Raw genomic sequence first — 46,280 nt, 5'->3', positions numbered from 1 at the left:
CCACCACAGGTCCCTGAGCTCGTCGAAGGGACCGGAGGCTTCGACAAGCTCAACCACCTCCCCACCACAGGTCCCTGAGCTCGTCGAAGGGACCGGGACACGCAGAAGGGCCGCCGCCCGCACCCGGACGACGGCCCCTCTTGGCGAAATGCTTACGGCGTCGGCATGCCGCCGTTGACGTTGAGCGTCTCGCCGATCACGTAGCTCGACTCCGCCGAGGCGAGGTACACGTACGCGGGCGCGAGCTCGGCCGGCTGGCCCATGCGTCCGAGCGGCGTCTCCTCACCGAACTCGTCGACTTTCTCGTTCGGCTGGCCGTCGGTGACCTGCAGCGGCGTCCAGATCGGTCCCGGGGCCACCGCGTTCACGCGGATGCCCTTCGGGGCGAGCTGCTGGCCGAGCGCTTTCGTGAAGGTGTTGATCGTGGACTTCGTCGAGGCGTAGTCGACGAGGATCGGCGCCGGCGAGTACGCCTGGATCGACGTGGTGTTGATGATCGTCGAACCGGGCTTCAGGTGCGGCACCGCCTCTTTGCAGATCCAGAACATCGCGTACACGTTGGTCTTGAAGGTGTCGTCGAACTGCTCATCCGAGAGGGTCGTGACGTCTTCGTTGAAGATCTGCTTGCCGCCGTTGTTGACGACGATGTCGAGACCGCCGAGCCCCTCGACCGCTTCCTTCACGAGCGTGCGGGCGTACTCCCGCTCGCGCAGGTCGCCGGGGATCTGCACGACGGTCGCTCCGGCCTCGCGCAGGATGCCGGCGATGCGATCGGCATCCACCTGCTCTTCGGGCAGGTACGACATCGCGACCGAGGCACCCTCGCGGGCGAAGGCGATCGCGGTGGCTGCGCCGATGCCCGAGTCGGCACCGGTGATGAGAGCCTTCCGACCCTTCAGGCGATCGCTGCCGACGTAGGTGTCCTCGCCGAGGGCGGCCTTCGGCGTCAGCTTCGCGTCGAGCCCGGGCTCGGGCTGGTCCTGCGCCTGCGGCTCGATGTCGGCGTAGAGCTTCGTGGGGTCGGTGAAGGTGTACTGCGTGCTCATGACACGTCCTTTCGGTGGGGGATGGATGCCGGGTGTCACGCACCCGGCCGGTTCAACGGCCGCCGAGCTCCTCGGCATCCACGACATCGCGGATGACGAGAGCGGCATTGATGAGGGCGAGATGGCTGAGCGCCTGCGGGAGGTTGCCCCAGAAAGCCCCGTCGGACTCGGCGATCATCTCGGAGTAGACGCCGACGTCGTTCGCCTGCGCGACGAGGGCGTCCATCGCCTCGATCGCCTCGTCGTGCCGGCCGACACAGGCGAGAGCGGTGGCCCGCCAGAAGGCACAGGCGACGAACGTCTGCTCCTCCTGGTCCATGCCCGTATAGCGGTAGACGAGGTGATTCTCGGTGCCGAGGCGTTCGGTGAGGGCGTCCAGGGTCTTCGACATCCGCTCGCCGCGGTCGAAACCCGTGGGAGCGTGCAAGAGGACCGAGGCGTCGAGGTCTTCGGTCCCGGGCGCCATCGTGTACGCCTCGAGCTTCTCCGACCAGCAGTGCTCCTCGACCCAGGTGTGGATGCGGTCGCGCTCGGCGCGCCAGCGGTCGCCGTTGTCGGGGATGTGCCCGCCCTGGGCGAGCCATTGCGCGTCGTCGAGGGCTTTCCAGCACCCCATCTTCGACGAGGTGTAATGGCGCAGCTCCGGGAGCTCCCACATGCCCGAGTCCTCGCGCCGCCAGAGATCGCACGTGCGGTCGGCGACGTCGGCGAGGAGGCGGCCGGTCTGGATGTCGAGGCGGTTGCCGGCCTCGACGTAGGTGCGGCACAGGGCGATGAGGTCGCCGTACACGCCGAGCTGCAATTGGCCCTGTGCGGGGTTCCCGGTCACGACGGGCTGATTGCCGTTCCAGCCCGGGACCTCGTGCTTCTCGAGCCCGATCTCGGCGTCCCCGTCCAGGGTGTACATGACCTGCACCTCGGGACCGTTCTTGCGGATCGTGCGCAGCAACCACGAGATCGCCGCGTGCGTCTCCTCGCGGAGGCCGAAACCCACCCACGCGTGCGCGGTGTAGGCCAGGTCGCGGACCCAGGCGTAGCGGTAATCCCAGTTCTTCCCGCCCCGCGGGTTCTCCGGGAGCGACGTCGTCGCCGCGGCCGCGATCGCCCCGGTCGGGCTGAACAGCAGGAGTTTCAGCGCGAGGGCACTGCGCTGCACGTCCTCGGCCCACGGCCCGTCGTACGCGAACTCGTCGGACCACATCGTCCACCCGTCCACGGTGCGGTCAATGCCCCGATCGACGTTCTGCGCGTCCGGGATCCGCAGCGGCTCCCCCTCGGTCGCCGCGACGACGAGGAGATGGCGCGACCCCTTCGACGTCGTGAACCCGCCCTCGATGCTCTCGTTCCCGGCATCCGGTTCACCTCGCATGCCATGCTCGTGGCCGACCACGGCGAGCGACACGTGGCCGACGCGCATCACGGTGAAGCCGTCGATCCGCTCGGTCCAGGGCGCGGCCGAGCGCAGCATGGTGCCGGGCTGCACGCACCAGGCGAACTCGACCTCGCCCTTCACGCCTTCCACACGGCGGGCGAGCTCGGCCCAGGGCAGACGGCCCGCGATGCCGGTCACCATGGCGTCCGTCAGTGTCGCGACGCCGCTCTCGGTCGTGAACGTGGTTTCGAGCACGTTGGTGCGCGGGATGTAGCGGCGGGTCACCTCGTACTCCCCCACGGGAGCGAGTTCGATGCACCCGCCGGCCGACTCGTCCACGAGCCGCGCGAAGACCGGGCGCGAGTGGATGTTCGGCAGCGGCAGCCAGTCGATCGATCCGTCACGGCCGATCAGCGCGACCGTTCGCCCGTCGCCGATCGCGGCGTAGTCGCGGAGCGGCCGGGAAGGTGGAGGCGGGGTCGAGGGCACGTCCCCACGCTAAGAACGCTCCTGTCTCGATACGGCGGGGTTGTCGATCTGGCGGGGAGCGGCTACGGGAGCGTCGTATCGACGGCGACGGCGAGATCCTCGACAGCGGCACATGCGCGGTCGCGGTGCCCTCGACCACGAGCGCGACGATCCGAAACGTCCGCTTCCGATTACCGCGACACTCGGCGAGGCACAACCCCCGCCCTCCGCTCGGTCGGCACCTCTAACGTCGCTGACACCGCGAGTGAAAGGAACGTGCATGTCCACGACCACCAAGGACACCCCGACCAAGAACCGCCGCCGCCCCGCGCGCGGTGGCAGCGGCCCCGAAACGACCGACGAGCAGAACGCCGAGAAGGGCTTCCAGGCGTCGGAGAAACTCACCGACAGCCTCCAGGCCGTGCTGGTCGATCTGATCGAGCTCTCGATCCAGGGCAAGCAGGCCCACTGGAACGTCGTCGGCAAGAACTTCCGCGACACTCACCTGCAGCTCGACGAGATCATCGACGCGGCCCGCGAGTTCAGCGACGAGGTCGCCGAGCGTATGCGTGCCCTGCACGCGCTGCCCGACGGCCGCAGCGACACGATCGCCGAGACGACGACCCTGCCCGAGTTCCCGCAGGGAGAGGTCGACACGTCCGAGGTCATCGACCTCATCACCGAACGCCTCGATGCGACCGTCGGAACGGTCCGCGAGGTCCACGACGACGTCGACGACGAAGACCCCACTAGCGCCGACATCCTGCACGGGGTCCTCGAGCGTCTCGAGCAGCTCTCGTGGATGGTCAGCGCAGAGAACCGCGTCGCCCGCAAGTCGTAAACACGCACGAAGACACCGGATGCCGGGGCCTCAGGGCCTCGGCATCCGTCGGTCCATACGGGTTCCGCCGGCTTCGACAGGCTCAGGCATCTCGGCCGAGCGGGGTCGATACCAGAGCCGCTCGAACAGTCAGCCCCGAGCGATCATGAACGGAGGGTGGGGACCCTCCAGCCGCGCGAGAGCGAGTTTGACCTCGCCGAGAGAGTGCCCGACCGCGGAGAAACGCTCATCAGTGCGAGCCTCCAGGCGTGCGAGACCGAGCTTGACCTCTACCAGCGAGTCCCCGACCGTGGCGAAGCGTTCATCCGTGTGAGCCTCAAGCCGTTCGAAGCGCGCGTCCATCCGATCGAAACGCTCGTCCACGCGAGCAAAACGGGCGTCGGTGCGCTGCTCCACCCGGGTCAGCATCCATTTCGTGCCTCCGAGAATGGCCGCCGAGCCCGACAGAACGAGACCTATCGCGGTCGAGATGAGCGGAAGAGTCTCCACGAGCGGCTCCTTCTTTCTTTCACCGGGATGGCACGACTCTAGGCGACCGATGCTTCGGCCGGGCCCGGGAGGGCGCCATCCCGGGAAAGAATTCACCCCATACCCCCTGGGGAGGAACGGTCAGAGCCGCAGCACCCCGGTGACCCGCACGATCGCGGTCCCCTCCTCCTCGGAGGCAGCGAGGTCGACCTCGGCACGGATGCGCCAGTCGTGGTCGCCCGCGGGGTCGTCGATCGTCTGCTCGACGCGCCAGATGCCCTCGGCGGCGGCCGACTCGTCGATGTCGACGTACGCCGACGAACGCGCGGCACCGCCCGTGCCGATCGCGTCGTGCTCGTCGAAGTAGCGGTCGAGCACGCCGGGCCAGTCGACGTCGGGGTCGAGCTCGACGAGCTCCTCGTCCTTCTGCAGGGCAGCGAGCTGCACGCGCCGGAACATCTCGTTACGCACGAGCACGACGAACGCGCGGCGGTTCGTGAGGATCGACGGCGGCGCGGGCGGCACCACCGGGGCGGACGGGTCGTCGGCAGGATTGATGAGCTGCTCCCACTCGTCGACGAGGCTCGAGTCGACCTGGCGCACCAGTTCTCCGAGCCAGGCGATCAGGTCGAGCAGGTCGGGCGTCTGCGCATCCACCGGCACGGTCTGGCGGATCGCCCGGTACGCGTCGCTGAGGTACCGCAGCACCAACCCCTCGCTCCGGGCGAGCTGATACAGCGACACGTACTCGCCGAACGAGCACGCCCGCTCGAACATGTCGCGCACGACCGACTTGGGCGACAGTTCGAAGTCGCGGATCCAGGGCTGGCTGGAGGCGAAGACCTCGTACGCCTGCGCGAGCAGCTCGTCCAGCGGCTTCGGCCAGGTGATCTCCTCGAGCAACTCCATGCGCTCGTCGTACTCGATACCCTCGCGCTTCATCGCCGCGACCGCCTCGCCGCGCGCGCGGAACTGCTGTTGCGACAGGATCGGGCGCGGATCGTCGAGCGTCGCCTCGATGACGCTGACGACGTCGAGCGCGTAGTGCCCCGTGCCGACCGACGACGCCGGGGGCGTGGCATCCGGGCCCCTGCCCAGCTCGACCTCGGGGTCGAGCATCTCGATCGCCGCGAGCGCGAACGGCGACAGCGGCTGGTTGAGCGCGAAGTTGGGCTGCAGGTCGACGGTGAGCCGGATGCCGTCGGCCCCCGCCTCGACCACGCCCGCCTGCACCAGGGTGCGGAAGATCGCGAGCGCTCGGCGCGCGAGCTCGTACTGGCGCGGGCGCGGCTCGTGGTTGTCGAACACCAGCGAGCGGACGTTACCGAAAACGTCGCCGCCGCGCGCGATGACGTTGATCAACATGGCGGCGGTGAGCTTCATCTGCGGCACGAGCGGCTCGGGCTCGGCCGCGACGAGACGGTCGTAGCTCTGCTCCGTCCAGTTGACGAAGCCCTGCGGCGCCTTCTTGCGCACGATCTTCTTCTGCTTCTTGAGGTCGTCGCCGGCCTTGAGGATTTGAGCGGCGTTCTCGATCTCGTGATCGGGCGCCATGACGACGACCGTGCCGGCGGTGTCGTAGCCCGCACGCCCCGCCCGTCCGGCGATCTGATGGAACTCGCGCGCCGAGAGCTGACGCATGCGCGTGCCGTCGTACTTCGTCAGCGCGGTCATGAGCACGGTGCGGATCGGCACGTTGATGCCGACGCCCAGGGTGTCGGTGCCGCAGATCACGCGCAGCAAGCCGCGCTGCGCGAGCGTCTCGACGAGGCGGCGGTAGCGCGGCAGCATACCGGCGTGGTGCACGCCGATGCCGGCGCGCACGTAGCGCGACAGCGTCTTGCCGAAGCCGGTCGTGAAGCGGAAGCCGCCGATCGCCTCGGCGATCTCGTCGCGCTGCTCGCGGCCGATGATGCGGATCGACGACAGCGCCTGCGCTCGCTCCATCGCCGCCGCCTGGGAGAAGTGGACGACGTATATCGGCGCCTGCTTGGTGTCGAGCAGTTCCTGGACCGTCTCGTGGACGGGCGTGCGGGCGTACTCGAAGTGCAGGGGCACGGGACGCTCGACGCCGGTCACCCGCGCCGTGGCTCGGCCCGTGCGGCGCGAGAGGTCGTCGGCGATGTCCTCGACGTCGCCCAGGGTGGCTGACATGAGGATGAACTGCGCGCGGTTCAGCAACAGCAGCGGCACCTGCCACGCCCAGCCCCGGTCGGCTTCGCCGTAGTAGTGGAACTCGTCCATGACGACCTGGTCCACGTCCGCGTCGGCCCCCTGGCGCAGGGCGAGGTTCGCGAGGATCTCCGCCGTGCAGCACACGATCGGCGCGTCGGCGTTGACCGACGAATCGCCCGTGACCATGCCGACGTTCTCGGCACCGAAGATGTCGACCAACGCGAAGAACTTCTCGCTGACGAGCGCCTTGATCGGCGCCGTGTAGTAGCTGCGCCCACCCCGGGCGAGGGATGCCGCGTGCGCGGCGACCGCGACCAGCGACTTGCCCGTACCGGTCGGCGTCGACAGGATCACGTTCGCGCCCGAGACGATCTCGATGATCGCCTCGTCCTGCGCGGGGTAGAGCGTCAGCCCGCGCGAGGCCGCCCACTCGACGAAGCCGAGGTACACGGCATCCGGATCGCTGCCGGCGGGCACGTGCTCGAGGAGGGGAATCACTGTTCCACCCTCTCATCCGCCGGGGTCTCGCCCGATGGGGGCGTGGCTCATCTGCATGATCCGAGGGGCGGGAGTGCTCTCGCGGAGGTCCGGGCGCCCCACCCGCCCCACCGGTCATGCAGATGGACCGCCACCGCTCCTCGACTCAACCGTCGGCGCTGAAGACCCCGACGTCGCCGTCGTCGAGCACGAACTGCATCGCCGTGCCCACGGGATAGCGGGCGCGGAACGGCTCGGGGAACGACGACGTCACGATGAACTCGACGCTCGCCGGGAAAGGACCGGCGCCGCAGCCACCGACCCGGATCCCCCGGGGCGCGGAGCGCGGGGAGTCCGCGTCGCGCACCTCGCTGGTGTCGAGCGCGATGAGGCACTCCGCCTGATTGCCCTCGGAGTCGATCTGCGAGACGCCCGAGAACACCGTCAGCCCGTAGTAGTCGGCGAACCCCCTGGTCTGTTCGGGATCGAATCCGAGGTATCCCGCCGACCCGAGTTCCGCGTCGGGATCGACCGTGAGGGTGTCCGTCTGCGCGATCCCCGAGGTGCGGTCCACGGCGGTGACGCTGACCCCGGCCGCGGTGGCGGCGCTCGTGAGGGCCACGACCCCCGCAACCGCCAGCGCCGCGACCCAGACGCGGCGGCGCGAGCGGAGGAGGGGGCGCCGCGGGGCGGGCTCCGCCTCCTCCGGTTCCGTTTCCTCCGGTTCCGGGTCGGCCTCGGGCGCGTCGGCGACGACGTCCGGATCCGCCTCGGCCTCGAGCGGGACAGTGCGCATCCGCTCGAGGTCTTCGAGTTCACGCAGACGCGCGACGGCAGCGGGGTCGCCCCCGATGTCGGCGTTCGGACCGTACGCCCGCGCGCGAAGACGCTCGAGCTCGCTGCCGTGATCCGCGTCCATCCTGTGCATCGTGTCACGGCAAGTTCATGCGTGGGAATAGATTGACGGATGCCGCGTTGCACCGTACATGCGCTCCTTCGGCACACTCTCCTTCGGCCACTACGGCCCCCTCGGCGGCGGTCGCCAGCTCACCGCCGGCGACTCGATGCTCCAGGCGATCGACCTCGCCCAGGGCATGGATGACCTCGGGGTCAACGGCGTTTCGTTCCGCGTGCACCACTTCGCGCGCCAGCAGGCGGCGCCCATGCCCCTGCTCGCGGCGATCGCGGCCCGCACCTCGCGCATCGAGGTCGGCACCGGCGTCATCGACATGCGCTATGAGAACCCGCTCATGCTCGCCGAGGAGGCGGCATCCGTCGACCTGATCAGCGGCAACCGCCTCGCCCTCGGTGTGAGCCGTGGGTCACCCGAGACGGTCGTGCGCGGATACGAGGCGTTCGGGTACACGGGTTCGCAGGACCCGCGCGGCGGCGACATCGCTCGCGAGCACTTCGACCTGTTCCTGCGCGCGATCGACGGCGAGGGTCTCGCGGAGCGCGACCCGATGAGCCCGTTCGGCGGTGGCACCGGTCTGCAGCGCATCGAGCCGCACTCCCCCGGACTCCGGAAGCGCATCTGGTGGGGCGCCGGCACGACGGCGACCGCCGAGTGGGCGGGCCGCGTCGGCGTCAACCTCATGTCGTCGACGCTCCTCACCGAGGCGGACGGCACGCCGTTCGACCTCCTGCAAGCGCAGCAACTCGACGCGTTCCGCGCCGCGTGGCGCGAGGCCGGGCACGAGGGCGAGCCGCGCACCTCGGTCAGCCGCAGCATCTTCCCGATCGTCACCGCCGAAGACGAGATGTACTTCGGCGGCTCGGCCGGCAGCGACCAGATCGGCGTGATCGACGGCATGCGCTCGACCTTCGGCAAGACCTACGCCGCGACCCCCGACGTGCTCGTCGAGCAGCTGCAGAACGACGCCGCCGTGATGAGCGCCGACACCCTGATGCTCACGATCCCGTCGCAGATGGGCGTCGAGTTCAATCTCCGACTCGTCGAGAACTTCGCGCGCCACGTCGCCCCGGCCCTCGGCTGGATCCCGACCACCACGTCGGTCACCGCCTGATCGATCCCCCGAGGGCCCGGATGCCACCCGCTCGGCATCCGGGCCCTCGGCATCGGTGCCCCGGGTGTCTACGGTGGGGGGCATGCCCCTGTCGCTCACCCCGATGGATCCGTCGCGGCGTGACCGCGCGGAGCTCATCGCTTTCCTCACGACGAACGTCTTCCCCTTCCACGTGCGATCGCGTCTCACGGCCGCAGACGTGGAACGGGCGATCGAGGACGGAGCGTGGCACGGCGACGACACCGAGGCCTACTGGCTCGACGGCGACCGCGGCCGCGTCGGGCTCATCCGGCTCGACGACCTCGGGGACGCCACGGCGATGATCGACCTCCGCCTCGCCGAGGTCTGGCGCGGGCACGGCTTCGGAACGACGGCCCTCGCGCTGGCGCGTGATCGCGTGTTCTCGACCCGAGTGAATGTCCTCCGGCTCGAGGGCCAGACGCGCGAGGACAACCTCGCGATGCGCCGCGCGTTCGAGCGCGGAGGGTGGGTGTGCGAGGCGTACTACCGCGACGGGTGGCCGGTCGAGGGCGCTGAGCCCGTGGCATCCGTCGCCTACAGCGTCCTGCGCCGCGACCGCGTCTCCGGGAGCACGAGCCCCGTACCGGATACCCTCACACGGTTCCGAGCCCAAGACACCGACGCGCTGGTCGCGGCAGCCTGGGCCGCCGAGGAACGCCTGCTCGACCCGGCCGTCCGCCGCGTCCCTGCCGAAGTCGACCGACTGCTCGACGACGCCTTCGTCGAGGTCGGCCAGTCCGGACGCCGATGGACCAAGGGAGCGATCATCGCTGCACTGCGCGACGATCCAGGCGACGCGCCGGGGACGATGACGGAACGTGTGGCCCGGACCGTCACGTCCGACACCGTGCTGCTCGAGTACGTGCTGCGCTTCGACGGTCGCGTGAGCCGCCGGTCGTCACTGTGGACCGTCTCGCCCGACCCGCAGTGCCTCTTCCATCAGGGCACGACCGTGGCATAGCGAGACGGCTCAGCGCGCCGTCGTCCCCCGCGAGCGCGCGATCGTCTGCGACACGAGGTACTCGCCCCACGCCACGATGTACGCGCCGAGTGCAGCCCAGACCCACCCGTTCGGCAGGACGCCCAGCGCCCCGAGGACACCGGCGACCGTCAGCGCCACCACGACGATGAGCACCGGCACCAGAGCACGGGATGCCACGGCCCCGGCCGGTGTGCGCAACACCACCAGCAGCGCGCCGGCGGTGGCGATCAGGAGGATGAGCGGTGTCCACCACGAACCGAGGGTGCTCATGGTGGCGGAGGCACCGAGGCCCGCGATGACGAGGGACGCGGTGCGAAGGGCACGGATACGGGACTCGGGAATGAGGGGCTCCTTTTCGAGCGCGACGCGGAGCGTCGACATCACAGGGAAGACTCCAGCGTAACGAGGACGGATCGCGCGGATAGGGTGAGCAGCGCACCACCGTGATCGACAGAAGGGGCTGCCGTGGTCCTCTCCGCCTCACCGCAGGATCAACCCGATTCCCTGGACCGCATCGCGCGCGACCTCGTGGCCTTCAAAGACGCCCGCGGCCCCCTCTCGTACGGTGAACTGGCGCGTCGCGTGGGTGAGCTCCGGATCGCGCGCGGAGTTCCCGCCGCATCGGCGTATCCGGCACGCACGACCGTCTACGACGTCTTCCGCCCGGGACGATCGCGCATGGATCCGGTTCTCGTGCACGACATCGTCCGCGCCCTCGGCGCGAACGACGCGGAGGCCGAGACATGGGTCGAGCGCTACCACCGCGTGCGCCGCCTCACCGAACCCGCCGCTCGTCAACGGCCCACCCCGGCCGTCGACGCTCCGGCACCGGTCGAGCGACCCCGTCTGCTCCCCGCGGCCCCCACCCGTCGCCGCTTCGCGCCCCTGACGCTCGTCGGGTGCCTCCTGCTGAACGTCGTGGGGCTCGTCGTGGTGCAGCAGCTCCATCTGCCCCTCTACCTCGACATGGTCGGCACCGCCGTCGCGGCGATCGTGTTCGGGCCCTGGTACGGCGTGGCCATGGGTCTGCTGACGAACCTGTGCGGGGTCGCCGTCGGGATTACCGGGGCCGCACCCTTCGCGCTCGTGAACGCGGTCGGCGCGCTCGTCTGGGGGTACGGGGTCCGCCGCTTCGGGATGGGCGGCGACATCGTGCGGTACTTCCAGCTGAACCTGCTGGTGGCCCTCGCGTGCTCGCTGGTCGGAGCACCCCTCAACGTGCTGCTCTTCGCCGGTTTCTCCGGACACGGATCGGACACCGTCACGCTGTCGCTCGAGACCATGGGGCTGCCGATGGTCGCCGCGGCCTTCTCGACGAACCTCCTCACCTCGGTGATCGACAAACTCCTCACCGGGTTCATCGCGCTGATCGTCTTCGTTTGGCTCCGCGGCGCGACCGGGGTCCCGACGACGCACATACCCCTGATCGATCATCTGCGTGCACCCCTCGCTCCGCGGTGGGTGCTCGATCCGGGTCGGCGGCGACTCACGCTGGTCTGACCGCGCTCGACCGAGAGAAGCCCCTGAAAAGCCGACGATTCGGTCTCGCGGGGCACGCCGTTCATCCGCGCGTCCTACGCTGATCCGGCGGGAGAGCACGAGTTCTTCTCGGTCGACGAAGCCATCGCATCGGGAGGGGTTTGATGGAGCTGTCACGGCGGAGCATGATCGTCGGCGCCCTGGGCGCCCTCGGTCTCGGCGTCGGAAGCGTCGCCGCCGCATCCGTGATGACCCACGGCGCCCCCGAGAAGCCCATGTCCGCGCCGAGCGCGCGAGCGAGCTCTGCCACCCCGACGCCGCGCTCCAGCCCCTCACCCACCGACGGCCCCGAAGACCTTCGCCTCTCCGCGTGGGACAGCGTCGTCCGCCGGATCTCGGATGCCGCCGACGCCACGCTCACGCTCACGTCGGGGACCCTGCCCGCGGGCGTGAGCATCGCCGCCGGCAGCCTCGTCGGGCGCCCGACCGAGGAGGGCGCCTACCGCTTCTCCCTCGAGGTCGCCGCGGGCAAGAAGCGGTCGACCCGCACCTTCGCGGGAAAGGTCGCGCCCCTCAAGCGCGACCTGAGCATCTCGCTGAGCCTCGACCAGCGCACGCCGATGTCGGTCACGGCGAAAGAACTGGATCGGATCGCCCGCCTCGGGGCGAACGCGACGCTCGTCATTTATTGCTTCATCTCCGATCCGACCTCCACGACCTTCACCCGCGTCTCGGACGATCGGATCGACAAGGTCTTCCAGCAGGCGCGCGAACGCGGCGTCCGCGTCACGCTCGTGAAGCCGCACATCGTCACGAACGACCAGGGCGACGGGTTCTACCGCGGCAACTACACCCCGGCCTCGCTCGATGCGTTCTTCGCGAACTGGGAGGACCAGCTTCTCTTCTTCGCCGACCTCTGCGCCCGCAACGACGTCGAATACCTCTCACTCGCGTGCGAGCAGCCGCATCAGACGGATGCCGCCACCTACGACCGCTGGGTGCCGCTGATCCAGAAGCTCCGCGACGCGGAGCCGGCGCTCAAACTCACCGCGGCATTCACGACGCTCGAGCTCTTCCTGCTGTATACCTTCTGGATCCCGCAGTCGACGCCGCACATGGCCCGGCTGCTCGACGTGTTCGGCATCAATTCGTGGGTCGTTCTGACCGATAAGGTCTACACGCCGGATACGCCGAACATCACTGTCGACGAGCTCGCCGCGGGATGGCGGGGCGGCGGGGGGAAGACCGACGACCACCTCGGCAAGCTCGAGACCGTCTGCGACGCCCTGCGCATCCCGTTCCTGATCACGGAGGTCGGTGTGCAACCCCGCGTCGACGGTCTCGCCAAGCAGGACAACAGCTCTCCGCCCACGGGCGTCGAGAACTTCGACGTCCAGGGGCTGCTGTACCAGTCGGTCCTGCGGGCACCGCTGCAGTCGCGCTGGTGCACGGGCGTCTCGATCTGGCACATGCGCGCGCCGTTCGCGTTCGGGAGCCTCAAGGGCACGCGCCTCTACCCGGGCGAGAACGTCCTGAAGAGCGCGTTGCTGCGCACCCCCGCGCTCGCGAGCAAGGACTTCTGAGCGAGTCGGCCGGGTCAGCCCCGATCCGCAGCCGCGTCGGGACGCCGCATAAACGCGATCCGCTCACATAAACGCGCTGCGCACGTGTTTATGGGCGCGGAGAGCGTTTATGGTCGCGCCTCGACGCGGCGGAGAGCGTTTATGGCCGCGCCTCGGCGCGGCGAACGCCGCCCGCGGGACGCCGCCCCGGGATCGCCGCCCGCCGAACCGCGCCTCAGCGCCCGTTGCGGTCGGCCGCGGAACGCGGTGGCGCCGAAGCGACGTCCAGCCGCTCGAGACCGCGCAACGACGTCCAGATCAGCTCCTCGCCCTTGGCCGCGTGCTGCGATGCGCGCACGGCCCGCTCGTCGGCCCACGAGTTCAGCACGTGACCGCTGTGCCCGCGGACGTGTTCCAGCACGACGTCCGGAAGACCGGCCGCGCGTCGGGCGTCACGGGCGGCGATCAGCGCCTCGAGGATGCCGCGATTCGCGACCGGCTTCTTCGCGCTCGTGACCCAGCCCCGACGACGGTGGCCGTCCATCCACGACGAGTACGTGTCGATCGCGTACTTCGAATCCGCCTGCACGACCAGCTCCCGCACGTCGGCGTGATCGGTGATCGCGTGGAGGAGCCCGAGAAGCTCGCCGATGTTGTTCGTTCCCTCGGGGATCGAGCCCGCCGCCCAGTGGCCGTCTTCCCCGACCCATGCCCAACCGGCCGGACCCGGGTTGCCCTTGCAGGCACCGTCTGTGGCGACGACGTAGCGGTCAGAGGGGGGAGGGGCAGACGTGCTCATCCCTCCAGTCTCGCTGCTTTCCGGTGCCCGCCGCACACAGGGCGCGGCGGGCACCGTCCGAGGGTCAGCTCTTGCCGCTGTCAGCCTTCTTCGACCCGGCCTCGAGAACGTCGCCGGCGGGAAGCTCCTGGTGTCCGCCGAACTGCAGGCGCATGGCCGACAGCACCTGATTGGCGAAGTGGTTCTCACCGCGCGAGGCGAAGCGTTCGAACAGGGAGGCCGCGAGCACGGGGACCGGAACGCCCGTGTCGACCGCCGCCTTGACGGTCCAGCGGCCCTCGCCCGAGTCCGAGACACGGCCGGCGAGACCGTCGAGAGTGGGGTTCTGCTCAAGGGCGGCGGCGGTGAGGTCGAGCAGCCACGACGAGATGACCGAGCCGCGGCGCCACAGTTCGGTCACGCGCGCGGTGTCGATGTCGAACTGGTAGAACTCCGGCTCCTCCAGCGGCGCGACCTCGGCGGAGTGCTCGCCCTGGTGCAGACCCGCGTCGGCGTTGTTGAGCACGTTGAGTCCCTCGGCGAGCGCGGCCATGATGCCGTACTCGATGCCGTTGTGCACCATCTTCACGAAGTGCCCGGCACCCGACGGGCCGCAGTGCAGGTACCCGCGCTCCTCGGTCGAGTACTCCCCGGTGCGCCCGGGCGTGCGCTCGACCTCACCGGGCCCGGGTGCGATGGTGCGCAGCACCGGCTCGAGGTGCGCGACGGCCTCGTCGTGGCCGCCGACCATGAGGCAGTACCCGCGCTCGAGGCCGAAGACGCCGCCGCTCGTTCCCACGTCGACATAGTGGATGCCGGAGTCGTTGAGCTTCGCCGCCCGACGCACGTCGTCGCGGTAGTTCGAGTTGCCGCCGTCGATGATGATGTCGCCGGGCTCGAAGACCTCGGCGACCTGGTCGACGACGGTGCCGGTCAGGCCCGCGGGGATCATCAGCCACACGGCACGGGGCTTGGTCAGCTTCGAGGCGAGGTCGGCGATGCTGGTCGCACCGGTCGCGCCTTCCGCGACGAGGGCGGCCACGGCATCCTGATTCACGTCGAAGACGACGCAGTCGTGACCGTCCTTCATGAGCCTTCGGACGATGTTGGCGCCCATTCGTCCGAGACCGACCATGGCGAGTTGCATTGGATCCCCGTTCATCGTGGATGGTTCATCGTGCAGGGGCGCGTCAGACGGCCCCTCTCGCGAGTCTAGGAGCGCGAGCCCGCGTCGAGGTCCGCCTTGCGGGGCGGGGCGGAGGCGGTTCTCATCTCAGGATGCCGAGCGAGCGGGCAGCCGACACGGCAGCCGTGCGCGAGGTGACACCGAGCTTCGAGAACACGTGCGCGAGATGCGACTTCACGGTGGCGTCGGTGATATGCAGACGGGCCGCGACCTCGGCGTTCGCGGCGCCGCGCGCCACGAGCCGGAGCACCTCGATCTCGCGCGCCGAAAGGCTGATGCGGGGTTCGCGCAGACGCGCCATGAGTCGGCCCGCGATCGCGGGGGCGAGGGCGCTGTGACCGGCCGCGGCCGCGCGGACGCCCGCGAGCAGTTCGTGCGGCGGCGCGTCCTTGAGCAGGTACCCGCTGGCACCGGCTTCGACGGCGCCGAGGATGTCGCCATCGGTGTCGTAGTTGGTGAGGATCAGGACGTACGGAGGCGCGGCGAGCGCGCGGACGCGTCTCGTCGCCTCGGACCCGGCGGCGCGATCGCCGAACTGCAGGTCCATCAGGACGAGCTCGGGCGAGAGGCGGCCGGCGAGGTCGACCGCTTCGTCGGGCGTCGCCGCCTCCCCGACCACGTCGATGTCAGGCTCGGCGTCCAGCAGCGCACGGACCCCCGCGCGGACGACCGGGTGATCGTCGGCGATCACGACGCGGATCATCGCGTTCCCCTTCCCGGCAACGTGACGGCGACCGTCGTTCCCCTCGCGGGTGCGCTCGTCACCTCGATCGTGCCGTCGAGCTGGTCGACGCGCTCGCGCATCGCGCGAAGACCGAAGGAGTCGGTTCCCCCGTCCTGCGCCTCGTCCGAGTCAGGGTCGAAGCCGCGACCGTCGTCGGACACCGTCAGACGGACCGCGTCGTCGGAGGTGCTCAGGCTCACGCGCACGTGCGTCGCGGCGGCGTGCTGAGCGACGTTGGCGAGGGCTCCCTGCGCGATGCGCAGCAGAGCCGTCTGGGCGTCCATGGGCAGGATCACCTCGTCGGGGACGTCGACGTCGACCGCGACCCCTGCGTGCTCCCCCCACCCGCGCGCGAGGCGCTCCAGCGCGGGTCCGAGACCGTGCGTGAGGCTGGGCGGCGCGAGCTCGCGGATGAACCGCCGTGTCTCCGCGAGACCGTCGGCGGCGGTTCGTCGCGCCAGACGGATGTGGTCGATGCCGGGGCCGATGGCATCCGCCCGCTCCGCCGCGTACAGCAGCATCTGGATGCTCGACAACCCTTGGGCGACCGTGTCATGGATCTCGCGCGCGAGGCGCGCACGCTCCGCCAGGGTGCCTTGTTCTCGTTCCGCAGCCGCGAGGCGATCGCGCGTCGCGAGCAGCTCGGCCATCAGCTCTTCGCGTTCGGCGGCGCGACGCTCGAGGGCCGCGTATCCGAGTCCGATCAGCAGGGCGACGCCGGCGCCCACGACGGGGCCGACCACTCCGCCGACGGTGAGGCCGCCGTGCAGCGCGAAGGCGGCGATTGTGAGCGCCGTTGTCGCCACCACCGCGAGAGGGCCTGCCGCTCCGGGGAGCACGTGGAGATAGAGGAAGAACAGGGGGAAGACGAGGTACGCCGCCTCGGGTACGAGCCACACCAGCGCGGCCCACACCGCGGTCAGAGCGAGCACCCAGGCCACCCCCGCCGGAGAGCGTCCGCCGCGCGCGATCCAGGCTCCCGCGCCGTAGATCCCGCCGAGTGCCACGGCCAGGACGATCGGCGTCACTCCCCCGCCCGTCAACAGGACACGCACCACGACGAGCGCCAGCAGGCCCGCGAAGAGCGCGTGCAGCCCGATGCGCAGCCCTGCGAACACCGGGGCGAGAGGGCGATGAGACATGACGCGATCCAGGCTACGGATGCCGCCGCCCCGGCGGATCATCCGAAAGGTGGAACGAGAGTTCGCCCGGGACGGCGATGACCCGGCGGCATCCGGTGCCGAGGGTGGAAGGACGTCGACGAGACCCGTAGACCGAAAGGAGGCGGCGTGTACGTCGCATGGCGCGATCTGCGCTTCGCTCGCGGGCGATTCGCCCTCATCGGGGCGGTCGTCGCCCTCATCACCCTGCTCGTCGGATTCCTGTCGGGCCTCACCGGAGGCCTCGCCGCCCAGAACGTCTCGGCGGTGCTCGCACTCCCCGGCGACCGGCTCGTGCTGCAGCCGGCGGGCGACGCTGCGGCGACCTTCGCCGACTCCGCGATCGACGGCGCCACCGTCGACGCGTGGCGCGACGCCGCGGGTGTCGACGCGGTCGCCCCGGTCGGCATCACGCAGACGCGCGCCGAGGGACCCGGCGCCTCGACCGCGGTGGCCGTGTTCGGCCTCGACGCCGGCACGACGTTCGCCGCTCCCCGCCGCGACGACGAGATCGATCTTTCGACGGGGGCCGCGAAGAACCTGGGCGCCGCGGTCGGCGACGAGATCACGATCGCGGGTTCCTCCTATCGGGTCACGGCGATCGGGGGCGACGACTGGTACAGCCACACGCCGGTTGTCACGCTCACGTCGGACGCGTGGGCAGCCCTCGACCAGCGTCTGGGCGGAACGGGACAGCCGACCGTGCTCGCGGTCTCCGGCTCACCCGCGTGGGACACCGTCGCCGCCGACACCGGCACCACGGCATCCTCTCCCCTGTCGAGCCTCACCGCCCTGTCGACGTTCCGCTCCGAGATCGGCTCGCTCGCGCTGATGATCGCAATGCTCTTCGGCGTCTCGGCGCTCGTCGTCGGCGCGTTCTTCACCGTGTGGACCATGCAGCGCTCCGGCGACATCGCGGTGCTCAAGGCCCTCGGGGCGAGCACCCCCGCTCTCGTCCGCGACGCTCTCGGTCAGGCGCTGGTGGTGCTCGCGGTCGGGGTGGGGGTCGGCATCGGCCTCACGGCGCTGCTCGGCACGCTGGCCGGCGGCGCGCTGCCCTTCGTCCTCAGCCCCCTGACGACCCTCGTGCCCGCCGCGATCATGATCGCGCTCGGCGTGCTCGGCGCGGCCGTTTCGCTGCGCACCGTCACCTCGTCCGACCCCCTCACCGCTCTCGGGAGCACTCGATGATCCTTCTCGACGACGTCACCCTCACCTATCCCGACGGAGACGCCCGCCTCACCGCCGTCGACCACGCCACTCTCGAGGCTCGTCCCGGTGTCGTGACCGGCTTGACCGGAGCATCGGGCTCCGGCAAATCGAGCCTGCTCGCGATCGCCGCGACCCTCGTCCGACCCGACGCGGGCCGCGTGGTCATCGACGGGACGGATGCCACGCGCCTCAGCCGCGCGGACGCGACCGCTCTTCGCCGCGAGCGCATCGGGATCGTGTTCCAGCAGCCGCAGCTTCTCCCCGCGCTCACCGCGCGCGAGCAGCTGTGCGCGATGGCCGAGCTGGGGGGACGCCACCGTCGCACGCGGAGGCCCGCGATCCGTGCGCGGGTGGACGAGTTGCTCGACGCCGTCGGGCTCGCGGAGCACGCGAACAGACGACCCGCGCAGTTGTCGGGCGGACAGCGCCAGCGCGTCGCGATCGCCCGGGCGCTCGTCCACGAGCCGCGCGTGCTCCTCGTCGACGAGCCCACCAGCGCTCTCGACCGCGCCCGCGGGGCGGTCATCATGGCGCTCATCGCCCGACTCACGCACGAACGACAGACGGCGACGCTCCTGGTCACGCACGACCTCGTTCATAGCGATTCCCTCGATGAGACGTTCATCGTGACCGACGGTCGGGTGACGGCGGGCGCGCTCGTCAGCGGAAGCGGCGGGCGAAATGAGCCCTGAGAACGACGTCCGCGGGGCCATGCCTTGTGAGGGTGGGTGTTTCTGACACCACGGAGGACCACATGCCGCTGTCTCGCCCCCTTCTCGCTGTGCCGATCGCCCTCGCCGCGGCCCTCCTCTTCACCGGCTGCACCGGCGCGTCGTCACCCGACGCGTCGGGCGACGGTGGCGCGACCGAGCAATCGCCGCTGACCGAGTACCTGTCCGCGGTGTACGGCGCGGGAGGCAGCTCGGAGGAACAGCTGGCCGAGCTCGGGAAGAAACGGGAAGAGCTCGTGGCGGCCTGCATGAAGAAGAACGGGTTCGAGTACACCCCCGACCTGCAGGCATCGGCGACCATCGTCGACGGCTCCGGCGAGGCGTGGAAGCCCGACGACCGTCAGTGGGTCTCGCAGTGGGGCTACGGTGCCGTCGCGTTCCCCGGGAGCGACGACGCCGAGAACCCCTCGACGACGTGGGTCGACCCCAACGCCGACTACCTGAGCACCCTCTCCGAGTCCGAGAAGCAGGCCTTCTCCGACGCGCTGTGGGGCACGCCCCCCGCCTCCACGACTGACACCGCTGCCGAGGATGAGACCCCCACCTGGGATTGGAAGACGGCCGGATGCCAGGGCGAGGCGCAGCACGAGGTCAGCGGCGAGGATCCGCTTCAGACCGATCAGTTCGCTCCGTTGATGAACGCCATCACCGAGCTCTGGCAGCAATCGAGCACGTATCCGGGGATGTCCGAGGCGAACCGCGAATGGTCGGCGTGCATGGACGAGGCGGGACACACGGGCTTCGCCACGCAACCCGATGCCGCGGCGAGCATCCACGACCAGCTCAACGCGCTCTGGAACGCGGGCGGCGCGGCTTCCTCCGAGGCACCGGCCACTCCCGACAAGAAGGCTCTGGCGGAGCTCAAAGACGAAGAGATCGACCTCGCCCTCGCCGATCTCGACTGCCGCGAGAAGACGGATTACACCGCTCGCGCCCGAAAGGCCCAGGCGGAGGCCGAGACGGCGTTCATCGCGGCGCACAAGACCGAGCTCGAGGCGCTGAAGGCCGCCGCGCAGGCGAAGAAGTGACCGGGCCGACCACCGCATCGGATGCCGCGTCAGACAGCGCCGTGGGCGAAGAGACGGCGAACGCGGCGCGGCGCTCCCGGTGGACCGGACCGGGTGCCCTCTTCCGGCGCAACCGTCCGCTGTGGGTGACCGCGATCGTCGCGGTCTGCGCGCTGGTGGCGGGTCTGGTCGTCGGTCGATTCGTGGTCTCCCCCGCCGACGCCGCGGCGAACACGACAGCGCCGGCACCGGGCCTCGTGACGGTGCCCGTCGCCTTCGGCCCGCTCAGCAACGACGTCACGATCCGGGCCGAGGTCGGCTACGCCGACCCCGTCGACGTGCAGATCGATACGGCGGGACTCCCCGGCGCCGCCGTGGTCACGGGGCAGGTCCCGTCCGTCGGAACCCCGCTCTCCGCCCTGTCGGTGGCACTCGAGGTGGCCGGGCGTCCCGTCATCGTCCTCCCCGGCGATCTGCCGTCGTACCGCACCCTGCGCTACGGCGTCGCGGGGCCCGACGTCGTGCAGTTCAAGTGGGCGATGCGCACCGTGGGACTGGATGCCGGCGACCCGGCGAACAACGTCTTCGACGAACAGGCGGCCGCCTCCGTCGCCTCGTTGTACGCACAGGTGGGCTATTCGGCGCCGGCGACCGACGACACCGCCACAGCGGCGCTGCGCAGCGCGCAGACCGCCGTGTCGTCGGCCGAGCAGGGCGTGACCACCGCGCAGACCGCGTTCGACAAGGCGCGGACGGGGGCGAGCGACGTCGAGAAGCGCGAGGCCGACAACGCCGTCTCCAGCGCGCAGCGCGCTCTCGACCAGGCTCGCGCGCAGACGCCGGACGACGGCGCGAAGATCGGCGACCTGCAGGATGCTCTGGACCTCGCTCAGCTGAAGCGCCGACAGCTCGACACAGCTCCCGATACGGGCAGCGCGCGCGCGGAACTCGATGCCGCCCGCGCGCGCTTGAGCGAGGCGACCGTCGATCTCGCACGCGCCCGGGAGGCGGCGCTGCCCGTGTTCCCGGCGGGAGAGGTGCTGTACCTCACGTCGCTGCCACGTCGCGTCGACTCCGTCGACGCGCGGCGCGGCGCAGAACTGAAAGGGGTCGCCATGGTCGTCTCGGGGGCGACCGTGGCTCTTTCCGGGTCGGCGAGCGAAGCCGATGCGCGCTTGCTGAAGGTCGGCGACAAGGCCACCGCCGATCTGCCCGACGGCTCGACGCACGCGGCCACCATCACCGCCCTGACGCCGGGTAAGAAATCGTCCGACCGCTGGACCGTGGCCCTGTCCCCCGACCCGCTCACCCCGGACCAAGTGACCGCGGTGCAGGGTCAGAACCTGCGCGTCACCATTCCCGTCGGCGCGACCCAGGGCGATGTCCTGAACGTCCCCCTGGCCGCTCTGTCGGCCGGTCCGGGTGGAGAAGAACGCGTCGAGGTGGTCGAGGGAGATCCGCGCGACGGAGACCGCGCCGCGACCAGACTCATCACGGTCGAGACGGGTCTCGCTGCAGACGGCGCCGTCGAGGTGAAGCCCGTCGAAGGCTCACTGTCGCCCGGTGATCTCGTGGTGGTGGGACGGTGACGCACGCTGAGCGCCCGCCGGTGATCGATCTGCGGGAGGTCACGCGCTCGTTCCCCGGCACCCCCGAGGTTCACGCGCTCCGGGCCGTCGACCTCCGTGTCGATGAGGGCGACTACCTGTCGATCGTCGGTCCGAGCGGATCGGGGAAGTCCACGATGCTCAACATCCTCGGCCTGCTCGATCGGCCGACGATCGGCGAATACGTCCTCGCGGGCACTCCCACGAGGAACCTCGGCGAAGACGAGCGCGCGGCCGTGCGTGCCCGCTCCCTCGGCTTCGTGTTCCAGGCGTTTCATCTGATGCCGCGTCGCACCGTCCTCGAGAACGTCATGATGCCGATGCTGTACAGCGGCACGCCGCGGGAGGAACGGGAGCCGCGGGCGAGGGAAGCCCTGCACCGTGTGGGGCTGGATCATCGGTTGGAGTTCCGGCCGGGGGTGCTCTCCGGCGGTGAACGTCAGCGCGTGGCCGTCGCGCGAGCGGTCGTCACGCGCCCGCGCGTTCTGCTGGCAGATGAGCCGACGGGGAACCTCGACCGCGCGACGACGCTCGAGATCATGGAGCTCTTCGAGGAACTGCACGCGGGCGGGCTCACGCTCGTGCTCATCACGCACGATGCGCACGTGGCCGAGCGAGCGCACCGGACCGTCCGAATCGCCGACGGACGAGTGGACGAAGTGGCATGAGGCGCCTCCTCCCCCGGTTCGCGCGACGACGGCGGCATCCGATCGACGACGATGTGCCTCGCGCCGACCGATTCGGGTTCCTCGATCTCCTGACCGAGGCGACCAGCGACATCGGCACCCGCCCCGGTCGCCTGTCGATGACGGTGGCGGGCACCGTCCTCGGGATCGCCGCCCTCGTCGCGACCATCGGCTTCTCCCAGACGGCGACGGACCAGATCGCCCGTCAGTTCGACGCCGCCTCCGCCACGCAGATCGTCGTCACCCCGGCCAAGACCTCGTCGCAGGGCGGGACCTCCGTTGCCACGGCCCGGCTCCCGTGGGACGCCCCCGAGCGCGTCGAGCGGCTCGCCGGTGTCGAGGCGGCCGCGCTGTCGACCAAGGTGGATCTCGGCACGGGGACGATCAGCGCGGTGTCGGTCGACGACCCGTCCGCGCCCACGATCGTCTCTCCCGCTCTGTTCGCGGCATCCGCGGGGGTGCTCGACATGGTCGGCGGGCACCTCGTCACGGGGCGCTCCTTCGACGACGGGCACGACCGACGGGGCGACCGTGTCGCGCTCCTCGGGGCGAGCGCTGCGGCGAAACTCGGCGTTGACCGCGTCGACACCCAGCCGTCGATCTTCATCGACGGTGTCGCGTACGCCGTCATCGGAATCTTCGACGGCGTCGACACGGCGGGCGAGTTGCTCGACGCCGCCGTGGTCCCGAACGGCGCCGCTCGGCGGGACTTCGGTGTGCGGGCGCCGGGAGACCTTCGAGCGCGGATCGCGGTCGGCGCCGGCCCTCAGCTGCGCGACCAGGTTCCCCTCACGCTCTCGCCCGACGCGCCCGAGACCATCGTCGTCGGCGCGCCGCCGGGGACATCGGAGCTCAGCACGGGCGTGCAGTCCGATGTGGGGTTCGTCTTCGTCCTGCTGGGCGTGGTCGTCCTGCTGGCCGGCGGGCTGGGGATCGCGAACGTCACGATGATGTCGGTGATGGAACGCGTGACCGAGATCGGTCTGCGCCGCGCGCTCGGCGCGACGCGGAAGCAGATCGCGGGCCAGTTCGTCATCGAGTCGATCGTGATCGGCACGCTCGGGGGGTTGATCGGCTCCTCGCTCGGCGTCTTCGCGGTCGTCGGCGTCAGTGTCGCGCAGCAGTGGACTCCCGTCCTCGACCCGCTCGTCGCGGTCGGAGGCGCGCTGCTCGGCGCTGTCGTGGGGCTCGTCGCCGGCGGCATCCCGGCCCGCCGCGCCGCACGGATCGAACCGGTCGACGCGCTCCGGGGTTCGTGACCGTCACCACCCGTGCGCGTTGAACCACACACGCCGGCGGTCGGCCTCCTCGCGGGTCGGATCGCCACGCCACGTATCGTGCGCGAGCAGTCTGCCGGCATCGTCGAGGGGCACGAAACCCCAGCACACCGGACACAGCGCCCGGCCGCCGGGGAATCCGTCGGCCAAGGTCACGGCGGGTTCGGCGGGCGCACCCGCGCCGGCGCACTCGGGCGGGTCGGCCTGCGCCTCGGACCAGAGGAGGTGACCGCCGCGGCGATGGTGGAGCCCGCGGTGGCCCACTTCACGCGTACAGATCTCCCCGTTCCTCCGGCTCAGGCAGAGCCGGCGTGCGGCGCCCGGGAGCGCGGCCAGCGTTCGCGTCATCCTTCGATTCTCGACGCTGGGCACGGGTCTGGCGCAGCGGCGGCAGGTGCGGGATGCGCACGGGGCGATGGGGGCCGGTGGGGAAGGGGTCGGCGGTCATCGCTGACCACCACCGGTACGACGAGAGAACATGTCGACCTCCTGATGTCTCGACCATCCGTCGGCGAGCTCGGAATTCCGAGGGGGTTGACAGACCGGAACTCGGTGCTTCGTATACCCCACGGGGGTATCATCGACGTATGCACGGATACGTGGGCCACAAGGACGATCTGCTCAAGCGTCTGCGTCGCGCGGAGGGCCAGGTGCGCGGCATCGCGCGGATGGTCGACGACGATCAGTACTGCATCGACATCCTGACCCAGGTGTCCGCCGTGACGAAGGCGCTCGAGACCGTCGCCCTCTCGCTCCTCGACGATCACCTGTCCCACTGCGTGGCCGAGGCGGCGGCGCAGGGCGGTCCGGTCGCCGAAGAGAAGCTCAGAGAAGCCAACCAGGCGATCGCCCGCCTGGTCCGTTCGTGAAGGAGACCCCCATGCCCACGCAGCGCATCGAACTCGGACTGACCGCCTCGACGCCCTCCGGCGGAGGATGCGGCGACGGTTGCGGGTGCGGCCACACCACCGCGGCTGCCGCCCCCACCCCCTCGGCGAGCGAGGACCTCTACGACAGCGAACTCCGCGTCGAAGGCATGACGTGCGCTCACTGCGTCCGCGCCGTGACCGAAGAGCTGGACGCTCTCGACGGCGTCGAAGTCGCGAGCATCGAGCTGAACGTCGGGGGCGCATCCATCGTCCGCATCCGATCGAACGGCACCGCCGGCGACGACGAGCTGGCGGCGGCGATCGACGAAGCCGGTTACGCGCTCGTGCGCTGACCGCTCACGCGGAGCGACGCAGGACCGCGTCGACGGCGGCGTGGAAAGTCAGGTGCTGCGCGACCTCGACCGCGCGGTCGTAGCGCGTCCCGCCGAGCGCCACGAAGACCGAGCCGACGACCTCCACGTAACCGACGATGTACCCGTCGCGCGCGACCTCGTAGAGGTCAATGTCGATGCGCGTCCAGGGGATCTCGATCGGAGCCACGGGTGCCGACGGGGCCGCCGTAGCGGCAACGACGCGACCCGGGCGGCTGAGCGGTGCTTCCATGACCATGTGTGACTCCTTCGGTCGTCCGGGTGTGTTCTCACCCTGCGCCCCGAAGTTCTGATCCGCTCCGGCCTTGACGAAACTCCTACGTGCGGCTAACTACCCTCACAGTGCCGCCCGCGCCGGACGACCACGGCGGGGACGCTCGTCCGAGATCGCGAGTCCGGTCGCCCCGGCCGCGAGCACCTCCACCTCATCGAGCCAGCGCAGTTCGGCCTCGAGACGAGCGCGCCGGGCCGCGGCGACGATCGCGGCCCCGGTGGCATCCGTTCCGTCGCTCGGAGCCGCCTCTTCCGCGAGGGCAGCCCGCACACCGGCGCGCTGCGCGGCCAGGATGCCGGGGACATCGACGTGCGGGAGGGTGACCGCCAGCGCGATGCGCAGGGCCACCTCGTCGCGTCCGTCGGCAACGGTCGCCGCTCTCAGCCACGCGCGCGCTTCCGCGCGCCCCGCCGGCGTGACGCTCCAGAGGACCCGCCCGTCGTCGTCGACTCCGCGGTTGTCGACGAGGCCGTCGCGTTCGAGCCGCTCGAGCGTCGTGTAGACCTGCCCGACGTTCACCGCCGCCCCGGTCCGACGGGTGTACTCGGCGCGAAGCTGGGAGCCGTAGCAGGCGCCCTGATCGAGGATCGCGAGCAGGCTCTGACGCACCGACATGGACTCTCCGAACACGCTCGAGAAATGACTTTCCGAGTATATGGTTCGATGCCGAATCAACGCGGAATGGCGCGGTGCGGCGCGGCGTAGCATGTGGTCTGACCACATAGCACAGCTTGATCGGAGGCTCCTCGTGGAGTGGCTCGACCCCCTCGCTCTCGCCCGCTGGCAGTTCGGGTTGACGACCCTGTACCACTTCCTCTTCGTACCTCTGACGCTGGGGATGTCGCTCGTCGTCGCGATCTTCCAGACCGTCTGGTACCGCACCGGAGACGTGAAGTGGCTGCACCTCACCCGGTTCTTCGGGAAGATCTTCCTCATCAACTTCGCCATGGGCGTCGTCACCGGCATCGTTCAGGAGTTCCAGTTCGGCATGAACTGGTCGGCCTACTCCCGCTTCGTGGGCGATGTCTTCGGCGCCCCGCTCGCCTTCGAGGGGCTCCTCGCCTTCTTCCTCGAAGCCACCTTCATCGGCCTGTGGATCTTCGGCTGGGACAAGCTCCCTCGCCTCGCGCACCTCGCGAGCATCTGGATGGCGACCCTCGGGGCCACGTTCTCGGCCTACTTCATCATCGCCGCCAACGCGTTCATGCAGAACCCGGTCGGCTACCAGATGGCCGCCGACGGCCACCGCGCCGAACTCGTCGACTTCTGGGCGATGCTCACCAACCCCGTGGCGCTCGCGGCCTTCCCGCACACGATCTTCTCGGGCTGGATGTTCGCGGCGATGATCGTGGCCTCGATCTCCGCCTGGCACCTCGCTCGCGGTCGCAACGTCGAGATGATGCGCACGACCCTCCGATTCGGGCTGTGGTCGGCGATCGTGTCCTTCGTGCTCGTGGCTGTCGCCGGTGACCAGCTCAGCCTGGTGATGGTCGCGACCCAGCCGATGAAGATGGCCGCGGCCGAGGCGACGTTCAACACCGTCTGCGGACAGGATGCCTCGTTCTCGATCTTCACGCTCGGCACCCCCGACGGCACGAGCGAGCTGTTCTCGATCCGCGTGCCCTTCCTTCTCAGCATCCTGTCGACGCACTCCCTCGACGGCTGCGTCGAAGGCATCAACGACCTGAACACGCTGTACAGCCAGCAGATGTTCCCGCAGTTCGCCGACCAGGTCGACGGCAACTTCGCGCCCGTGCTGTGGGTCACCTACTGGGCCTTCCGCTGGATGATCGCGCTCGGCGGCCTGACCGCCCTCATCAGCGCGGTCGGTCTGTGGGTCACGCGCAAGAAGGCGACCCGCCCCGTGAAGCAGTGGATGTGGCGCGTGGCGATCTGGGCCGCTCCCCTGCCGATGATCGCGAGCCTCGTCGGCTGGGTCTTCACCGAGATGGGCCGCCAGCCGTGGATCGTCTTCGGCCTGATGCTCACGCAGGACGGCGTCTCGCCCAGCGTCCCGGGATGGAGCGTGCTCGTCTCGCTCATCGCCTTCACCCTCACCTATGCGAGCCTCGCGGTGGTCGAATTCGGACTCATCAAGAAGTACGCGCAGAAGGGACCGGACCCACTGCCGGATCCGAACGCGCCGCGGGAGCCCGACACCGTCGAGAACACCCCGACCACCGTCTACTGAGTCGGCTCAAGGAGAACATCATGGATCTCGCCTACCTCTGGTTCTGGATCGTCGGATTCCTCTTCATCGGCTACTTCGTGCTCGACGGGTTCGACTTCGGCGTCGGGATGTCACTGCCGTTCCTCGGCAAGGACGACATCGCGCGCCGCCAGATCATCAACACCATCGGACCCGTCTGGGACCTCAACGAGACGTGGGTCATCGTCGCGGGAGCGGCGCTGTTCGCCTCGTTCCCCGAGTGGTACGCCACCCTGTTCAGCGGCTTCTACCTGCCGCTCCTGCTGATCCTGCTGGCGCTCATCGCCCGCGGCGTGTCGTTCGAGTACCGCCACCAGCGGGACTCGGCGAGATGGAAGCGCGGCTTCGACCGGATGATCGTCATCGGTTCCGCCGTCCCCGCGTTCCTGTGGGGTGTGGCGTTCGCGAACATCGTGCAGGGCGTGCCGCTGGATGCCGATCACGAGTACGTGGGCACCCTGTTCACGCTGCTCAACCCTTACGGCATCCTGGGTGGCCTGGTGACCCTGCTGCTCTTCTTCACCCACGGCGTGTACTTCGTGGCGCTGAAGACGGACGGGCAGGTGCGGACGGATGCGCGGAAGCTCGCCCGGACCTCGGGCCTCGCGACCATCGTGGCCGCAGCCCTCTTCCTGGTCTGGACGATCGTCCAGGCGGCGAACAATCAGGCGCCGCTCCTGCTGGGGGTCGTCGCGTTCTCCGGCATCGCCGCGCTGGCCCTGATCGGCTCGTGGGTGGCCAACCTCCGCGACCGCGAGGGCACCGCCTTCACGCTCGGCGCGATCACGATCGTCACGGCGGTGGCGGCACTGTTCTTCGCGCTCTTCCCGAACGTGATGCCCTCGACGCTCGAGGCGGGCTCGGGCCTGACGATCGAGAACGCGTCCAGCACCGACTACACGCTGACGATCATGAGCTGGGCGGCGCTGATCTTCCTGCCGCTGGTGCTCGCGTACCAGGGGTGGACGTACTGGGTGTTCCGCAAGCGCGTCACGCGCGCCCGCATCGAGAAGGCCGCCCTCGTCGCGCACTGACGCCGGTCGCCCCGCTCCCTCGGGGAGCGGGGCGAACCGTCTGGAAGGATCGTTGTCGTGAGTGACGTGGGAGCAGAGAAGATGCGTCCCGTGGACCCGCGGCTCGTGCGCTACGCCACGGCCGCCCGCGGGTTCCTCGTCATCACCGCCGCGATCGTGCTGGCGCAGACCGGCGTGATCGTCGGTTTCGCGTGGGCGTTGACCTCGGCGCTCGTCGGCGCGATCGGCGGGCGACCACCGGCGGACCTGTGGGGATACGTGGGGGTGGCGGCATCCCTGGTCCTCCTGCGCGGGCTGCTGATCGTCGCGTCGGAGCGCGTGTCGGCGCGCGGAGCGGCGGTCGCCTCGCTGCAGCTGCGTGAGAAGCTCGTCGCCGCGGTGGCCCGGCTCGGCCCCCGGTGGCTGGCCGGGCGCAACACCGCGTCGCTCGCGACCACCGCGGGGCACGGCCTCGAGGCGCTCGACGCCTACTTCGGGCGTTATCTTCCGCAGCTCGTCGCGACCGCGATCACGATGCCGATCCTCATCGGGGCGATCGCCCTGGCCGATCCGCTCTCGGGCCTCATCGTGGTCCTCACGATCCCGCTCATCCCGATCTTCATGGTGCTGATCGGACTGGCGACCCGTGCCGTGCAGCAGAAGCAGTACCGCACGCTCGGGAGGCTCGCCGCACGCTTCGCCGACACGGTCGAGGGCCTCGGCACGCTCAAGGCGTTCGGGCGTCAGCACCGTGCCGCCGACACGATCGAGACCGTCACGCGCGACTACAAGCGCGAGACGATGACGGTGCTGCGCGTGTCGTTCCTCTCGGGCTTCGCCCTCGAGTTCTTGGCATCCATCTCCGTCGCGATCATCGCCGTGACGATCGGCTTTCGGCTCCTCGCGGGCGACCTCTCGCTGCTGGTCGGCCTGTTCGTGCTGCTGCTCGCGCCCGAGGCCTACCTTCCGCTGCGCCAGGTCGGCGTGCAGTTCCACGCGGCGTCGGAGGGGGTCGCGGCCACGGGCGAGATCTTCGACGCCCTCGATGCCGCCCGGAAGACCCCCGCCCCGGATGCCGAGACCTCGGCGACCGGGTCGACGGTGGCGCTGCGCGAGGTGCGTGTGCACCGCGGAGTGCACCGGATGCCGACGGTGTCGCTGTCGGTGGGACCGGGCGAGATCGTGCTCGTGACCGGCCCGAGCGGAGTCGGGAAGTCGTCGCTGATCGCCGCGCTGCTCGGGTACGCCGAGCATGACGGCGAGGTGCGCGTGGGTGGCGAGGCCGTCTCCCACGCGCGCGCCGTGGTCGCGTGGGCGGGACAGCGGCCCGGACTCGTGTCGGGCACGGTCGGCGAGAACGTCGCGCTCGGGTCGACCCTCGATGCCGTCGCCGTAGCGCGAGCGCTGGCCGACGCGGCCGCCGACATCGATCCGGCGACGCCGCTCGGCGCGGGCGGATCGGGCCTCTCCGGTGGGCAGGCGCAGCGGGTCGCCGTGGCCCGAGCGCTGTATCGCTCACGCATCGCCGGTGCGCCGGTGCTCGTGCTCGACGAGCCCTCGAGCGCCCTGGATGCCACGACCGAAGCGCACCTGTGGACGACCCTGCGCCGTGAGGCCGACGCCGGTCGCGGGGTGCTGCTCGTGTCGCACCGCCCGTCCGCGCGGTGGATCGCGGATCGCGTGGTCGAGCTGCGTCCCGCTGCCCCCGAGCCCGCACGCGAGGTCGGGCTCCACCCGACTTACCCCGAGCCCGCGCGCGAGGCCCTCGAGCCCGCGCGCGAGGCCCTCGAGCCCGCACGCGAGGTCCCTGAGCCTGTCGAAGGGACCGGAGGCTTCGACGAGCTCAGCCACCTCCGCCCCGCCCCCGACATCGCCCCGACCCTCGAGCCCGCGCGCGAGGTCCTCGAGCCCGCACGCCAGGTCCCTGAGCCCGTCGAAGGGACCGAAGGCTTCGACGAGCTCAGCCACCTCCGCCCCGCCCCCGGCCACCAGGAGGGACGCGAGTGAACACCCGGGTACGCGGCATCCTGCGCTCGGCGATGCCCTCGCGTCGTCGGTTCGCGCCCGCGGTGCTGTCGGGCTTCGGCACCGCGCTGAGCGCGGTGGCGCTGCTCGCGGCGAGCGCGTGGCTCATCGCGCGGGCGGCCGAGCAGCCGCTCGTGATGTACCTGTCGGCCGCCGTCGTCGGGGTGCGCGCGTTCGCGCTGTCGCGCGGGGTGTTCCGCTACCTCGAGCGGCTGACGAGCCATGACGCCGCGCTGCACCAGCTGGCGGGCGTGCGCGCCGGTCTCGTGCGCGAGCTGGTGCCCCTGGCGCCGGACGGGCTCGGGCGCGCACACCGCGGAGGACTCCTCTCGAGCGTCGTCGACGACGTCGAGGAGCTGCAGAACCTTCCGCTTCGGGTCGGCCTGCCCCTGTCGGCCGCCGCCCTGACCTCTCTCGCCGCGGTCGTCTTCACGGCGTTCATCTCGTGGCCGGCCGCACTCGTGCTGCTCGCCTGCCTCGTCGTGGCCTTCGGGGTCGCCGTGGCCGTCGGGTGGGCGGCGGGCTCCCGCGCGGAGCGCTCGGTGGCGCCGCTTCGCACCGCCGTCGCCGATGCGGTGCACGACCTCCTGACCAACCTCGACGTGCTGACCGCCTACGGGGCTCTGGATGCCGCGCGCGAGCGCGTCCGCTCCGCCGACGCCGCTCTGCGCGGGGCGCTGGTCCGCCGAGGCGTGGCGCAGGGGCTCACCTCCGGCACGGTCTCGGTGCTCGCCGGTGCCGCGTCGCTTCTGGCCCTGGCCGTCGCGGCTCCGGGCGTCGCCGGCGAAACCCTCTCGGGGCCGGGGCTCGCGGTCGTCGTGCTACTGCCGATGGCCGTGTTCGAGGTGTTCGGGCCGGTTCCCCTCGCCCTCGCCTCCTGGAGGCAGGTGCGGGCGGCAGCCGAGCGGATCGCCGAGCAGGTGCCCGAGACGGTCCCCGAGGGCCTGCCGCAGACCGAACCCGCGGCCGCCGGCACCGGCCCCGCGCTCGGCGAGGGTCTCGTGCTCCGTGGGCTGGCGGCGCACTGGCCCGCCCGCAGCGACTCCGACGGCGACGCCGGGCGGCTCGACGACGTCGACCTGCGGGTGGGTCCCGGCGAGCGCGTCCTCGTGACCGGGCCGAGCGGCGCGGGCAAGACGACGCTCGCCCACGTACTCGTGCGCTTCCTCGACTACGCGGGATCGTACACCGTGGGCGGCATCGAGGCGCGCGAGCTCTCCGGCGACGACCTGCGCCGGACGGTCGGGCTGATCGAGCAGGCGCCGTTCCTGTTCGACGAGTCGGTGCGCCAGAACCTGCTCTTCGCCCGCGACACGGCGAGCGACGCCGACCTGTGGGCGGTGCTCGCCCGGGTCGGGCTCGACGACTGGGTCCGCGAGCGCGGCGGCCTCGACTCCCGGGTCGGCGACCGCGGGGTTCTCGTCTCGGGCGGACAGGCGCAGCGCCTGGCTCTGGCGCGGGCGCTCCTGCGCGGGTTCCCGGTGCTCGTGCTCGACGAGCCGACCGCGGGCGTGGACCCCGCGGCATCCGAGGCCCTGCTGAACGACCTGCTGGGTGCGGTCGATCGCGACCGGGCCGTGGTGCTCGTGTCGCACGTCGAGGTGCCTGCCGGGTTGGTGGACCGCGAGGTGCGGCTGGAGGACGGGCGGGTCGTCTCCGGCTGACCCGTCCGCCCGGGCGCTGATCACGTCCCGTCACCGCGCCGTAGGCCCAGCCGGCGGGCTGAGTGTCCAGAACACCCGGAGAGAATCTTGCGAGGCCCGGGTGTTCTGGACACTCAGTTGGAGTCCCGTGCGTCACGGACTCGGCGTCCGGGAGTTGTGGGCACTCACCAGCGGGAGCGGCCCCGTCTCGCTCGTCAGCCGACGAGCTTGCGCTGCCACACGCCGAACCGGTTGCCGGCCGGATCGGCGAGGTGGGCGAAGAGGATCGTCCCGTTGTCAACGAGCGGCCGCACCGCCTCGGCGCCCTGCTCGATCGCCGACTGCAGCGTCGCGCGGATGTCCGCGACCTCGACGTAGAACACCGCCCACGCTTCACCGCCGATCTGCGACGTGTCCCAGAGCCCGCCGGCGTTCTCGTTCACGGCGGCGTAGCCGCCGGGATTGGCGGCCGCGAACCGCCAGCCGAACAGCTGCCCGTAGAAGGAGCGAGCGGCCTGCGGGTCGGGAGTGCCGATCTCGAAGTAGTTCACGGTGTTCGTGTCGCTCATGGGTGTGACCTCTCTCGTCTCGGGCGGCTCGTCCGCCCTCTGCATCGAGAGTGCGACCTGCCACAGTGAGAGGGTCAAGCGATCGGCACGTTGACCTCGGTAACCCACTTCGCGGGGTCGCTCTCTCGCCCGGGCCCCACGACGTAGACATTGAAGAGGGCACCCGCTCGCGCGAACCCGTGTTCGGCGATCCAGGTGCCGAGGATCTCGGTCGCGCGCCCGATGGTGTCGAAGTCTCCCCTGTGGGTGGTCCAGGCGACGCGCTGCGCGGGGAGTTCAGCGATGTCGAACCCGTCCTGCGGCGAAAACGGCCCGCTGTAGTCGCGCCAGATCGCCATCTCGACGTCGTCGTCGCGGAACTCCTCGTCGAAGTAGGTGGCGCCGACCAGCTCGCCGAAGCGCGCCGGGTCAGCGCCGTCCGGGCGGGCGATCAGGTCGCGAAGGTCGGCCCAGAGCTCACCCTCCGCCGGATAGCAGGCCACCGTGCGCCGCAGCCGAAGCGTCCGCACGGCGGGGAAGACCCGCTCACCGACCACGGCCGGCGACGTGTCGAGCGCGTCGGCCAACGACAGCGTCAGACGCTGCTGCGCTCGAAGCTCGGCGGCCGCGGTCTCGAGCGAGGCCGCGTGCTGAGCGAGGCGCGCCCGCAGCACGTGGGGGGTGGCGAAGAGCGGGAGGAGCTCCGCGATGAGCGAGATGCCGCAACCGGCGTCGCGCAGGGTGCGGATGCGGCCCGCCACGCGCAGCTGATCGGGCGTGTACCGCCGGTACGACGTGAACGCGTCGACCGACGCGGGCGTGAGGAGCCCGCGCTCGTCGTAGTGGCGCAGCATCCGCACACTGATACCGACGTATCGCGAGAACTCGCCGATGCTCAGCAGGCGCGCACCCGCTGCTCGGGTGACGGTCGATTCGCTCATAGGCCGATTGTCGCCCACGGGTCCGACATCGCCACTGCGAGCCGTGGCCACGGCGGGCGCGCTCCCACCGGCGGGCGCTCCGCGCGATATCGGCGAGGCGCGAGCGTCAGGATGCCGCGACGAACCGCACCCGATCGGGCGCCACGCTCACCCGCACGGCGTCTCCCGCACCGAGCCCCGCGGCCTCACCCGGCGCCACCTCGGCAGCCCCGCGGTCGGTGACGACGCGCACGCCCGACGGCGTCGGCTCGAGGTGCGACACGATCGCGGGGAATCCTTCTCCCAGCCGCAGGTCGGACGCGCGGACCGGGACCCGCCGGAGCCGTCACGTCAAGAGCAAGAGCAGCGACACGCCACTGCCCACGACGCCGCCCACGACCCCGGCGATCCACGCCGCGGGGCGCGGGCGCCCCCCGGGCCGAAGAACCACCATGAGCAGACTCGCCGTCAGTGCACCGCCGCACACCCACAGCCACGTCGCCACGAGAGGCGGAGCCGTGCCGGCCAGGGCGATCGTGCTGTAGCCGGTGAAGGCGATCCCGATCAGACGGAGAACGACCCGGTGCTGCACGAGCGTGATCACCGTCGCCGCGGCGCCGGCGAGATGCAGCGCGAACGGCAGCAGATTCTGCGCCCCCACGGATGCGACGATCACGGGCATCAGCCCGAGCACCGCACCCAAACGCGTGCACGCCAGTGCGACGGCCGTGGATGCGAGCGCGTCTCGTCGCCGGTGCGAACTCACGTCGCCGCTCACGGGTACGGCAGGGGGTCTGAAAGCAGATCGTCGCCGACAGGTTCGGCGCGAAATCCGGCTTCGACCGGCACGGTCTGATAACGCGGATGCCCGAGGGCCGGAGTCTGCGGCGGGTACGGTTGCGCGAGCTCGGGAATATAGCTCTTCCAGATGCGCGTCTGCATGAGGTCGCGGTGGCTGAAGTCGAACATGATCGGGTCGATCCCCCGCTTCTGCAACGACGAATGCAGACGAGCGACGGGATCGGGGTCGGCCCGATCGACGATGTCGTACAGCTCGCTCAGGCGCACCTCCCCGCCGCCGCGGAAGTACCAATCGGTGCGGCGCGCGTTCTCGGGGTAGCCATAGAACGTGATGGCCTGCACGAAGCGGAGGAATTCGTGCGGCTCTGCATCCGGGTGGATGCCGAAGAGCCGCTCGAACGAGGCCCGGAACTGCCAGTTGTCGGTCTGCTGGCAAATGCGCAGAGTGCGCTCCGACTGCGAGTACTCCCCCAGGGCGGAACGCATCGCGGCATCCGGAGTCGGTCCGATCCCCCCGCCTGCGTTGTAGGTCATCTCGGGCAGCCACTCGTCGAACTGCACGGCGGTGATGACCGGGAACTCGGGGAAGTCAAGGTTCTGAAGGAAGAATCTCGGGGCTCCGACCCCCTCGTGGAGGCGATCGACCGCGCGTTGGAGGCGGCGGTCACGTAAAGGCACGTCGAGCACGATCTCGTCGAGCGGCACCCGGGCATGCCAGCGAAGATTGACCGCGTCACGTTCGATAAGTTCGTCGAGAGCGTGGAAGACGGCCTTGTCGGTCGAGACGTGGCAGGCGAGTCCGCCGCTGGGGGCGAGACCGATGAGCGGCTCCTCGGGCTGCCGATAGTACGTGAACAGCACGAGCTGCGCGGGCACCCACACCTCGTCGCCGGCGTACAGGCGCCGGCCGGGGATCCACCCGAGGTGGTCGTCGTCGCCCCACCGGTCGAAGAGGAAGTGCGGGTCGGCGTACTGCGCGTCGGAGAAGAGCGGGATATCGTCCGCTCCCAGACACACGCGCCCCTGTCGCTGCATCTCGCGGCGGCTGCCGTAGGCGAGGCGGTCGGCCCACTGCAGGAACGCGAACGACCCGAGCACGCGTTCGACACCCTCGCCCATCGCGGACACATAGGCGTTCGGCAGATCCAGGCCCTTGCCGCCGCCGTAGACCTGCGAGCTGTAGCCCGAGTTCAATCCCGCCACCCCGAGCACACGGCTCACGATGTGGTCGAAGTCGAAGTACTGCCCGTGCGCGGTGTGCAGATGCGCGCCGGATGCCGCGCGAAAGTACGTCGTAAGCAGTCGGATGAAGCCGTCGGGCGAGTGCAGCGACTCGATCTCCGCGAGCGACCTCTCCTCTTCGCGCGTCAACGTGGTCGCCACCACAGGGCGGCGACGGTTCCAGTGCGTCTCTTCGAGGCGTACGGGTGTCATGAACTACGTCCTTCCCAATCGAACGTGAGCGTCGTCACGATGACGACGACAACGGTGGAGAGCGTCAGGGCGAAGAGCCGCGAGGCGTCGACCTCGCCATAGCCGCTATAGGTGAAGACCAGCAGATCGTTGGCGATGGCGAGAGGGTTCCACTGCACGATGGCCTGCAGCCAATCGGGGAACGACTGCCGGGGCAGGGCCGCTCCACTCGAGAAGAACATGACGAAGAACACGGCGGCGGACACCACCTGCACACTGCGCATCGGCAGACGGAGGCCGCCGAGGAGCACCCCCCACGCGACCGTCACGACGAGCACCCCGAGGGCCGATGCCAGGAACGCCGGCCAATTCGCCGTCGAAGACAACCCGTAGAGCACGAGGGTGACCACGATGAGACCGAGGAGCGAGACGGTCACCGTGACAGCGGCTGTGATGAACTGCGCCCCGAAGAACACGGCGGGATGGAGAGGAGAGAGACGGTACCGTTTCAGCGCCCCGCGCGAGCGGTTCTCAGCGACATGGATGGACAGCCCCATGATGCCGACGTTGGCCGCGGTGACGGCAACCATCGACGCCATGTAGGTGTCGATGAAGCGAATGCCCGGCGCCACCTCGTCGGTTGCTCCGATGGAGCCGACGAACAGCAGCAGGATCAGGGGAAAGGCGATCGAGAAGAACATCGCTGTCGGCTCGCGCAGGAACAGGCGCAGTTCCACTCCGACGAGAGCCCGGAGCGAGCGGACGAGAGACGTCATGCGGGTGTTCCTTCGTCGTGCGCGACACCGCCGAGGAATGCGATGTCGCTGAGATCGGTGCGTCGCAGGGTGGCGCGTGCCCGCTGGGCGGGCGTCAACGCCTCGTATGCCGCGCGCAGATCGTCGACCGGCCCGTAGGTGCGCGTGCTGCGGCCGTCGCGCACCGCCGACGCCGTCTGTGAGGACGACGCCGCGTCGATACCCGTGAGGCACCATTCGTGCGGGAGTGCCGCGAGCAGCTCCGCCGGGGTGCCGTCGGCGATGGTGCGCCCGCGCGACATCACGACGACGCGGTGCGCGATCTCGGCGGCGACGTGCATGTCGTGGGTGGTCACCAGCATCCCGACTCCCGTCGACGCCCGGTCGACGAGCAGGCGGATGATCTCACCCTGGCCCTCGGGGTCGAGCCCGGCGGACGGCTCGTCGAGGATCACGAGGCGCGGGTCGTGGATGAACGCGAGAGCGAGGGCCGTCCGACGCTTCTGCCCGCCGCTCAACGTCTCGAACGGCCGGCGCGAGAACTCCTCGAGTCCCAGCCGCGCGATCAGGTCACCGTCAGCGCCGACGACGCCGTAGATCGCTGCGTACAGAATCACGGCTTCGGCGACGCGGATGCGCCCCGGGAACCCCTCCTCCTGCAACTGCACCCCGAGCATCCTGGCGCGTTCGCGGCGCGACCCTCCGGCGTCGCCGAGCAGCTCGATCCGACCGGCATCGGGCGCGCGCAGCCCCTCGACGCACTCGATCAGCGTGGTCTTGCCCGACCCGTTCGGGCCGACGAGGCACACGATCTCTCCGGCGCGAACCTCGAGCGAAGCGTCGACGACGGCACGCACCGGCCCGTACGCCTTACCCAGACCGCGCACGGACAACAACGGAATGTCGCTCGTCATTCGTTCCCTCTCATCGCGATACCGCCTCGGCGGCGGCCCCCAGTGCCGCCAACGCCTCGTTCTCGTCGAGCGCCGCCAGTCCGGGCGCGCAGCCCGCCCCGGGAGCGCCCGAACCCGCGCGAACGTCATGGCCGCGGGCATACAGCTCGCGCACCGCTTCGCGCGAGCGCTCGAGCCCCGCGGCGACCTCGCGTTCACCGGCCCGATCGAGCAGAGGAATGCCGAGGTGCAAGGCCGCCTCACGCCCGCCCATCCGCAGAGCGCCGGGCGCACGCAGCGACAGCAGACGCTCGTGATAGGGCAGAGCACGAGCCGCCGCGCTCAGCTGCGGCGACCACACGAGCGCGCGCAGACCCGCCTGCCGTTCGGCGACGGTCAGGAGCGGGACGACCGGCAAGCCGAGGGCGGAGACTCGATCGATCGCCCTGACGACGTCATCCTGACTCGCCCGAGCGACGACACGCAGGACGTCGGCCGTGGACTCCGGCGGGACACCGGCATGTTCCCCCGTCACCAGAACCGCAAGGAGGGCGGGCAGCGACTCCCAGGTCGCCTCGACGGACGGGTTCGAGGCGGCAAACCGCACCGCCCCCGGAGATGGTCGCAGCGCCAACGCCAACCCCCGATCGCGGGCGAGGCCGGCGATCCGATCGAGCTGATCGCCGACCGAAGCGCCGAGGCACACCCAGCGCAGACCCAGTCGCGCAAGGCCATCGAAGACGACACCGTCGCACTGAGGCGCCGGCCACCACCCCTGCGGTCCGCGTGGCTCCGTCTCGATCCACTCTCCGCCCCACTCGGTCGCGCCGAGGTGCGGGTCGTCGCCGGTCATGCCGACGCGCTCGTCGTACTCCCTCGCGAACAGCCACCAGGCGAGAGAGACCCCCAGTCGGCGAGTCACCACGACACCGGCCGCGCGCTCGGCGGCGATGGTGCTCTGCACGACATCTCGCAGCGAACTGTGCCGCGGCGAACGGAGGTATCCCTCCCCCGTGGCGTGGAAATCAACCGACATGATGCGCCGTCCGTCGGCGCCGAAGCCGGCGGAAGACCAGCGCCTGGAACATCAGATGCGTCGCGATCGCCGGGACGACGGAGCCGCAGACGACCGTCTGGACGCCGAGGAAGATCCCGCCCACCGTCTTGGACACCACCGACGGGGCGCCGAACGAGATGTGGTGCAAACCGAACAGGACGGCGGACAGTGCGACGGCGGCGAGCACCCCCCACGCGCTGGCGAGGCTGACGAGCAGCATCCCCCGGAAGATCAGTTCCTCCGTCACCGCCGAGGCGACCGCCAACGACCACCACAGGACCGGGCGTCGAACGACGTCGGCGACCCCGTCGACAACGGAACCGACGCGGCCGCCCGGGCGATGCGCCGCCTGCGCGCGCACGGACGCCGACGAGACGGCCAGTTCGACGACATACCACGTCACGGCTGCCGGGATCGCAATCGCCGACGCGAGCACCACCGTCGGCCCCACGTCGATGCGGAGCGCGGCGAGCGGGTCGAGCGCGCCCGTCACCGCCAGAGCAAAGGTGGCGACGAGCAGTACCGCCACGTACACGACAGCGCCGTGCTCCTCGACCACCGTTCGAAGCCACCACGCCCCGCCGCGGGCGACGAGATCGAGCACGGCCATCACGATGCCGAACACGGCGAGAACACCGACGGCCGCGCCGATCGCCTCGAGGGGACCGGTCATCGGGGACGGCGCCCGGGAGCGGTGCCGATGGGAATGAGTAAGTGCGCGAACCGGTCCTTGCCGTCCAACCGCAGCAATCGGTTGAGCGGATCGTCGGCGAACGCGGCGAGGGCGTTGACGCTCACGCCGAGTGCCGTGGCGGCGAGGTAGACGTGAGCCGTGACGATCCCGGCATCCAGCCCCATGTAGCGATACCCGCGAGTGCCGTACTTCCACGCCACGCGGGGGAAGTCTCCGGTCAGGGCGATCACCGCCTGTGCGAAGAGCAGGAAGTCCGACTCGATCGCCGCGTCGCGGAGCGGAAGACGGAAGTCGCCGAGTTCTTCGATCACCAATTCGTGCCCGAGCGGATCGTAGGAGTACCTGCCGGGTTCGAGACCCTCGACGTCGTTCACGATCACCTGGCAGTCGTAAGACTGCAGGCCGCCCGCCGATGCCCCGACGCGCTTGGGGATGTCGCGGCGTTGGTATCCGAGTTCGAAGCCTCTCGAACCGAACGACTGGCTCAGGATGCCGGCGAGATCCGTTAGTGGCAGAGGGTCACTGCCGTACATCGGCGTCGATCGGCGCTCGGCGACGAGCTCGGCGAAAGGCTGCAGCATGTCGGGCAGATCCCCCGGGAGGCTCACGCGGCGTTCGCCGGGCCGACCGACGGCGAGATCCGGAGCGCGCATGGTCGCGAGGCGCGAGACCGGTGGCCCGTCCTTGCTCGCTTCGGCACGCAGCGACCGATGGATAAGGTGGGCGACAAGAACGTCGTCGTCGCTGATCAACGGCACGCCTTCGCGCACGAGGTCCAGAGCGGCCGCCGCCCACGAGGGGTGACACAGCCCATCGGCCGCCGCGCGGTCGAGAAGGACGGTGAGGTCGTCGATCAGCGCGGGCACGGTGTTCGGCCGATCGAGCGCGGTCGCGTGTTCGGCGGTCATCGGGCGCCCTCCCCGTGATCAGCGTCTGTCACGGCGTCTTCTGGCGTGCGACCGGCGTCCGTGCCGGGCGGTCGCGGCGCGGCCTCCGCGGAGACGGCGACAAGAGCAGTCGTGAACCGCTCGATCCCGTCTTGGTCGAAGACCGTGTCGACCTCGATGTCGGCGAAGTCCGTTGCCACGGTCGGGGCGCCACCCGCTCGAGCGAGGGTCTGCATGAGGACGGTGAGCAGCAATCCCGATTGTTGAAGGGCCACGCGGTAGCCACGCGGACCCTGCAGAATCTCGACCCGCCACGGCACCGTCGTCACCGACACGATCGCGGACGCCGCGTCGAAGGCCGCGCGCTTGTCGACCGGAGTGGCGCTCACGAGGCGTCGCTGGAGCTTCGGCCCGACGAGACGCATACGCACGAGGTGAGATGACGACGCGGGCAGCAACCACGTCGCGCCGCGCCACAGCAGGACCACATCGGAGCCGTACAACAGTCCGGATTCCGCGCCGAGACGTGCCACGGCTGCGAGCGCCGTGCCGAGCGGCGAGGGGACGTCGGTGAGGGCGAGTTGCACGCCCGAGACGTTCTCCTCGATGGTCGAGTAGGTGCGACCGGAGGCGAGGAACCACGCCCGCAACTGCTGCGCCTCGTTGTCGCTCGGTGCGGCGTCGAGGTCTGAGAGGCGCCACCGGGCGTTGGCCTGATACATCTCGGAAACAGAGCCGTCGACGTCGTGCAGGCGGTGCTGATAAAGGTCGCGCGGTGTGGGCGCGAGGAGTTGGAGATGGGGCCCGGAGAGCACCGTCTGTTCGACGCCGTGCTCGTAACCGGGTTCGACCGTCTCGAAGACGATGCGATTGTTCTTCTGGTGATCGCTGAGAGTGGCCATGTCGTCAGAGGAAGGTGTGCTGCAGCTCGGGCCGAGTCGTGGCGCACGCGGGGCATCGTGGAATGGTGAGGACGCGGTGACTCATGACCTCCATCCGGCTCGTCTCGACACGAAGGACGCGTTGATCGAGGAAGCCGGTCGAGGACGGATCGCGTCGCGCAAGAGCAAGCCGCACCCACGCGGCCGCGAGCGCGATGACGGCGGCGTCGCCACCCGGGCCGGAAACGCCGCGGCTCAAACTGTCCTTGTAGACCAGGTACTCGTCGCGAAGATGCCGGGCCCCCTCGTCCTGAAGGTCGTGGCACAGATAGCACGCGGTCTCGCCGGGTACGACCATGGGACCGATCACCGCCTCCGGGCCGTCGGTGTGGACGTAGACCGCAGGGATGCCGAACTCGAGCGAGACCGTATTGGCCCTGAGGAAGCGCACCGGGTCGAGCACATCCGAAACGATCGCGAGGACGATATCCCCCGCTTCCACTCCCTCGTCGGCGATCAGTTCGTGCACGTCGTCGAGTTCGTCGAGCGAGCGGACGTCGAGACGCGAATCGCCTCGCGCGAGGTCCGTCAGAGCATCGGCGAGGAGTCCTCGTCCGTGAAGGGCCACGATCGTCGTGCCCGCGGGCCCCCCGCACGGGGTCAGCACCCCGGCCTCGGTGAGCTGTTCCGCGATCTCCTCGATGTCGGCCCCGTCCACTCCCCAGCCCTCGGCGAGTGCGGCCGCTGTGACGGGGGCGGTCGCCGCTTGCACGATGCGCGCGAGCAGACGCCGACGAGCGGGATCACGCACGATCTTCGAGAACGCGGCACGACTGCCCTCCCGGACGAAGACCTCATCGTCACCGTGGGGAAGGACGTACAAGCCCGTCCGCAGGCGGTAGGTCGTTGCGTCGGACACGCCGTGCGCATTCGAGGGAGACGGGGCGGTAGCGGTCAAAGCGGGATTCCTTCCGTTGTCATCTGATGCCCTTCGGGAAACAGGCGGGATCGACCTGGAACCACGGTCGAACCCGCCCGTCGCCCGGTCAGAAGATGCTGAAGTTGATGGAGCAGCAGCACCAGCACCAGCAGCACCAGCCGCCCGGTGCGACCGATGCCTCTTCGGCGAAGAACTTGTCCTCCACTCGATCGAGCACGTTGAGCATCCGAAACTCCTGTCTTTCCTCGTGGTCTCCGTCGTGGGCGACTACCCACGACAGCACTCAAACATGCCCCTTTCGAGGCAACCAGGGCCGATGGCATGCATATTGACGACAGTCATCGCCACTCCGAGATACGGACGCGGCCCCGACAGCACGCGCAGTCAGGAAGATCGTTCGCCGCGACCCGGCGCCACGCGTGGACGAAGCTTTGCGACGACAGGTGGCCCCAGGACCGGGAGAAGTGCGCTGTGATCGCCGCCTCACCGACCTCGGTCAGGGCGAAGATCTTGCGCGCCGCACCCGGACCCCGCGACTCGTAACGCACGCATCTCACGAGTCCGAGCCGGTCGAGCCGACGCATCATCCGGTGGAGGGTCTGCGCGTCGGGCTGCATGGCGCCGCGCGACATCTCGCGCACGCTCTCCTGCACGTCACCGACCCACTGCGGCCGGCTGCTCAGGGCGAGCATTGCGAACACCGCCAAGCTGGCTTTGACATGCCCGTCCGCCCACGTCTTGCACGCGTACTCGACGAGACGGTGCTCCTCAGAGGTCAGCATCCGCAAACCCGTTGCGCGCAACCGAGGCGAACGCGTGGACGAGGAGCCCCACGCTCCACAGGCCGATCATCCACCCGAGCCCACCCCCGCGCGCACCCGCCCAGTCCGCCACGAAGGCATGCAGAGAGGTGGAGCCCGCGACGATCACATAACTCACGACATGGAAGACGAAGAAGGCGTAGGGCGCACGCGTCAGCGGCTTCCGCAGGATGACAGCCGCGACGGCGATCGTCACCGCCGCGAGCGCCAGCACGATCAGCGCCACGAGATCGATGCCCCTCGCCCCGGCGGCCACGAGATGGAACCCCGCCATCACCACGCTGAGGACAAGGCCGTAGATCAGGAAAGCGCGCACGGGTGGACTTGCCGTAGCCATCACTATGCCCCCTCACAGCGTTGGTACGCCGTCATCCGTCGAACAGGGACAGCCAACCAGGAAGGCATGTATGCATGCCATCTGACGGTGTGTTTTACATGCGGCGGGTGAGTGCCGCCGCATGCGCGGGTCACCCCCGCCACGACCGGCGTCGAGCCCCGGGGTAAGGGTCCTGCCGTCGATCGCCGCCCCGACAGGGCGCACAGAGTCAGGATGCCGCGACGAACCGCACCCGATCGGGCGCCACGCTCACCCGCACGGCGTCTCCCGCACCGAGCCCCGCGGCCTCACCCGGCGCCACCTCGGCAGCCCCGCGGTCGGTGACGACGCGCACGCCCGACGGCGTCGGCTCGAGGTGCGACACGATCGCGGGGAATCCTTCTCCCAGCCGCAGGTCGGACGCGCGGAAGACGGCAGCCAGCGCGACCCCGTCGCTCCCGACGAGAGCGCGAGAGGCGGCATCCGTCGACTCCAGGCGCATTCCGGCCCCCTCCCAACCGCCCGCGCGCGCCACACCGACGAGCCGCTCGAGCCCCGCGATCTTCGCGGCGACCTCGGTCGCCGGGGCGGACAGCACCTCGCGCACTGCCCCTTCCTGGGTCACCCTTCCTCGCTCGACGATCACGAGCCGGTCGGCCAGCGCGGCCGCGTCGACCGCATCGTGCGTGACGGCGACGGACGTGACCCCGGCGAGGCACTCGCGAAGCGTCGCGCGGACCTCCGCCGCCGTCACCGCGTCGAGCGCGACGAGGGGCTCGTCGAGCAGCACCACGCGCGGCTCCGCGGCGAGCGCCCGCGCGACGGCCACTCGCTGCTGTTCCCCGCCCGACAACTGCGCGGGCCGGCGGTCCCCCGCACCGGGGAGTCCCACTCGTGCAAGCCATTCATCGGCCGACGAACGGGCGAGGGATGCCGGGACCCCGGCCGCCCGCGGACCGAAGGCGACGTTCTCGCGCGCCGTCAGGTGCGGGAAGAGGCGCGCGTCTTGCCCGAGCAGGACGATCCCGCGGTGCATCGGAGCGGTGCGCACGCGCGGAGCGCGGTCGAGGACACGTCCGTCGAGCACGATCTCTCCCCCGTCGAGCGGAACGAGTCCGGCGAGCGCGCCGAGGAGCGTCGACTTTCCGGCTCCGCTGCGGCCCATGACCGCGACGGTGTCGCCGGGGGCGACGTCGAGGGCGATGTCGACGGAGAAGTCGCGACGGCGGACCACGACGTGCGCGTGGAGGGCGGCGGCATCCGGAATCGGGGCGACCGCCTGATCGCCAGGTTTCCGCCCGCTCATCGCCCCACCCCCGGGCGCCACCCGCGCACGAGCAGCAGCACCGCGACCGCCGTCACGAGCAGCAGGAGCGACAGGGCGACGGCAGTTCCCTGCGAGACGCCGGCGCCGTTGAACGCGGTGTAGATCGCGAGCGGCATGGTCTGCGTGACGCCGGGACGGTTGCCGGCGAACAGCGCGGTCGCCCCGAACTCGCCGATCGCCCGAGCGAAGCACAGCACGACGCCGGCGACGATCCCCGGCGCGGCGAGGGGCAGCGTCACGCGCCGCAGGATGGTCGCGCGCGACGCGCCGAGCGAGGCGGCCGCGCGCTCGAACTCGACCCCCGTGCTGCGCAACGCTCCCTCGACCGCGAGCACGAGGAAGGGGAGCGCGACGAACACCTGCGCGAGCACGACCGCGGGGGTGGTGAACGGCAGCCCGAGCGCGCCGAACCAGCCGTTCCGGCCGAAGAGGTAGAGGAGCGCGACACCGCCGACCATGGGCGGTAGGACGAGCGGCACGGTCACCAGCGCCCGCAGCAGAGCGGCGGTCCGCGCGGGACTCCGCGCGATCACGAGGGCCAGCGGGATTCCGACGACCGTACACACCAGGGTGGCGACGGCCCCCGTGGCCAGCGACAGGACGAGCGCCGAGAGGGCGGCATCCGACGTCACGTCGCTGATCAGCGTGTCCCACTCGACCCGGGCGACCAGCGCGGTCAGCGGCACGAGCAGGAAGAGCAGCCCGATGGCCGCCGGCACGATCAGCCAGCGCGGGACGTACCCCGCCGCCCTCACGGCGCCTGGAACCCCGCGTCGGCGAGGATACGCTTTCCGTCGTCCGACAGCACGAAGGCGACGAATGCGGCTGCCGCCTCGGGATTCGGCGCGTCGGCCAGCGCCGCGATCGGGTACCGATTGACCACCGCGTCGGCTCCGTCGGGCACGATCGTCTCGACGTCGTCGCGACCGACGACGTCGGTGGCGTAGACGAGTCCGGCGTCGGCCTCGCCCGCGGCGACCTTCGACAACACGGCCGTGACGTTCTGCTCCGCGCTCGCGGGGCTCACGGTCACCCCGGCGTTCGAGAGGAGCGTCTGGGATGCCGCCCCGCACGGGACCTCGGGGGCGCACAGCACCGTCGTCACACGGGGAAGGTCTTCGAGCCCCTCGACGCCCCCGGGGTTGCCCGCCGGCACCGCGATCACGAGGGTGTTGGCCGCGAAGATGCGCGGGTCGGGGGCCTGCGCGGCCACTTTCGACATGTTCTTCTCATCGGCAGAGGCGAACACGTCGGCGGGGGCACCCTCGCCGATCTGCGTCGCGAGCGTGCTCGACCCGTCGTAGACGGGAGCCACCGTGACGCCCGGGTGCGCGGCCTCGAACGCCGTCGCGATCTCGTCGAAGGAGCGCTGCAGAGACGCCGCGGCGTAGACCTCGAGCGTCACGCCCAGCTGATCCGCGGATGCCGCGGGCTGAGACGACGGGCCGGCGCACGCGGCGAGCAGAGCGGCGGTGGCGAGGACACCGGCGAGACGCAGGGGGCGGCGCATGGGAGTTCCTTTACCGGCGCCAGGCGCCTCGACATGGATCCGCATTTGCGGATATTCAGGTCGAATATATCCGCTCTCCGCCCGCTCGGGCCGCTGAGGCCCGATCCCTCGTGGCGCGACCGCGGTCACCAGCGGGCCAAACTCCTGAGAAACCATCCGGAAGGGGTACACACCACGCCCCACAGCGCGGCGCGACGGCGAAACTCAGGAGTTTCGCTCCCGTCGAGGCCGAGCCGATCAGCCGCGCGGCGCCTCCACCGTCACGACCGTCGCCTTCACCGACGCCACCGCGAGCGAGCCCGGCTCGAGCGCGAGCTCGTCGGCCGCTTCCGCCGACATGAGCGACACCACCCGGTGGGGACCGCACTGCAAATCGACCTGAGCCATCACCCCGTCGATCCGCACGCGCGTGACGACCCCGACGAAACGATTGCGTGCGCTCGACGCGATCCCGGTGGGGTCGACGGGCTCGTCGGCGAGGGCGACGGCGCGCTCCGCGAGCGCCGCTCCCGGGATCTCGACCGGTGACGCCCCCGTGGTCGGGAGCACGCCCTGGTCGATCCAGCGCCGCACCGTGTCGTCGCTGACCCCGAGCAGGCGCGCGGCCGTGGCGATGCGGAAGCTGTTCGGCATACGACGACGGTACCGCGGGCCGCGAACGCCGATCGCCCCCGCGGGAGGAGATTCCTGCGGGGGAGGACGCCCAGCCGCGGCGGATTCACGCGGTCAGTGCAACACCGTTGTCTGGTGGGGTTGAGAGTAGCCGTTCGAGGGCTTCGGTGGGTGTGGCCCAGTCGAGTGTCATG

48 protein-coding genes are annotated in these 46,280 nt (G+C 70.3%); 17 read left to right on the top strand and 31 right to left on the bottom strand.

Annotation, left to right across the window (positions count from 1 at the left end):
* Positions 1 to 152: 152 nt before the first annotated feature.
* Together AB0O24_RS12210 and AB0O24_RS12205 are read right to left on the bottom strand one after the other, a co-directional pair.
* On the bottom strand, positions 153 to 1,046 hold the full coding sequence (locus AB0O24_RS12210; protein WP_363375199.1) for an SDR family oxidoreductase: 894 nt from the start codon (positions 1,044 to 1,046) through the stop codon (positions 153 to 155).
* Positions 1,047 to 1,098: 52 nt separating this feature from the next.
* Positions 1,099 to 2,907, bottom strand: coding sequence for a glycoside hydrolase family 15 protein (locus AB0O24_RS12205; RefSeq protein ID WP_307385378.1), 1,809 nt, complete (start codon positions 2,905 to 2,907; stop codon positions 1,099 to 1,101).
* Between the two features lie 259 nt (positions 2,908 to 3,166).
* Between AB0O24_RS12205 and AB0O24_RS12200 the strand changes: the two genes are divergently transcribed.
* The gene (locus tag AB0O24_RS12200; RefSeq protein ID WP_058594985.1) at positions 3,167 to 3,727 is read left to right on the top strand and encodes a DNA starvation/stationary phase protection protein; all 561 of its coding nucleotides are present in this window, start codon (positions 3,167 to 3,169) and stop codon (positions 3,725 to 3,727) included.
* Positions 3,728 to 3,856: 129 nt separating this feature from the next.
* Here the strand turns inward: AB0O24_RS12200 and AB0O24_RS12195 are convergent, their stop codons facing one another.
* From AB0O24_RS12195 to AB0O24_RS12185, 3 genes are all read right to left on the bottom strand, one after another.
* Positions 3,857 to 4,216, bottom strand: coding sequence for a hypothetical protein (locus AB0O24_RS12195; protein ID WP_307385376.1), 360 nt, complete (start codon positions 4,214 to 4,216; stop codon positions 3,857 to 3,859).
* A gap of 120 nt (positions 4,217 to 4,336) precedes the next feature.
* Positions 4,337 to 6,868 carry a DUF3516 domain-containing protein gene (locus AB0O24_RS12190; protein WP_363375196.1) on the bottom strand — a complete coding sequence of 844 codons (2,532 nt, stop codon included), beginning with the start codon at positions 6,866 to 6,868 and terminating at the stop codon, positions 4,337 to 4,339.
* A 145-nt stretch (positions 6,869 to 7,013) separates the two neighbouring features.
* Positions 7,014 to 7,766, bottom strand: a complete 753-nt coding sequence (locus tag AB0O24_RS12185; RefSeq protein WP_363375194.1) for a hypothetical protein — start codon at positions 7,764 to 7,766, stop codon at positions 7,014 to 7,016.
* 67 nt (positions 7,767 to 7,833) lie between these two features.
* On the opposite strand from AB0O24_RS12185, the gene AB0O24_RS12180 reads away from it, so the two are divergent.
* On the top strand, positions 7,834 to 8,874 hold the full coding sequence (locus AB0O24_RS12180; RefSeq protein ID WP_275800998.1) for an LLM class flavin-dependent oxidoreductase: 1,041 nt from the start codon (positions 7,834 to 7,836) through the stop codon (positions 8,872 to 8,874).
* Between the two features lie 82 nt (positions 8,875 to 8,956).
* The gene (locus AB0O24_RS12175) at positions 8,957 to 9,856 is read left to right on the top strand and encodes a GNAT family N-acetyltransferase (RefSeq protein ID WP_363375191.1); all 900 of its coding nucleotides are present in this window, start codon (positions 8,957 to 8,959) and stop codon (positions 9,854 to 9,856) included.
* A 9-nt stretch (positions 9,857 to 9,865) separates the two neighbouring features.
* Here AB0O24_RS12175 and AB0O24_RS12170 read toward each other — a convergent pair whose 3' ends face one another.
* Positions 9,866 to 10,258: a hypothetical protein gene (locus tag AB0O24_RS12170; RefSeq protein ID WP_363335050.1), complete on the bottom strand. Its 393-nt coding sequence runs from the start codon at positions 10,256 to 10,258 to the stop codon at positions 9,866 to 9,868.
* 84 nt (positions 10,259 to 10,342) lie between these two features.
* Between AB0O24_RS12170 and AB0O24_RS12165 the strand changes: the two genes are divergently transcribed.
* Both AB0O24_RS12165 and AB0O24_RS12160 read left to right on the top strand, forming a co-directional pair.
* Positions 10,343 to 11,377: an ECF transporter S component gene (locus AB0O24_RS12165; RefSeq protein WP_275800996.1), complete on the top strand. Its 1,035-nt coding sequence runs from the start codon at positions 10,343 to 10,345 to the stop codon at positions 11,375 to 11,377.
* 143 nt (positions 11,378 to 11,520) lie between these two features.
* On the top strand, positions 11,521 to 12,939 hold the full coding sequence (locus AB0O24_RS12160) for a hypothetical protein (RefSeq protein ID WP_363375188.1): 1,419 nt from the start codon (positions 11,521 to 11,523) through the stop codon (positions 12,937 to 12,939).
* A gap of 214 nt (positions 12,940 to 13,153) precedes the next feature.
* Here AB0O24_RS12160 and AB0O24_RS12155 read toward each other — a convergent pair whose 3' ends face one another.
* The 4 genes from AB0O24_RS12155 to AB0O24_RS12140 all read right to left on the bottom strand — a co-directional run bounded on the left by AB0O24_RS12155 (position 13,154) and on the right by AB0O24_RS12140 (position 16,748).
* Positions 13,154 to 13,717, bottom strand: coding sequence for a ribonuclease H (locus AB0O24_RS12155; protein ID WP_275800994.1), 564 nt, complete (start codon positions 13,715 to 13,717; stop codon positions 13,154 to 13,156).
* A gap of 64 nt (positions 13,718 to 13,781) precedes the next feature.
* The gene (gene gnd, locus AB0O24_RS12150) at positions 13,782 to 14,843 is read right to left on the bottom strand and encodes a phosphogluconate dehydrogenase (NAD(+)-dependent, decarboxylating) (protein ID WP_363375185.1); all 1,062 of its coding nucleotides are present in this window, start codon (positions 14,841 to 14,843) and stop codon (positions 13,782 to 13,784) included.
* 121 nt (positions 14,844 to 14,964) lie between these two features.
* Entirely contained in the window at positions 14,965 to 15,585 is a 621-nt protein-coding gene (locus tag AB0O24_RS12145; protein ID WP_363375182.1) for a response regulator transcription factor, read from the bottom strand.
* Positions 15,582 to 16,748, bottom strand: a complete 1,167-nt coding sequence (locus tag AB0O24_RS12140) for a sensor histidine kinase (protein ID WP_363375179.1) — start codon at positions 16,746 to 16,748, stop codon at positions 15,582 to 15,584. Before AB0O24_RS12140 ends, AB0O24_RS12145 begins: the two co-directional genes overlap by 4 nt.
* Positions 16,749 to 16,895: 147 nt before the next feature.
* Between AB0O24_RS12140 and AB0O24_RS12135 the strand changes: the two genes are divergently transcribed.
* The 6 genes from AB0O24_RS12135 (at position 16,896) to AB0O24_RS12110 (ending at position 23,268) form a co-directional block, all read left to right on the top strand.
* Positions 16,896 to 17,957, top strand: a complete 1,062-nt coding sequence (locus tag AB0O24_RS12135) for an ABC transporter permease (RefSeq protein WP_363375177.1) — start codon at positions 16,896 to 16,898, stop codon at positions 17,955 to 17,957.
* Positions 17,954 to 18,670, top strand: coding sequence for an ABC transporter ATP-binding protein (locus AB0O24_RS12130; protein WP_275800988.1), 717 nt, complete (start codon positions 17,954 to 17,956; stop codon positions 18,668 to 18,670). Before AB0O24_RS12135 ends, AB0O24_RS12130 begins: the two co-directional genes overlap by 4 nt.
* 62 nt (positions 18,671 to 18,732) lie before the next feature.
* Entirely contained in the window at positions 18,733 to 19,737 is a 1,005-nt protein-coding gene (locus AB0O24_RS12125) for a hypothetical protein (protein ID WP_363375174.1), read from the top strand.
* A complete protein-coding gene (locus AB0O24_RS12120) occupies positions 19,734 to 21,305 on the top strand; it encodes a hypothetical protein (protein WP_363375172.1) in 1,572 nt (523 codons plus the stop codon). The genes AB0O24_RS12125 and AB0O24_RS12120 overlap by 4 nt, the downstream gene beginning before the upstream one ends.
* Entirely contained in the window at positions 21,302 to 21,991 is a 690-nt protein-coding gene (locus tag AB0O24_RS12115) for an ABC transporter ATP-binding protein (RefSeq protein WP_363375169.1), read from the top strand. Before AB0O24_RS12120 ends, AB0O24_RS12115 begins: the two co-directional genes overlap by 4 nt.
* Positions 21,988 to 23,268, top strand: a complete 1,281-nt coding sequence (locus AB0O24_RS12110; RefSeq protein ID WP_363375166.1) for an ABC transporter permease — start codon at positions 21,988 to 21,990, stop codon at positions 23,266 to 23,268. Before AB0O24_RS12115 ends, AB0O24_RS12110 begins: the two co-directional genes overlap by 4 nt.
* Positions 23,269 to 23,271: 3 nt before the next feature.
* Here AB0O24_RS12110 and AB0O24_RS12105 read toward each other — a convergent pair whose 3' ends face one another.
* Positions 23,272 to 23,634, bottom strand: coding sequence for a hypothetical protein (locus AB0O24_RS12105; RefSeq protein ID WP_275796022.1), 363 nt, complete (start codon positions 23,632 to 23,634; stop codon positions 23,272 to 23,274).
* Between the two features lie 239 nt (positions 23,635 to 23,873).
* On the opposite strand from AB0O24_RS12105, the gene AB0O24_RS12100 reads away from it, so the two are divergent.
* Together AB0O24_RS12100 and AB0O24_RS12095 are read left to right on the top strand one after the other, a co-directional pair.
* A complete protein-coding gene (locus AB0O24_RS12100) occupies positions 23,874 to 24,155 on the top strand; it encodes a metal-sensitive transcriptional regulator (protein WP_275796024.1) in 282 nt (93 codons plus the stop codon).
* A gap of 11 nt (positions 24,156 to 24,166) precedes the next feature.
* Positions 24,167 to 24,508, top strand: a complete 342-nt coding sequence (locus tag AB0O24_RS12095) for a heavy-metal-associated domain-containing protein (protein WP_275796026.1) — start codon at positions 24,167 to 24,169, stop codon at positions 24,506 to 24,508.
* A gap of 4 nt (positions 24,509 to 24,512) precedes the next feature.
* On the opposite strand, the gene AB0O24_RS12090 is transcribed toward AB0O24_RS12095, so the two are convergent.
* Both AB0O24_RS12090 and AB0O24_RS12085 read right to left on the bottom strand, forming a co-directional pair.
* Positions 24,513 to 24,785, bottom strand: coding sequence for a hypothetical protein (locus AB0O24_RS12090; protein ID WP_363375163.1), 273 nt, complete (start codon positions 24,783 to 24,785; stop codon positions 24,513 to 24,515).
* Between the two features lie 99 nt (positions 24,786 to 24,884).
* Positions 24,885 to 25,436: a helix-turn-helix transcriptional regulator gene (locus AB0O24_RS12085; RefSeq protein ID WP_363375160.1), complete on the bottom strand. Its 552-nt coding sequence runs from the start codon at positions 25,434 to 25,436 to the stop codon at positions 24,885 to 24,887.
* 133 nt (positions 25,437 to 25,569) lie between these two features.
* On the opposite strand from AB0O24_RS12085, the gene AB0O24_RS12080 reads away from it, so the two are divergent.
* From AB0O24_RS12080 to cydC, 4 genes are all read left to right on the top strand, one after another.
* Positions 25,570 to 27,012, top strand: a complete 1,443-nt coding sequence (locus AB0O24_RS12080) for a cytochrome ubiquinol oxidase subunit I (protein WP_363375158.1) — start codon at positions 25,570 to 25,572, stop codon at positions 27,010 to 27,012.
* 20 nt (positions 27,013 to 27,032) lie between these two features.
* The gene (cydB, locus tag AB0O24_RS12075) at positions 27,033 to 28,064 is read left to right on the top strand and encodes a cytochrome d ubiquinol oxidase subunit II (protein WP_363375155.1); all 1,032 of its coding nucleotides are present in this window, start codon (positions 27,033 to 27,035) and stop codon (positions 28,062 to 28,064) included.
* A gap of 81 nt (positions 28,065 to 28,145) precedes the next feature.
* Entirely contained in the window at positions 28,146 to 30,050 is a 1,905-nt protein-coding gene (gene cydD, locus AB0O24_RS12070) for a thiol reductant ABC exporter subunit CydD (protein ID WP_363375334.1), read from the top strand.
* Positions 30,047 to 31,732: a thiol reductant ABC exporter subunit CydC gene (cydC, locus tag AB0O24_RS12065; protein WP_363375152.1), complete on the top strand. Its 1,686-nt coding sequence runs from the start codon at positions 30,047 to 30,049 to the stop codon at positions 31,730 to 31,732. The genes cydD and cydC overlap by 4 nt, the downstream gene beginning before the upstream one ends.
* A gap of 194 nt (positions 31,733 to 31,926) precedes the next feature.
* Here the strand turns inward: cydC and AB0O24_RS12060 are convergent, their stop codons facing one another.
* From AB0O24_RS12060 to AB0O24_RS11975, 18 genes are all read right to left on the bottom strand, one after another.
* Positions 31,927 to 32,280: a VOC family protein gene (locus AB0O24_RS12060; protein WP_275797808.1), complete on the bottom strand. Its 354-nt coding sequence runs from the start codon at positions 32,278 to 32,280 to the stop codon at positions 31,927 to 31,929.
* 74 nt (positions 32,281 to 32,354) lie between these two features.
* Positions 32,355 to 33,200 (bottom strand): MerR family transcriptional regulator, encoded by an 846-nt coding sequence (locus AB0O24_RS12055; RefSeq protein ID WP_275797810.1) that lies wholly within the window; start codon positions 33,198 to 33,200, stop codon positions 32,355 to 32,357.
* Positions 33,201 to 33,306: 106 nt separating this feature from the next.
* Entirely contained in the window at positions 33,307 to 33,462 is a 156-nt protein-coding gene (locus tag AB0O24_RS12050) for a hypothetical protein (protein WP_193752605.1), read from the bottom strand.
* 63 nt (positions 33,463 to 33,525) lie between these two features.
* Positions 33,526 to 33,957: a hypothetical protein gene (locus AB0O24_RS12045; RefSeq protein WP_363375149.1), complete on the bottom strand. Its 432-nt coding sequence runs from the start codon at positions 33,955 to 33,957 to the stop codon at positions 33,526 to 33,528.
* Positions 33,954 to 35,414 carry a YcaO-like family protein gene (locus tag AB0O24_RS12040; RefSeq protein ID WP_275798796.1) on the bottom strand — a complete coding sequence of 487 codons (1,461 nt, stop codon included), beginning with the start codon at positions 35,412 to 35,414 and terminating at the stop codon, positions 33,954 to 33,956. The genes AB0O24_RS12045 and AB0O24_RS12040 overlap by 4 nt, the downstream gene beginning before the upstream one ends.
* Positions 35,411 to 36,169 (bottom strand): ABC transporter permease, encoded by a 759-nt coding sequence (locus tag AB0O24_RS12035; protein WP_275798798.1) that lies wholly within the window; start codon positions 36,167 to 36,169, stop codon positions 35,411 to 35,413. The genes AB0O24_RS12040 and AB0O24_RS12035 overlap by 4 nt, the downstream gene beginning before the upstream one ends.
* Positions 36,166 to 37,062, bottom strand: a complete 897-nt coding sequence (locus AB0O24_RS12030) for an ABC transporter ATP-binding protein (protein WP_275798801.1) — start codon at positions 37,060 to 37,062, stop codon at positions 36,166 to 36,168. The genes AB0O24_RS12035 and AB0O24_RS12030 overlap by 4 nt, the downstream gene beginning before the upstream one ends.
* A 10-nt stretch (positions 37,063 to 37,072) precedes the next feature.
* Positions 37,073 to 38,077, bottom strand: coding sequence for a hypothetical protein (locus tag AB0O24_RS12025; RefSeq protein ID WP_275798802.1), 1,005 nt, complete (start codon positions 38,075 to 38,077; stop codon positions 37,073 to 37,075).
* Positions 38,067 to 38,771 (bottom strand): CPBP family intramembrane glutamic endopeptidase, encoded by a 705-nt coding sequence (locus tag AB0O24_RS12020; protein WP_275798805.1) that lies wholly within the window; start codon positions 38,769 to 38,771, stop codon positions 38,067 to 38,069. Before AB0O24_RS12020 ends, AB0O24_RS12025 begins: the two co-directional genes overlap by 11 nt.
* Complete coding sequence (locus tag AB0O24_RS12015; RefSeq protein ID WP_275798808.1) at positions 38,768 to 39,700, bottom strand: SagB/ThcOx family dehydrogenase; 933 nt, start codon at positions 39,698 to 39,700, stop codon at positions 38,768 to 38,770. The genes AB0O24_RS12020 and AB0O24_RS12015 overlap by 4 nt, the downstream gene beginning before the upstream one ends.
* Entirely contained in the window at positions 39,697 to 40,581 is an 885-nt protein-coding gene (locus AB0O24_RS12010; RefSeq protein WP_275798811.1) for a hypothetical protein, read from the bottom strand. The genes AB0O24_RS12015 and AB0O24_RS12010 overlap by 4 nt, the downstream gene beginning before the upstream one ends.
* A 4-nt stretch (positions 40,582 to 40,585) precedes the next feature.
* Complete coding sequence (locus AB0O24_RS12005) at positions 40,586 to 41,479, bottom strand: TOMM precursor leader peptide-binding protein (RefSeq protein ID WP_275798814.1); 894 nt, start codon at positions 41,477 to 41,479, stop codon at positions 40,586 to 40,588.
* A 359-nt stretch (positions 41,480 to 41,838) separates the two neighbouring features.
* A complete protein-coding gene (locus AB0O24_RS12000) occupies positions 41,839 to 42,282 on the bottom strand; it encodes a PadR family transcriptional regulator (RefSeq protein ID WP_275798817.1) in 444 nt (147 codons plus the stop codon).
* Positions 42,269 to 42,658 carry a hypothetical protein gene (locus AB0O24_RS11995; RefSeq protein ID WP_275798820.1) on the bottom strand — a complete coding sequence of 130 codons (390 nt, stop codon included), beginning with the start codon at positions 42,656 to 42,658 and terminating at the stop codon, positions 42,269 to 42,271. The genes AB0O24_RS12000 and AB0O24_RS11995 overlap by 14 nt, the downstream gene beginning before the upstream one ends.
* A 208-nt stretch (positions 42,659 to 42,866) precedes the next feature.
* Complete coding sequence (locus tag AB0O24_RS11990) at positions 42,867 to 43,943, bottom strand: ABC transporter ATP-binding protein (protein WP_363375143.1); 1,077 nt, start codon at positions 43,941 to 43,943, stop codon at positions 42,867 to 42,869.
* The gene (modB, locus tag AB0O24_RS11985) at positions 43,940 to 44,719 is read right to left on the bottom strand and encodes a molybdate ABC transporter permease subunit (RefSeq protein WP_363375140.1); all 780 of its coding nucleotides are present in this window, start codon (positions 44,717 to 44,719) and stop codon (positions 43,940 to 43,942) included. Before modB ends, AB0O24_RS11990 begins: the two co-directional genes overlap by 4 nt.
* Complete coding sequence (modA, locus tag AB0O24_RS11980; RefSeq protein ID WP_363375138.1) at positions 44,716 to 45,474, bottom strand: molybdate ABC transporter substrate-binding protein; 759 nt, start codon at positions 45,472 to 45,474, stop codon at positions 44,716 to 44,718. The genes modB and modA overlap by 4 nt, the downstream gene beginning before the upstream one ends.
* 237 nt (positions 45,475 to 45,711) lie before the next feature.
* On the bottom strand, positions 45,712 to 46,107 hold the full coding sequence (locus tag AB0O24_RS11975) for a TOBE domain-containing protein (RefSeq protein WP_363375137.1): 396 nt from the start codon (positions 46,105 to 46,107) through the stop codon (positions 45,712 to 45,714).
* Positions 46,108 to 46,280: the final 173 nt, after the last annotated feature.

Origin of the sequence: Microbacterium sp. NPDC086615, from assembly GCF_040686055.1 — a bacterium.
GTDB lineage: Bacteria > Actinomycetota > Actinomycetes > Actinomycetales > Microbacteriaceae > Microbacterium.
Note: the sequence above shows the minus strand (reverse complement) of the source record. Positions and strands in the feature narration are given on the sequence as shown.

Excerpts from the sequence above, each read along its gene's own strand:
- AB0O24_RS12210 (WP_363375199.1), bottom strand. The coding sequence starts at position 1,046 with ATGAGCACGCAGTACACCTTCACCGACCCCACGAAGCTCTACGCCGAC.
- AB0O24_RS12200 (WP_058594985.1), top strand. The coding sequence starts at position 3,167 with ATGTCCACGACCACCAAGGACACCCCGACCAAGAACCGCCGCCGCCCC.
- AB0O24_RS12185 (WP_363375194.1), bottom strand. The coding sequence starts at position 7,766 with ATGGACGCGGATCACGGCAGCGAGCTCGAGCGTCTTCGCGCGCGGGCG.
- AB0O24_RS12180 (WP_275800998.1), top strand. The coding sequence starts at position 7,834 with ATGCGCTCCTTCGGCACACTCTCCTTCGGCCACTACGGCCCCCTCGGC.
- AB0O24_RS12175 (WP_363375191.1), top strand. The coding sequence starts at position 8,957 with ATGCCCCTGTCGCTCACCCCGATGGATCCGTCGCGGCGTGACCGCGCG.
- AB0O24_RS12170 (WP_363335050.1), bottom strand. The coding sequence starts at position 10,258 with ATGTCGACGCTCCGCGTCGCGCTCGAAAAGGAGCCCCTCATTCCCGAG.
- AB0O24_RS12160 (WP_363375188.1), top strand. The coding sequence starts at position 11,521 with ATGGAGCTGTCACGGCGGAGCATGATCGTCGGCGCCCTGGGCGCCCTC.
- AB0O24_RS12155 (WP_275800994.1), bottom strand. The coding sequence starts at position 13,717 with ATGAGCACGTCTGCCCCTCCCCCCTCTGACCGCTACGTCGTCGCCACA.
- gnd (WP_363375185.1), bottom strand. The coding sequence starts at position 14,843 with ATGCAACTCGCCATGGTCGGTCTCGGACGAATGGGCGCCAACATCGTC.
- AB0O24_RS12145 (WP_363375182.1), bottom strand. The coding sequence starts at position 15,585 with ATGATCCGCGTCGTGATCGCCGACGATCACCCGGTCGTCCGCGCGGGG.
- AB0O24_RS12140 (WP_363375179.1), bottom strand. The coding sequence starts at position 16,748 with ATGTCTCATCGCCCTCTCGCCCCGGTGTTCGCAGGGCTGCGCATCGGG.
- AB0O24_RS12130 (WP_275800988.1), top strand. The coding sequence starts at position 17,954 with ATGATCCTTCTCGACGACGTCACCCTCACCTATCCCGACGGAGACGCC.
- AB0O24_RS12125 (WP_363375174.1), top strand. The coding sequence starts at position 18,733 with ATGCCGCTGTCTCGCCCCCTTCTCGCTGTGCCGATCGCCCTCGCCGCG.
- AB0O24_RS12110 (WP_363375166.1), top strand. The coding sequence starts at position 21,988 with ATGAGGCGCCTCCTCCCCCGGTTCGCGCGACGACGGCGGCATCCGATC.
- AB0O24_RS12105 (WP_275796022.1), bottom strand. The coding sequence starts at position 23,634 with ATGACGCGAACGCTGGCCGCGCTCCCGGGCGCCGCACGCCGGCTCTGC.
- AB0O24_RS12100 (WP_275796024.1), top strand. The coding sequence starts at position 23,874 with ATGCACGGATACGTGGGCCACAAGGACGATCTGCTCAAGCGTCTGCGT.
- AB0O24_RS12095 (WP_275796026.1), top strand. The coding sequence starts at position 24,167 with ATGCCCACGCAGCGCATCGAACTCGGACTGACCGCCTCGACGCCCTCC.
- AB0O24_RS12090 (WP_363375163.1), bottom strand. The coding sequence starts at position 24,785 with ATGGTCATGGAAGCACCGCTCAGCCGCCCGGGTCGCGTCGTTGCCGCT.
- AB0O24_RS12085 (WP_363375160.1), bottom strand. The coding sequence starts at position 25,436 with ATGTCGGTGCGTCAGAGCCTGCTCGCGATCCTCGATCAGGGCGCCTGC.
- cydB (WP_363375155.1), top strand. The coding sequence starts at position 27,033 with ATGGATCTCGCCTACCTCTGGTTCTGGATCGTCGGATTCCTCTTCATC.
- cydD (WP_363375334.1), top strand. The coding sequence starts at position 28,146 with ATGCGTCCCGTGGACCCGCGGCTCGTGCGCTACGCCACGGCCGCCCGC.
- AB0O24_RS12060 (WP_275797808.1), bottom strand. The coding sequence starts at position 32,280 with ATGAGCGACACGAACACCGTGAACTACTTCGAGATCGGCACTCCCGAC.
- AB0O24_RS12055 (WP_275797810.1), bottom strand. The coding sequence starts at position 33,200 with ATGAGCGAATCGACCGTCACCCGAGCAGCGGGTGCGCGCCTGCTGAGC.
- AB0O24_RS12040 (WP_275798796.1), bottom strand. The coding sequence starts at position 35,414 with ATGACACCCGTACGCCTCGAAGAGACGCACTGGAACCGTCGCCGCCCT.
- AB0O24_RS12035 (WP_275798798.1), bottom strand. The coding sequence starts at position 36,169 with ATGACGTCTCTCGTCCGCTCGCTCCGGGCTCTCGTCGGAGTGGAACTG.
- AB0O24_RS12030 (WP_275798801.1), bottom strand. The coding sequence starts at position 37,062 with ATGACGAGCGACATTCCGTTGTTGTCCGTGCGCGGTCTGGGTAAGGCG.
- AB0O24_RS12025 (WP_275798802.1), bottom strand. The coding sequence starts at position 38,077 with ATGTCGGTTGATTTCCACGCCACGGGGGAGGGATACCTCCGTTCGCCG.
- AB0O24_RS12020 (WP_275798805.1), bottom strand. The coding sequence starts at position 38,771 with ATGACCGGTCCCCTCGAGGCGATCGGCGCGGCCGTCGGTGTTCTCGCC.
- AB0O24_RS12015 (WP_275798808.1), bottom strand. The coding sequence starts at position 39,700 with ATGACCGCCGAACACGCGACCGCGCTCGATCGGCCGAACACCGTGCCC.
- AB0O24_RS12010 (WP_275798811.1), bottom strand. The coding sequence starts at position 40,581 with ATGGCCACTCTCAGCGATCACCAGAAGAACAATCGCATCGTCTTCGAG.
- AB0O24_RS12000 (WP_275798817.1), bottom strand. The coding sequence starts at position 42,282 with ATGCTGACCTCTGAGGAGCACCGTCTCGTCGAGTACGCGTGCAAGACG.
- AB0O24_RS11995 (WP_275798820.1), bottom strand. The coding sequence starts at position 42,658 with ATGGCTACGGCAAGTCCACCCGTGCGCGCTTTCCTGATCTACGGCCTT.
- AB0O24_RS11990 (WP_363375143.1), bottom strand. The coding sequence starts at position 43,943 with ATGAGCGGGCGGAAACCTGGCGATCAGGCGGTCGCCCCGATTCCGGAT.
- modA (WP_363375138.1), bottom strand. The coding sequence starts at position 45,474 with ATGCGCCGCCCCCTGCGTCTCGCCGGTGTCCTCGCCACCGCCGCTCTG.
- AB0O24_RS11975 (WP_363375137.1), bottom strand. The coding sequence starts at position 46,107 with ATGCCGAACAGCTTCCGCATCGCCACGGCCGCGCGCCTGCTCGGGGTC.